Below are 54,508 nucleotides of genomic sequence, written 5' to 3'. Positions count from 1 at the left end.
TTCGGTTTTAGCTCAAGGCCGAAAGGATGCGTGTGCGGTTTAAGAAACTCATGAAAGAGTGCTTCTTAAACCGAATTAGGGTTTTTAAGCTCTATCTGAAAATAGAAGATTAAATGAGATTTAGGCTAATGAAGCATTTTTATTATATTTGTAGCACTAACGTAAAAATCTAATTATTAAAGTTATAGATACACTATATGTGCTGTGTTTAAAAAGCACTTTGGGGGTCTGCAAGGTAGATAAAACTTGATGATAAAATGAAAACAACTATTACTTTACAAGAATACCTTTCTAAAGGTAAAACCTTTGTCATTCCTGATTATCAGCGTGGCTATATCTGGGGACAGGAAGGTAGGAGCAAGACAAACGCCGTAGAGTATCTGATGAATGATTTGATACAACGGTATGAGAACAGATTTGAGGTATTCCTTCAAGGGGTTACTGTTACGGAGTACGAAGATGAAATCATACTCATTGACGGGCAGCAACGCACCACCTTTCTTTATCTTTTACTGAAATGGTTGGGATATAGCGAGAAGTTTGATATAATGTACAAGGTTCGTGAGGCATCGAGCAAGTTTCTTAAAGAACTTAACTTGGAAGATATTGAGGCTGATGAAAATGAACCTTATCAAGACCATTATTTCTTTAAGAAAACGCTTCGCATCATTGCAGACAAGCTTCAGGATATAGATAAAGAGGCGTTCTTAGCCTTCGTACTCAAGAAAGTAACATTCTTGTACATCAATGTTCCCAATGAAGAGCAAGCCAAGAGAGTTTTTACCATGATGAATGGCAATAAGGCTGTTATGCAGCAAGAAGAAATAATCAAAGCAGAGATACTGCGCCTTGCATCATTAAGTGAAGAGAAATCAGGCGGTATAGCGCACGAATGGGAACTAAATATGCTTAGAAGTCGTTATGCTCGTGAATGGGATAAGTGGCTACACTGGTGGAACAGAGAAGACGTGAAACGCTTGTTTAGGTGCGATAACACTATGGGACTGCTCATCAGCACTTATCTTTCGATGAAGACAAAAGAAGTACTCAACTTTGAAAGTTTCAGAAATTCTTGTCTACCAAATGGCACTCCCTACGATGCAAAGATGGCGTTTGATGAGCTTCGACGATTACAAAAGCAGTTTGAAGATGCTTTTACCAATCCTGTTACCCACAACCAAATAGGTGCTATCTTATTGATAATGAGAGAGGACAGCAGAAGAAAGTTTGTTCAATATTATTTTGTAAATAAGCAAAATGATGAAAAAGCCTTGAAGGATTATTATATGCTTGCTTTCTTGGGTATGACGCACGATGAAATTATAAAGAAAGATGCAAAAAGCTTTAGCGAGAAATATGAGAATACTTTGAAAGCTTTGAACGATGACTTCCTGTATATACAAAATTCTGAAAAAGCTTTTCAATTCTTGCTTAGGCTGAATATAGATGAAGACATCAAGCAGGAGAGAGTCTTCATTTTTGATATATGGAGCAATCGTTCTTTGGAGCATATCTATCCTAAATCGAAAGTAGGACATCAAGACGAAGAGGGCAAATGGTTTAGAGGCGATGATAAAGAATGTAGCGAGGAAGATATTACGCTAAAACGTGAGGATATTACGACCGCAGACGGACTTACAACAACTGAGCATAGCATCGGCAACTTGGTACTGCTCTATAAGAATGAAAATTCGATGTTTAACAACAGTGATTTTGAGGAAAAAAAATAATGTTCTTCAACCCAAGCCGAAAAGAACTGTTCAAGAGCCGTCATCTTTTACACACAATATGTGTATTTGCTGAAAGAGGCGGTTGGAACGGAACAGCCATATCAGAAAATAAGAAGGCAATGATAGAGAAATTCGAAAACGATTACCAAGAATTGAAAGAAAAGTATGATGAATAAGATAAACTTTATAACAGGGACAAACTACACTTTGTCAGAGCTATTCTCTGATGAAGGAAAAATTATCATACCCGATTTGCAGCGAGATTATTGCTGGGGAGATGAGGTGCATACCAAAAACAAGATTGAATTGGTTAGTGATTTTACAACCAATCTAATACAATCATTTGAGCAAGAGCAACGCAATAAACTCAACCTTGGCTTAATATATGGGTATGAATCACTCGAAAGCCATATTCAGCTTTGTGATGGACAGCAACGCATCACAACCTTGTACCTCTTGATAGGAATGCTTAATAAAAAGGTAGAGGGTAATCCTTTTAGAAAACTCCTCATCTCTGATTATGAATATCTCAAAGATGATAAAGAACCTTACTTGCAATATTCCATTCGCGAGTCGTCGCTCTACTTTCTTAGCGATTTAGTTTGCCATTTCTTTATCGAAGAAGCGAATGACAAGGAGAATGTAAAGTATGTAGAGAATATCGAAAGCGCACAATGGTTTTTCAACGATTACAAGGACGATGCAAGTATCCAAAGTATGTTGAGGGCATTGAAAAAGATGGAAACCATACTTGGGGATAAGACAGCCGAATGGTGTTATGAGTTTGGAAAATTCCTCACTACACAACTCACCTTTATGTATTATGATATGGGCAACCGTAAGAACGGAGAAGAAACCTTTGTTGTAATCAATACAACGGGCGAACCACTGACGGCAACCCAAAATCTGAAACCATTGGTTATTCATGCTGACATCAATAAGGGATATGCGAGAACTGATGCCGATGGGCATACATCTACAATAGCTATCGACTGGGAAGAGATAGAAACATGGTTTTGGAAAAATAGAGGTAACGGCAACGATACGGCAGAAGCTGGGTTTGATGAGTTTCTGAGATGGGTGACAATGTCTTACGCTGATAAAGAAACATTACAACAAGTTTTGAAGCAAAAGACAGCTCACTTTCCTTACGAGAAGATAGCTTTTAAAAAAGTTTATGAGTGTTGGAAGGTTACACAATTTCTGTTTAATGAATGGGGTAACACCAAATATCCAAAGAAAGATTTTCTTTCGCCTAAAGAGAGTGAGAAAGCCATCAGTCAGCTTGATTGCTTCCAATTACTTCCGTTAATGACCTACTGTCTACAATGGAATGTTACCGAAGCAAAAGATAGCAACTTGCTGCGTTGGTATCATTTCTTGCACAATATTGCAAGGAAAAGCGATGTAGGTAAAGCGGTCAATGATTTGGTTTATGATGCTATCGAGATGGTTAAAAGCTATCAAGATGTTTTGGAGCTAATAGAAAACAAGAAGTGTCTTAAAATCTCTGAAACCATTCTGACAGACGAAGAAAGGCTGAAATTAACCATCCTGAAGGAGAATATTGGTGATAGAGAAGCGATAGAAGAGGCTTTTTGGAAGGCTCAAAATAGAGATGAGATAAAGAGCCATCACATCTGGGCAGGCGAAATAAAACCACTTATCGACTGGGCTACTGCTGAGAACGGTTTTCATCTTGACGCGTTCAATGGCTATTTAAATATGTTTGATAGATTGTTTGAAGGCAATTGCGAAGATAACATCGATCTTGTTAGGCGTGCGCTGCTAACTCGCTCATTGGCAAACTACCCAATTAAACAAGGTAATGAATTTAACTTCGGATGGGGCTGGGCTGATTGGCATCAACTGATATGGGAGAACTCGGAAGCGTTCAGAAAGTTTTTTGATGATTGTATAAAGAACGCAGAAACAGATCTTGAAACCTATTTGAAATCATTGTGCGACGAGTTCCCACTAGAGCAAGATTGGGCAGAATTTGTGCATTGTCCTTATCTGCTTGAGTATTGCAACACGAAACACACTATTTGTAATGATGGCAAAAACCATATTTTGGTCAAAAACTCTTGGAGCAAGCCATTTGCAGTAAAGAATGCCCACTTATTGTATTCATTAGGTGCAACGTGGCAGAATGGTAACATATTGTTCGATGAGAAATATCCTCAGTGGAGGGTTTGGTATTATCAAGGACAAATAGGCAATTGTGTTGTAATAGAGAATACTGAAAGAAATGTAGCAATAGATGTTGTTTGCTCTGTTACAGAATGTACAATTACACTCTTCCGTAGAAAAACAGATGAAGAGAACATAAGAGAGTACTTTAGCACTATCTGCTCAACGCCTGAATGGGAATGGAATGGAGAGCGATGGAAGAAAATGATTGATTATAAATTAGACAACGGAAAAGTTCGAGATGTCTTAGATGAGTTGATAGGCAGAATAGAACAAATGGACTAAGAGTATGACTATTGTTCAGATTTCTGACACGCACAACTGTCATCGGCAACTGGCTAATCTGCCAGCTGCCGATGTTCTTGTGCATTGTGGCGACTTTACCGATATGGGTACAGAGCAAGAGGTATTCGATTTCCTTAACTGGCTGATAGAATTGCCATATAAGCACAAAGTTTTTGTTACTGGTAATCATGACCTTTGTTTATGGGAAGCAGCTGATATTGAGGGTTTGCCCAGCAACATGCATTTTCTTCAGGATAGAGGTTGTGAGATAGAAGGGATGAAGTTCTATGGCTTAGGTTACAACCATTCAGAACAATTGATACCAACCGACATAGACATCCTTGTAACGCATGAGCCTCCATGTATGATTTTAGACAAATCCAACGGGACACATTGGGGCAATGCTCCGTTGAAAAACAAGGTGATGGATATAAGCCCTAAGTACCACTTTTTTGGTCATGCGCACGAGGCATACGGTACAATAAAGCATGGAGAAACAACATTCTCAAATGCTGCAATTCTTGACGACCATTATAAAATGTGCCATCAGCCTAAAGTGTTCTGTTTATAAAGACCACTTTGGGCTATACGGTTAAGTCTATATCTACCGTAACTTCTACTTCAAACTTCCTCACCCATAATGAATTGAAGATTGAAAAATCTAATATATCGTTCAATTTACTGCAAGCGTGGATAAGGTGCATGTCCTTACTCCATTCCAAATCCAATCACTCGTTCTAATTATCATTATCCGACATCCATATCTCCTCATCTTCTTTGATTATCCTTTCGCAGTCGGCCATGCTTTGAATACGATACCCCGGTATCGAAATACCGTCGTTATAGCTAGGCATATAATGATCGATAACTCCACTTAGTATATCCCACACTTTCTTAGCCCTATCCGTCTGTATAGGGTGCATTGCTGGATATTCGTAACCTAAAAAGCAATATCCATTCACTTCTATATCGCCTTTGCAATTGCCTTTGCTTAATGCGCGATAGGTATTGATGGTTTGCGTGTTTTGATGAGGGCAGTTTTTGCGGCTTGATTAAACTCTTCCAAGAATATTTTAACCCCAATTCGGTTTAAGAAATTCCCTTTCATGAGTTTCTTAAACCGAATTGGGGTTATTAGTAAGAACCGACAAACTTCAAAGAGTAAAGTTTCTAAAGCTAAAACACTTCTGAAGAAAATAAAGAAAAGCAATATAGATAATCGAAGATATCCTTATGGTGACAGAAAATATGATAAGAATATCATTTGTCCCCATTGCATCGCCTGAGTTGCATTTACCTCTCAATATCTGCACACGTTCTAGCAGACAGTTTATAATTAAATTAGAAAAGATGTCTTACCTTTGTGGGTTCTAAGGATAAAAACATAATGAATGAGTTTATATTACATTCCGCCTATCAGCCAATGGGTGATCAGCCTGAGGCTATCCACCAGCTTACAACCTGTGCTAGAGAAGGAGCCCGCGCACAGGTCCTTCTAGGTGTAACTGGATCGGGAAAGACTTTTACAGTAGCTAATGTTATTAAAAATCTCAACAAACCTACGTTGGTATTGAGTCACAATAAAACATTAGCGGCACAACTCTATCACGAATTTAAAGGATTCTTTCCTGAAAATGCAGTAGAATATTATGTATCTTATTATGACTATTATCAGCCAGAAGCCTATATTGCTCAGACTGACACATATATTGAGAAAGACTTAGCGATCAACGAAGAAATCGATAAGTTGCGATTAGCATCTCTTTCAGCTTTGCTTAGCGGTAGGAAGGATGTTGTCGTAGTTAGTTCTGTTAGTTGTATTTATGGTATGGGAAATCCCGCAGCATTTTATGAAAATGTGATAGAATTAAAAGTAGGCAAAGCATTTGTACTCAACACCTTATTACGAAGATTAGTAGACGGACAATATATCCGTAATGATGTTGCTCCAAAAGCTGGAGATTTTCGTGTAAACGGTGACACTGTCGATATTTTTTTAGCTTACTCTGATGATATTCTTCGCATAACATTTTGGGGAGACGAAATAGAAACAATCGAAGAAATTGATGCACAAAGTGGAATTCGCTTAGGAAGTTTCGATCAATACAAGATTTATCCTGCAAATCTTTTCTTAACATCAAAAGAGACGCAAGAACTGGCCATCCGACAGATACAGGATGATCTCATGTTGCAATGTGAGAACTTTGAAAACATGGGAAAAACATTAGAGGCAAAACGACTGAGTGAACGTGTGAACTATGATATAGAAATGATTAGAGAATTGGGACATTGCAGTGGTATTGAAAATTATAGCCGGTACTTTGATGGTCGAAAAGCAGGAACTCGTCCCTACTGTCTGTTGGATTTCTTTCCAAAAGACTTCCTCATTGTCATAGATGAAAGCCATGTGACAGTCCCTCAAATTAGAGCCATGCGCGAAGGAGATCGTAGCAGAAAAGAAGCCTTAGTGAATTACGGATTTCGTTTGCCAGCAGCACTCGACAACCGACCACTAAGTTTTGATGAATTCCATGATATGGCGAATCAAGTAATCTACATATCAGCTACACCTGCAGATTATGAACTGCAGGAAGCTGAAGGAGTTGTTGTTGAACAAATAATACGACCTACTGGCCTGCTGGATCCACCTATAGAGGTACGCTCTAATGATTTCCCCGTAGACGATCTAATGGATGAAATTAGAACCTGTATCCATCTTGACGAACGTGTACTTGTAACTACCCTAACGAAAAAGATGGCAGAAGAATTAAGCGAATATTTCATTGAAGTAGGTATTAGAACGGCTTATATACATAGTGATGTCGACACCCTAGAACGAGTGCGAATCATGGAAGATCTTCGCCGAGGAGTGTATCAAGTTCTAGTGGGGGTTAACCTATTGCGTGAGGGACTAGATCTTCCTGAAGTTGCTCTTGTAGCTATTCTTGATGCAGATAAAGAGGGTTTTCTTAGAAATGCTCGAAGCCTCACACAGACAGCTGGACGTGCAGCCCGTAATGTAAACGGTCGTGTCATCATGTATGCCAACAAGGTTACAGGAGCTATGCAACAAACAATTGATGAAACAAATCGTCGCAGGGCCAAACAAATAGAATATAATCAAAAACATGGTATCCAACCTTCTCCAATCAAGAAGAGCATTGGTAGGAATGAATTAGCCAAGATTTCAGAAGAACAACAGCAGGAGAAAGACATTTATAGAGAAGCGCTATCAGGAGATTTTAATAATACCACAAGTATTGCAGCAGAAGCTGATGCTATTTACGGAGCAGAAGAACCGCTCGAACAACGGAAGGAACGTCTTCAGAAAATGATGACGGAGGCAGCTCACAAGTTTGATTTTATCTTGGCTGCTCAAATACGAGATGAGCTATTAGCACTTGACAAGAAATAAGTAATTATTTGTATTTCAAGTTTAGAAAGCATAACTTTGCAACAAACGAAATCGAACAAGGCTATGATGAGAAAAGCAAATTTATGGAATAAAATAATGAAAGCTGCACTAACTATCCCTGGTGTATGCGTTGATCGTAAAGAGTTTCTCTCTTCCACTCTCAACGAAGCGCTCCCCCCAGACAAGATAAGTAAAGTACTGGAGTTACGTCCTGCCGCAGTCATTAAATGTTCTGTCATTGATAATTTAGCAACACGCCTTATAAAATACCACACTCGTGCAGTTACAACACTTTCAACTCTAACGGGAATTCCTGGTGGACCGACCATCTTGGCATCTATCCCGACGGATTTAGCACAATATTATTACCACGTCTTTGTTCTTGCACAAAAGCTTGCATACTTATATGGCTTTCCTGACCTTAGAGAAACAGATGAAAAAGGAAATCCACAAGTCACGGACGACATGATGGATATGCTTACCCTCTTCGTTGGCACGATGATGGGGACTGAGATTGCAAACAAAGCACTGCGCGATATTTGTTTAGACCTTACAATACAAATATCGAAGAAAGTACCTCAAAAAGTTCTTATCCGCTCTATCTACTACCCACTAGTCAGACAAGTGGCTCAACACATAGGCGTTGATCTCTCTAAAAACTCAGTACCAAAAACCATTGGAAAATTCATTCCAATTATTGGCGGCATTATTTCAGGAACCGTCACCTACGCAACATTTTATCCTGGTGCACAACGTTTGCAAAAGACCTTACACACTCAATTCGATTTATTGGGAGCAGAGACTTCTAAAACAAAGATGCAGATGCCAACAGATGACATTGAGCACCTCGTTGTCAAAGCACTGATTAATATGAGCTCTATGAATGAGCTGAATAAAGAGAAGAAACAACATTTTATCTTCCACTATATACAGCATACTACACTTATAAATACAGAAAAGGAATCCTTTGCAGAGAATCTTCGTGAAGGACATGTATTCAAAGTAGATTTCAGAAAATTTAAGGACGACCCTCTTTGCTCCACTCAACTAATGAGACTACTTACCGAGATCATTCATATCAGTAATAAAATCAGTGTCAATGAAAAAATTTATTTGTATAAAATAGCTCGTGAGCTTAATTTCTCAGTATCAGAAACAGAAGAATTTCTTCAAAAAAAATAATATACAAATCATATAATTATGTCAGAAAAAATAGGACTAGCCTGCGATCATGCAGGCTTCAAACTAAAAGAATTTGTCAAAACTTATCTAAAACAAAAAGGATTAGAATGGGAAGATTTTGGGACAAACTCAGAAGAAAGCTGCGACTATCCCGACTATGCCCACGCTTTAGCCACTGCAATTGAAAAGGGAGAAATAAAACGCGGCATTGCCATCTGCGGTAGTGGAGAAGGTATTAGCATGACTCTCAATAAGCATCAAAAAATCAGAGCTGCACTCGTTTGGATTCCAGAAATTGCTCATCTCACCCGGCAGCATAACGATGCGAACGTTTTGTGTATGCCAGGTAGATTTATCAATGAAGAAGAGGCCAAGAATATCATGGACGAATTCCTCTACACTGCTTTTGAAGGAGGACGCCACACACGCAGAATTGAGAAAATTCCCATTCCGAAAGCGTGATTTTCGAGCTTCTTCTTTGTGCTTCAAGCCTTTTGCACTATCTTTGCACTCGCTAAAAATAAGTAGAAACAAACAATTGATGCAAAAATGACTAAAGCAGATTTAGTATACACCATTTCTGAAAAAACAGGATTGGATAAACGCACTGTTCTCAATATAGTTGAAGCCTTTATGGAGACAGTGAAAGATTCTCTCGCTGAAGAGAAAAATGTTTATCTCCGTGGATTCGGTAGTTTCATTCTCAAGAAACGTGCACAGAAGACGGGACGAAACATCACTCGGAACACAACGCTCATTATTCCTGAACACAATATTCCTGCGTTCAAACCCTCGAAAGAATTCAGTCAACTAGTAAAATAAGATCATTCACATTTTAACGGTAAAAAATATAAGATTATGCCAAACGGTAAGAAGAAAAAAAGACACAAGATGTCTACACACAAGCGTAAAAAACGCCTGAGAAAGAATCGTCATAAGAGCAAGTAGTCTCCAAAGACGACTCATTAATTGAGGATTGCGAAACAGGATTCAAACTTCATGGAGACACCTTCATAGAGTCATCCTATTTCTCAATTCTCTTTTTTGTAAACTACGAACTAAAACATTAAACCTCACAAAAGATTATGACAAGTGAAGTAATAGTAGATGTTCGCGCCAAAGAAATCTCGATCGCTCTACTTGAAGATAAGCGCCTCGTCGAATATCAACAAGAAGGACGTGAAGCACATTTTTCTGTGGGTAATATCTATCTTGCAAAAGTCAAAAAAATCATGCCAGGGCTTAATGCTTGTTTCGTGAATGTCGGATATGAGCGAGATGCATTCCTCCATTATCTAGATTTGGGTATTCGCTATCGCTCATTAGATAAATACATGAGCCTACTGGGGGATGGAACAAAAGACGTTTCCATCACAAAAGCTCTGGGACAAAGCGATCTTGAAAAGGAAGGAAGCGTTCAGAATATTGTAAAACAAGGACAAGAAGTACTCGTTCAAATTCAAAAAGAGCCAATATCTACAAAAGGCCCTCGTGTAAGTTGTGATATTAGTTTCCCAGGAAGATTTCTTGTCCTAATTCCTTTTAGTGACAAGATCTCCGTTTCCTCAAAAATCAAGAGTAGTCAAGAGCGTGCTCGCCTCAAACAACTTATTCACAGTATTAAGCCAAAGGGGTTTGGTGTCATAATCCGAACTGTTGCAGAAGGCAAACGAGCAAGCGAACTCGACTTGGAAATCAAAATCCTTCACCGACGTTGGGAAGAGACTATCAACAAGGTGCGGAAAGCACGTCAAGCACAAAAGAAAATAGAAGCTGAAGCAAAATCTCCACAACAAGCCTTACAAAATTATAGACCAACCCTTTGCTATGAAGAAACGAGTCGAGCTGTGGCTCTGCTTCGTGATCTCTTCAACCCCTCTTACGAAAACATCTATATTAACAATAAAGAAGTTTTTGATGATATTCGTGCCTATGTTTCCATGATTGCTCCTACGCGCCTAGATATCGTAAAATTGTATCAAGGAAATGTCCCTATTTTTGATAATTTCTCCGTTACTCGACAGATAAAAAGTTCCTTTGGTCGTACTGTAACTTACAAACATGGTGCATATCTAATTATCGAACACACTGAAGCTCTTCATGTGGTCGATGTCAATAGCGGTAATCGTTCGCGTTCTCCTGAAGGACAAGAAGTGAATGCACTTGATGTAAACTTAGGTGCAGCCGATGAACTTGCCCGCCAATTACGTCTACGTGATATGGGGGGAATTATTGTTGTTGACTTTATTGACATGGCTCAACCAGAAAACAGACAGAAGTTATATGAACGCATGGTAGAAAATATGAAGGGCGATCGCGCCCGTCATAATATCCTTCCTTTGTCTAAATTTGGACTTATGCAAATTACGAGACAACGCGTCCGCCCCATAGAAGAGCCTAATGTTGAAGAGATCTGCCCTACTTGTGGAGGTTCAGGTAAAATAAAGCCAAGCATCCTCTTTACTGACTTACTTGAAGGAAAAATACGACAATTATCACAACAGCTTCATTTCAAGCGAATCCGACTACACGTTCATCCTTATGTTGCTGCTTACCTCAATAAAGGTTTAATTTCTCTTAAACGAAAGTGGCAATTTAAATATAAAACAAGCATACAACTCACTCCCGATGAAGGACTAGCCTATTTACAGTATCAATTCTATAATGACAAAGGCGAAGAAATCGATATGAGAGAAGTTAAAGAGATGGCATAAAGTCATGTAATAAAAAGAAGGCAAAGTTCATCAAAGCTTTGCCTTCTTTATTTCATTAAGTGATACCACATTAACTCTGCAAAATTAATAATATATATCACGAAAGTTATATGCTCAACGTAGAATTATTTACGAAAGTCAGTTGTCGAGCTTATGAATTATAAGGCCACTGCGAAGTTTTGGCTCAAACCATGTAGCCTTAGGGGGCATAATCCGACCTGCATCTGCAATAGCAATAATTTGCTGCATCGTAACAGGATATAAAGCAAGTGCAGCTTTCATTTCACCACTATCTACACGACGCTTCAATTCGCCTACGCCGCGGAGACCACCAACAAAATCTATACGATGATCCCCACGTAAATCTGTAATATTAAGCAGTTTATCAAGAATCAATCTAGACGAAATATCTACGTCAAGGACGCCTATAGGATCTGACGGTTCAAAGGTACCAGGACGAGCCTGAAGCTTATACCAATGCCCTTCTAAATAAAGAGAGAATTCATGAAATTGTTGCGGAGCATATTCTTTAATACCGAGATCTTCAACAATAAAGTCAGCATCAAGTGCTGCAAGAAACTCCTGTGGAGTAAGTCCATTCAAATCTGTAACAACACGATTATAACCAAGGATTGTAAGTTGATTTTCAGGGAAACATACAGCCATATAGAAATTATATTCTTCCTCACCTGTATTTTTAGGATTCTGCTTAGCTATCTCCTGGCCTACTAGAGCTGCAGCTGCAGATCTATGATGCCCATCAGCAATATAAAGAGCATCCATCTGCTCAAATTCAGCAGTAATCATAAAAATATCTTTCTCGTCTTCAATTAGCCAAAAACGATGTCCAAACCCATCTATAGGAGCAATAAAATCATACTCAGGCTTTTGAGTGGCATAACGATTTATGATTTCCGTAAGTATAGGACGCTCTTTATAAGCAAGGAATACAGGCTCTATATTTGCACGTGTATTGCGGATATGCTTCATTCGATCTTCCTCTTTATCACGACGAGTTAGTTCGTGCTTCTTAATTACATTATTAAGATAATCTTGGACATGACAACAAACAACAAAACCATATTGTGTATACCCATTCATTGTTTGCGCATAAAGGTAGTAGTTTTCCTTTTTATCTTGTAGAAGCCAGCCTTTTGCTTGAAATTTTAAGAATTGTTCTGCTCCACTTTTATAAACGCGAGAGTCATACTCACTAGTTCCTTCAGGAAAATTGATTTCAGGTTTAATAATATGATAAAGCGACATTTCATTATCGCCAGCTTCGGCACGTGCCTCATCAGAATCTAGTACATCATAAGGACGACATTCTATTTGCTCAACTAATTCTTTGGGAGGACGAATTCCCTTGAAAGGTTTGATTCTTGCCATAAGATTTTGAAATGAATTATTTTAAAGATAAAAGATAGGATAAAAGGAGATGAGTTCATTAAATATCTCATCTTACACATTGTATAATACTTACTTATTAACTTGGAAACGAGTCACTCCGTCTTTGAAAAAATCAACAATCTGATTTGCAGCTGCAAGCCCTGCATTGATATTAGCCTCTGCAGTTTGAGCTCCCATCTTCTTAGGAGTTGCAAAGTAGCGATCGCCGAGTTTTTCGCAAGCCTCCTTATCGGCTGCAAGTTGAAGATCACTAATATAGCGCAAATCTGTACGCTCTTGTAAAATACTAATGAGTTCAGATTCATTAATTACATCTTGACGAGCTGTATTAACAAGAATTGCATTTGGTCTCATGGAAGCAATCAACTTAGCATTAATACTATTCTTGGTCTCTGGAGTAGAAGGAATATGAAGACTTACAACATCACATATACGGAATAATTCTTCTGCGGAATTCACTTGTATTACGCCGTGCTGAACAAAAATTTCTTGCGGACAATAAGCATCATAAGCATAAACTTCCATTCCAAATCCTTTAGCCACACGAGCCACATTTTGAGGAACGTTTCCAAAAGCTAAAAGTCCTAATTTCTTACCCATCAATTCCGTTCCGGATTTGCCATTATAATGATTACGAACAGTAAATAGAAGAAGGCCAAAAACAAGTTCTGCAACAGCATTTGAATTCTGTCCAGGAGTATTCATTACAACAATACCATGTTGCGTTGCAGCTTGCAAATCAACATTGTCAAAACCTGCACCAGCACGGACAATAATCTTCAATTCTGGAGCAGCGTCCATGACTTCAGCATCAATTTTATCAGAACGAATGATAATTGCATTCGCATCTTTGACTGCCTCAAGTAACTCTGACTTTTCTGTATATTTTTCTAACAAAATTAGTTCAAATCCTGCCTTTTCTACAATTTCTCGAATACCTTCAACTGCGACAGAGGCGAAGGGCTTTTGCGTTGCAACTAAAATTTTCATAGTCAATAATAAATAAAAGTTAGTAAAGGATAAGAGAGTGACAAGTGAACAGATACTAAGAACTGTTCAACTTGTCATTCTGTAATTATTTTTAATGCTTTGCTTCAAAATCCTGCATACAAGCAATTAAAGCCTTAACACCTTCTAATGGCATTGCATTATAGCATGAAGCACGGAAGCCACCCACATCACGGTGTCCCTTGATTCCCCAAATACCACGTTCTAGGGCAAAAGCAAGGAATTCGGATTCTAGCTCTTTATACTCGTCTACCATAACGAAGCAAATATTCATACGGCTACGATCTTCTTTTACTGCTGTTCCCGTAAAACACTTATTACGATCAATTTCGGCATAAAGTAAGTCTGCACGTTCTTGAGCACGACGGTTCATTTCTAAAACACCGCCTTGAGCTTTTACCCAACGAAGTGTTTGCAAAGCTGAATAAATAGGAATCACAGGAGGTGTATTAAACATAGAACCCTTCTTAACATGAGTACGATAATCTAGCATTGTAGGAATAGTTCTACTAACCTTACCAAGAGCTTCATCTTTTACAATTACAAAGGTTACGCCTGCCATAGATATGTTCTTTTGTGCTCCCCCATATATCATCGTATACTTACTTACATCTACTGGACGAGAAAGAATGTCACTAGACATATCACAGATAAGAGGAATGGGAGATTCAAAATCTTTCAGATATTCAGTACCATAAATAGTATTATTAGAAGTAACATGTAAATAGTCCGCATCTCGTGGAATCTCAAAATTCTTAGGGTAATATGTAAAATTTTTATCCTTTGATGACGCAACTTCCACAACATCTCCAAACAACGTCGCCTCTTTTAGAGCTTTTGTTGCCCATACACCTGTATTTACATAAACTGCTTTTTTTTCGAGAAAGTTGTATGGGATCATACAGAACTCTAGACTTGCGCCACCTCCGAGGAATAATACACTATACCCGTCAGGAATGCCTAAAAGCTCTTTCATAAGATCTCGAGCCTCATCAATCACAGCCTGAAATTCTTTACTACGATGGCTCATTTCCATCAGAGATAGACCTATGTCATTAAAGTCCACACATGCTTCAGCAGTAGCTTTCATAACTTCCTGCGGGAGAATTGAAGGGCCCGCACCAAAATTATATTTCTTCATGTCCGTTGAATAATTAGATGTTAGTTAAACAATTATTTCGTTGGCGAATGTAGGGAGATTTACTGGTTTCTCCAAATAATGCGAATAAATTTTCAAAAAAGTATAACTTCATATTTATACAAATAGATTTCACAGTCAAAAATATGTTATACAACATGGTTTTTATATTTTGCCAACTTCAAAATTCTCACTACTTTGCGGCCGAAACAAATTTACAACTGCGGGCACACCGCATAATACCTATTCAATAAAACAAAAAGCCATCACTATGAAAGTTTACGATTCTCACGACATTAAGAACATTGCCCTGTTAGGTAATGACGGCTCAGGTAAGACCACACTAACTGAAGCTTTGCTCTATGAGAGTGGTCGCATAAAACGCCGCGGGCGCATCACCATGAAAAATACCGTTAGCGACTATTTTCCTGTTGAACAAGACTATGGATATTCAGTCTTCTCCACTATATTCCATGTAGAAAGAAATAACAAGAAATTAAATATCATCGATTGTCCTGGATCTGATGATTTTGTTGGTGCGGCTATTACGGCACTTAATGTCACAGATACTGCGATACTTCTTATAAATGGTCAATACGGTCCAGAAGTAGGTACGCAAAACCACTTCCGCTACACAGACAAACTTCAGAAGCCTGTTATCTTCCTCGTCAACCAATTAGATTCTGAGCTCTGCGATTATAATAATATAGTAGAGCAACTACAAGGTATTTATGGATCAAAAGCTATTCCTGTACAATACCCTGTAAAAACGGGGCCAGACTTCAATTCGTTGATAGACGTTATTCTCATGAAAAAATTAACATGGGGAGAAGAAGGTGGACAACCTACAATAGAAGACATTCCTGCAGAGGAAAAGGAACGAGCACAAGAAATGCATAAAGCATTAGTAGAAGCTGCAGCAGAAAATGACGAAAACCTCATGGAAAAATTCTTTGAAACAGAACAACTTACTGAAGATGAGATGCGTGAAGGTATTCGCAAAGGAATGGTCACTCGCAGCATTTTCCCTATATTCTGTGTATGCGCGTATAAGAATATGGGGGTCGGTCGCTTAATGGAATTCCTTGGTAATGTAGTACCATTCGTTGACGAAATGCCTGCAGTACATAACACAAGAGGTGAAGAAGTCTTATTAGATCCCAAAGGGCCAACAAGCGTTTATTTCTTTAAAACAGGAGTAGAACCACATATCGGAGAAGTACAATACTTTAAAGTCATGAGTGGTACTCTAAAAGAAGGAGATGAACTCACAAATGCAGACAGAGGCACAAAAGAACGCATAGCACAAATATTTACTTGCGCAGGAGCTCAACGCGATAAAGTAGAAAAAATGCTAGCTGGCGACATAGGATGTACAGTCAAGCTAAAAGACGTACGAACGGGAAACACTCTAAACGGAGCAAATTGTGAGAATCGTTTCAATTGGATAAAATATCCAGAGCCCAAATACATACGAGCCATTAAAGCTGTCAATGAATCTGACACAGAAAAGATGATGCAAGCCATTCAGCGCATGCGTCTTGAAGACCCAACATGGGTTATTGAACAAAGTAAAGAGTTAAGACAGACTCTTATCAAAGGACAAGGAGAATTCCATCTTCGTACACTTAAGTGGCGTTTAGAAAATCTCGATAAAATACCCGTTGAATTCTATGAACAAAAAATTCCTTATCGCGAAACAATCACTAAGTCTGCAAAAGGAGATTATCGACATAAAAAACAGTCCGGTGGTGCAGGACAATTCGGTGAAGTACACTTAATTGTTGAACCCTATCATGAAGGAATGCCAGATCCCACAAGCTACAACTTTGGTGGACAGGAAATTCGTGTTAACATCAAGGGTAAAGAAGAAATTCCGTTAGAATGGGGTGGCAAATTGGTATTTATTAACAGCGTTGTTGGCGGAGCTATTGATACTCGATTTATGCCTGCAATTCTTAAAGGTATCATGAGCAGAATGGAGCAAGGGCCATTAACAGGCTCTTATGCCCGTGATGTTCGAGTTGTAGTTTTTGACGGAAAAATGCACCCAGTTGATTCCAATGAAATTTCATTCACTTTAGCTGGTCGAAACGCCTTCAGTCAAGCGTTTCGCGATGCAGGTCCTAAAATTCTTGAACCCATCTATGACGTTGAAGTTTTCACACCAGTAGAAGCAATGGGTGATGTAATGAGCGATTTACAAGGTCGTCGAGGTATGATTATTGGTATGGTAGATGAAAATGGCTATCAGAAGTTATCAGCAAAAGTCCCCTTGAAAGAAATGTCTAACTACGCCACTACATTAAGTAGTTTAACAGGTGGTCGTGCTAGTTTCATTATGAAGTTTGCTTCTTATGAACTAATACCTACAGATTTGCAGAAGAAACTCATTGAAGAGTTCTCAAAACAGAACGAAGAAGAAGCATAACACTTCTAAAAAGCGAAGAGCCCTCCATTTCATCTTGGAGGGCTCTTTTTATAGATCCCAATACCGTATAAAAAAATAAGAGTAATTTGGAGTTTCTTCATACTTATTGTACCTTCGCAGCAAATTTTCTAAAACAAGTATGGAAACTATTCAGGTAAAGGACAAAACTTTCACCGTTTCAATTTCTCGAGAAGAGATTCAGAAGCGCGTCTCAGAAGTAGCAGCACAAATAAGTAAAGACCTTAACGGCAAAAAACCGCTATTTCTTGCCGTACTGAATGGTGCTTTTGTTTTTGCAGCAGATTTAATACGAGGAATTTCTACCGATTGTGAAATTACGTTTGTTCGGTTGGCCTCCTATACAGGAACAAAATCAACAGGCATCGTAAAAGAACTTATAGGTTTAAATGAGAACATAGAAGACCGCCATATTGTTATCGTTGAGGATATTATTGATTCAGGTAAAACCATGGAGGAATTATTAGCAATGTTGCAGGCACGTCATCCAGCCAGTATCAAAATAGCCTCACTCTTAGTAAAACCAGGAAATTTGAAGGTAGATCTCGACATTCCTTATTGCTGCTTCAAAATCCCCAACGACTTTATTGTAGGTTACGGGCTTGATTATGATGGTGAAGGTAGAAACTTACCAGAAATATACACCATCAAATAAGAAGAAACACACAAAAGGATAATTCAAAATATGAAAAATTTAGTTATTTTTGGTGCTCCAGGCTCAGGCAAGGGGACTCAAAGTGATCTTTTGGTTAAGAGATATGGTTTTAAACACATCTCAACAGGTGATGTCTTGCGTGGAGAAATAAAAAAAGGCACAGAGCTGGGAAATACTGCTAAAAATTACATTGATAATGGTCAGTTAATTCCAGACTCGCTGATGATTGACATTCTCGCAAGTACATACGATAGTCTATGTCCCTGCGATGGTATTATCTTTGATGGTTTTCCTCGTACCATACCTCAAGCAGAAGCATTAAAGAAGATGTTAGCTGACAGAAATACTGAAGTTAGTGCTATGCTCGAGCTTGATGTTCCAGAAGAAGAACTTATCGCTCGACTTATCAATCGTGGCAAAACTTCTGGCCGCGCTGACGATAACGAAGAAACAATTCAAAAGCGTTTAAATGTCTATAAGAATCAAACAAGTCCTCTCATTGAATGGTACACTTCTGAGGGACTTTGTCATTCTATCAAGGGTATTGGTTCTCTCGAAGAAATCGAAGCAGCTCTTTGTAAAGTTATTAACGAACTCTAAAATCATTATACACAAACGAATTACACAATACCTCACCAATAGTGAGGATGTGTAGTTCGTTTTCTTTTTATTCAAATTTTATCTAACCTCTTTGGTCTCACTCGAAGAAAAAATATGGAATCCAACTTCGTTGACTACGTAAAAATTTATTGTCGTTCTGGAAAAGGAGGACGCGGCTCGATGCATTTACACCGTGCGAAGTATCAACCAAATGGTGGTCCCGACGGAGGAGATGGAGGACGCGGTGGAAACATATATTTAAGAGGAAATCACAACTACTGGACTCTTCTCCACCTGCGTTATGAGCGTCATGTTTTTGCTGGACATGGTGGTAATGGCGGAAAATCTCTCCTGCATGGTGCCGATGGGCAAGACTGCTATATAGATGTCCCTTGCGGCACAGTTGCCTACGATGCTGAAACAGGTAAATATATCTGCGATGTTACAGAAGATGGACAAGTCGTGATGCTGCTAAAAGGTGGGCGTGGCGGAAAAGGCAATTGGCATTTCCGAACTGCTACTAATCAAACACCACGTTATGCACAACCCGGAGAACCGATGCAAGAGATGATGGTTATCCTGGAATTGAAGTTACTAGCAGATGTTGGCCTCGTTGGTTTTCCCAATGCAGGTAAATCCACTCTTCTCTCTTCAGTTTCTTCTGCAAAGCCAAAAATTGCCAATTATCCTTTCACCACGATGGAACCGAGTCTAGGCATTGTCCCCTATCGTGACAACCAAAGCTTTGTTATGGCAGACATTCCTGGTATCATTGAAGGAGCTGCCGAGGGAAAAGGACTAGGACTTCGCTTTCTCCGTCATATTGAACGTAATTCTCTCTTACTGTTCATGGTTCCTGGAGACTCTGATGATATCAAAAAAGAATACGAGGTACTCTTAGGTGAGTTAGAAAAGTTTAATCCTCAGATGCTCAATAAGCACAGAGTCTTAGCAATCACTAAATCCGACCTCTTAGACGATGAGCTTATTGATTTGCTGAGTGTCGATTTGCCCACAGATCTTCCAGTCGTATTCATTTCAGCAGTTGCGGGCAAAGGAATCCAAGAATTAAAAGATTGCCTTTGGAAAGAACTCAATAGCGAGAGTAACAAATTACAAGCTGTTTCTGAAGGAGGGAGTATCATCCATCGCGATCGTGAAGTACGTATTTTAGATCAAGACTTTGAGGAATGGGAACCCGACTTTGAGGAAGAAACAGATGAAGACATTCTTGACTTAGAAGACATAGAAATTCTTGATGACTGAAACTGATATTTTTGAGTATTCGCTTGACAATAGAGTTCGAGCATTCTCTACAACAAGAAAAGGAGGAGTAAGTACAGGAAACTACTCCTCCTTTAATATATCTCACTACTGCAACGATAGGCTCAAGAACGTGCAAGAAAATCGCAATCGACTCAGCCTACTACTTGACATTCCTAGTGAGCGTATCATTGTACCACGACAAGTTCATCTAACAGCAGTACAAGCTGTTACATCACATACAAAGAATACAGATCTAGAAGACATAGATGCTGTTATCACCAATGAGAGGCAATTATGCATTGGTATATCAACAGCCGACTGTGTTCCTATCCTCCTCTACGATACAACAAAACAAGCAATCGGTGCAGTTCATGCAGGATGGCGAGGTACTGTTGGAAAAATAGTTTGCAAAACCATTCAAAAAATGCAAGAGCATTACAACTCATTTCCTCAAGACCTCAAAGCTATTATAGGTCCAAGTATCAGTAAAGAAGCCTTCGAAGTCGGTGATGAAGTATATGATGCTTTTGCTACTGCAGGCTTTACGATGTCGGAAATTGCAGAACGTCGAGAGAAATGGCATATTGATTTATGGGCAGCAAATTTTAAACTTCTAGTTGCAACAGGTGTAAAAATGGAAAATATTTCTGTTGCAAACATTTGTACCTACAATCACTACGATACTTTCTTCTCAGCACGCCGTCTTGGTATAAACTCAGGTCGAATATACACAGGCATTCTATTAAAGTGATGAGTTTTTCATTATCTTTGCGAATTTAAAACAATAAATTACTTATGTACGGATTTATCAAAGTAGCGGCGGCTGTCCCTAGCGTACGAGTAGCTGACTGCAAATTTAATACAACACAAATTGAAGGTATGATGGCTCGAGCTGAAGGGCTCGGCGTTGAGATTATTGTATTCCCCGAACTCTCTATAACGGGCTATACATGTCAGGACCTTTTCCAGCAGCAAATTCTTTTAGAAGAGGCCGAAACCTCTCTATTAAAAATCATGGAATTCAGTCACAACCTCAATATCACAACCATAGTGGGCCTGCCGCTTGCTTATGACGGTATGCTGCTCAACTGTGCTGCCATTATACAAGGAGGAAAAATTTATGGTATTGTACCAAAGACATACATTCCTAACTATAAAGAGTTCTACGAAGCTCGTTGGTTTAGTTCTGCTTCTCGCTTAGGACGACAAGAACAAATCAATTTCTTTGGCCAGCAGATTCCTTGTGGTGATCACCTCTTGTTCAATAACGGCCGATTCACCTTTGGCGTAGAAATATGTGAAGACCTTTGGGCTACGATACCCCCCAGCTCTAAACTCTCCTTACATGGTGCAGAAATCATCTTTAATCTAAGTAGCAGCAATGAACTTGTAGGGAAAAATGCGTATTTAAAAGGACTTATCAGTAATCAGAGCGCACGCTGCATCAGCGGCTATGTCTATGCCGGTAGTGGTTATGGGGAAAGCACACAAGATATCGTCTTCAGTGGTCTTGGCTTTATTGCAGAAAATGGACATATATTAGAAGAAGGCAAACGCTTCTCTATGCAAGAACAGCTCATTGTCAGTGAAATCGATATTGATAGTCTTCGACAAGAACGCCGTGTTAATACCACGTTTGCCTCTGTAAAGGACTTAATGCAGCAATCTGACAAAGGTACCTACTTCCAATTTGAGATGAATCCTACAATTCTTGATAAAGAGCGCTTCACTCTGACACGCAATATTCCATCCCACCCATTTGTCCCTAGTGCGGACAAAATTGACGAATGCTGCGAGGAAATTCTCAGTATCCAAAGTGAAGGCTTAGCAAAACGTATCGACCATACTCACGCCGAAACGGTGGTTATAGGTATTAGCGGAGGCTTAGATTCCACATTAGCGTTACTCGTTTGCGTAAATGCCTTCGACAGATTGAAAAAGAATAGAAAAGGCATCGTTGGTATCACTATGCCTGGTTTTGGTACTACAGACCGTACTTACACTAATGCCATTAACTTGATGAAAGGGTTGGGTGTTACCATAAGAGAGATCGGTATAAAGGATGCCTGCAATGTACATTTTAAAGACTTAGGAATCGACCCAGCAAAGCACGATGTTACTTACGAAAACAGCCAAGCACGCGAACGTACACAAATCCTTATGGATGCTGCCAATCAAATGAATGGATTTGTAGTCGGCACTGGAGATCTAAGCGAACTGGCTCTAGGATGGGCAACTTACAATGGCGATCAAATGTCTATGTATGCCGTCAACTCTTCTATTCCTAAAACGCTAGTTTATCATCTTGTAAACTGTGTGGCACAACATGTTGAAGACGAACATATCAAAAGTACACTTCTCGATATTGTCAATACCCCCATTAGTCCAGAACTTATTCCAGCAACTGCTAACGGAGAGATTCTCCAAAAGACAGAAGACCTCGTTGGTCCATACGAATTGCACGACTTTTTCATTTATCATTTCTTACGCAATGGCTTCCGGCCAAGTAAGGTTTTCTATTTAGCACAAAAGGCGTTTAATAGCAGCAATAGAAACTCATCTACTTACGATGATGCAACCATTCTAAAATGGTTACAAACATTTTGCCGTCGTTTCTTCAGCCAGCAATTTAAACGCAGTTGTCTCCCCGATGGTCCAAAAGTAGGAAGTTGTTCTCTCAGCCCTCGAGGCGATTGGCGTATGCCTTCTGATGCTTGTGCAGCTCTTTGGTTGGAAGAATGCGAAAATTTAAAAGAACAAATCAATCCTATTACGCAATCAAACAATGAGAACAACTAAATCTGTGCTTCTTGCATTATTCCTGAGTGCTCTTTGGATCTATACCTGCCCCCTATTTGCACAAAAGAAGCCAATTTTCTTTGCGAGAACAGTTATTGAGTCCCCCACGCTCATCAAGGGTGATAGCATGTTGGTTTCTATAATTCTCTACTCAGATGCCGACTTACAACAGATACGCTGTAACACACAAACACTCAAGCTAAAAAATGCCACTGTTCGCCGACTCAACTTTAATCGCGATGAGACACTCGGACTTCGCAACTATAAAGGACAAACATTCAATAGTTTAGTTTGGGCAGAATATATCATTTCTGCCAATGAGATTACAACAATAGTACTCCCCGCTTTCAAATTTGAAGGAATAGCAAGAACCTATATCCCGTCTCAACAAGCATCTCCTTTCTTAGGATGGTGGACTCCTAAAGAAATCAAAGACGTTCATATAAAAACAGTTACAGAAAAAGTAAAAATTCCCGTTATTCATAAACCACAAAAGACAACAAAAGAATTACTCCAATCAAAAGAGTTCACGCTCTAATTCTCTGACATACAATTTCTATAGACTTATAAGAAAGTAGGCTATCAACGTTTAATTATCGCCGATAGCCTACTTTTCTCTAAATATATAGACGATTTCTTCATAGGGAAAAAATCACTGGGACTTCTAAAAAATACAGAAAGCATACAAATATCCTTATTGCATTTTCAAACGCAATAAGAGTATCAACTGGCATCCTTATTGTATTTTCAAATGCAATAAGAATATTTACGTTGGGTAAGTAGTAATATCATAAATAAAGTAACTACAACGAGTAAAAATAGAGCAAGAATGGAAAAGAATTATCAAAATCAACACTAAACGCATCAATCCAGCAACTTAAAAATTAAATTTGTTAAAAGAAAAGGCCGTTTGATGATTTTTCAAAAATCTTTTAATACAACAGTAACAAATACGTTTATTTTTGCAAGAACAAAAACAAAAAAGAATATTACACATAACTAAATCAACATATAATAAACAAATTAATTATGAAAAAAGGATTTATGTTAGCCGCAGTGGCCTTTTCATTAGGATGGCCCGCAACGATGGTTGCTAAATCTACCATCAATGGTTCTGCACAATCAGCAGTAACTGGCACTACTGCTATTTCTGAGACAAATGCTGTACCCGCCACTTATCAAAACCTTCCAGACTTGACTTATGCCGCAGAAAAAGCGATCAATTCCGTGGTCTATATAAAAGTGACAGTGGAGGGCTCATCACGGACTGTACAATATTCTAATCCTTTTGAGGATTTCTTCGGAGACTTCTTTGGACGTGGTAACGGTGGAGATTCTCAACAAAGAACCTATAAAGAACCTGATCGCAAAGGGGCAGGCTCAGGCGTTATCCTAACAAGCGATGGGTATATCGTAACAAATAACCACGTTGTGGAAGGTGCAACAGAGATGATTGTAAAACTCAATGATAATCGGGAGTTTAAAGCACGCATCATTGGTACAGACAAGAATTCTGACTTAGCATTAATCAAAATCGAAGCAAAAGACCTACAGCCTATCACCATTGGCAATTCGGACAACCTTCGTTTAGGAGAATGGGTTCTTGCTATTGGTAATCCCTTTAGTTTAACTTCAACTGTAACAGCTGGTATTGTCAGTGCCAAAGCTCGAACTACAGGAGGAAATGCTGTAGAATCAAGCATTCAGACAGATGCTGCTATCAACCCAGGAAACTCTGGTGGTGCTTTGGTCAACGCACGCGGAGAACTTGTGGGAATCAACAATATGATTTATTCGCAAACAGGTTCCTACTCTGGTTATGGTTTCGCCATTCCCGTAAGCATTATGAACAAAGTAGTGGCTGATCTTCGAAAGTTTGGAACAGTGCAACGCGCTTTGATGGGAATTAGTGGCCAAGACGTTATCAACTATATCGATGCACAAAAAGAAAAAGGAAAAGAAGTTGAACTGGGTACAACCGAGGGAGTTTACGTTGGCGAAGTATCTTCCGATGGCGCTGCACATGCTGCAGGAATCAAAGAGGGAGATGTTATTACAGCTGTGGACGGCAAGAAAGTAACCAAGTTTGGAGAACTAAACGAAATCTTAGCTAATCATCGTCCTGGTGATAAAATCAGTGTAACATATCTTAGAAACAAAAGAAATACAACAACATCTCTCACACTTCGCAACCAGCAAGGCACTACCACAGCTGTTGAAAATATCGATGATGAGCAGCTAGGTATAGCGCTGAGAAAACTCACGGCTAGCGAGAAAGAAGAGTTGGCACTCAGCCATGGACTTATGGTAACAGCCGTACGCGATGGTAAAATGAAAGAAGCAGGAATCACTAAAGGTGTCATTTTAATGCGCGTCAATGATAAGGATTTGAACTCTACTGATGACTTCTATGATGCTGTGAAGCGTGCAAATATGTCAACGGATCGCGTCCTATGGATTCGCGCAAAAACCCAGACAGGATATAACAAGAGTTTCACCGTTGAATTGAGCAACCCAAAGAAGAAATAAAAGAATATTTCAATAAAATAGATATAGCGGATTTCCGAAGATTTCATCTTCGAGGAATCCGCTTTTGTTTTTGTTTCCTGAAAAAGAATTATCGCACATTTTTCACTAACTTCGCAACGAATTTATCATTCAATCTTCATTATGCAAGAATTGGCTTTAAAGTATGGTTGCAACCCCAACCAAAAACCTGCCCGTATTTTTATTAAAAACGGAGAACTCCCTGTTACAGTACTTAATGGTCGACCTGGCTACATCAACTTTCTTGATGCACTCAATGGCTGGCAACTTGTAAAAGAACTCAAAGAAGCTACAGGTTTTCCTGCTGCAGCGAGTTTCAAACACGTTTCGCCTGCAGGAGCCGCCATCGGATTACCACTAGATGAAACACTTCGTAAAATCTACTGGGTAGATGATGTGGATTTCGAATTAACTTCAATAGCTTCTGCCTATGCGAGAGCCCGAGGTGCTGACCGTATGTCATCCTATGGTGATTTTATTGCCCTGAGCGATACCTGCGATAAAGCTACTGCTCTACTTATCAAGCGAGAAGTGAGTGACGGTGTCATTGCACCAAGTTATACAGAAGAGGCTTTAGAGGTTCTACGCGAAAAAAGAAAGGGTACATACAACGTTATTCAAATCGACACAAACTACAAACCTGAGCCTATTGAGCAGAAACAGGTCTTTGGAATCACTTTCGAGCAAGGACGCAACGAAGTTGATTTGACAAGTGATAACCTCTTTGATAATATTCCAACAAACAATAAGGATTTATCGGAAGAAGCAAAGCGTGACTTAAAGATTGCACTAATCATCCTAAAATACACACAGAGTAATTCGGTCTGCTATGTAAAGGATGGACAAGCAATCGGCATTGGTGCAGGTCAACAGAGCCGAATTCACTGTACAAGACTAGCAGGAAATAAGGCTGATATTTGGTGGCTTCGCCAGCATCCTAAAGTGATGAACCTACCTTGGGTGGAAAAGATAAGGAGAGCAGACCGTGACAATACTATTGATATATACATCAGTGAAGAATGGGAAGATGTTCTTAAAGATGGAGAATGGCAAAAGTTCTTCACAGAAAAGCCAGAGATGTTGACGCGAGAAGAAAAGAAAGAATGGATTGCAAAGAACACTGGAGTATGTCTAGGCAGTGATGCATTCTTCCCCTTTGGAGACAACATTGAGCGCGCTCACAAAAGTGGTGTTGCTTACGTTGCTCAAGCAGGTGGCAGCGTAAGAGACGATCATGTCATTGCTACTTGCGATAAATATGGCATTGTTATGGCCTTTACTGGTATCCGTCTTTTCCATCATTAAACAAGGATGAAATAAAATGAATAGACACGTAGGAGAAGAAGAAGTTCAACAAGCCATCACTACTGGAATAGTCTTTAAAGGTTCGAAGCTTTCAAAAAAGAGCGGAGAAGCCAAAGTGAAAACTAAAGCTAAGAAGAAAACCTATATAACAGGCTTACACGGAAGTGGTGCAGCAAAAAAGAAAGCAGATATCCGCAGACGCAGAGCTAATAGGCATAAAGCATAAAAGCAAGCCCCTCACTGAGATTCATAAATCTTTTTGAGGGGTTTTTATAATAAATAATTCCAAATTAATTGAACTCGAAAGGCAGCAAAATCAATATAGCACAAAAGCTAAGGTAGAATAGGAAGAGAAAAACCTAAGAATTTCCTTCTATATCTAAAGATAGTGTATCTTAGATGAGAAAAATTAACTGTATTGTAACAACATATTGCTACAGGGCTTACACAAACATTTCTATAATTTCTTTTTGCTTAAAAGTCATTAGATCATAGTTTTTAATTTGCTTAGGATTTGGGACACTAGCAGTGATTGTGGTTAAAAGGCAATACACTATCCGTTTGCGTGTGAGAAATACGTGTGATTTATAGTATAGACAGAAAAAATAAAAAGGGACACCTTATAAAGATGCCCCTATTAGAACTTTAGATGTTGCAATTACTTGATCTTCACTGTAGCACGGCGGTTGTAGCTGAATGGATTAAGCGTATTTACGCCACCTGCAGCAACAGTTTCGATATTGCTACGACTCACACCCATCTTAACAAGTTCATCAGCAACAGTATTAGCACGGTTCTGAGAGAGCTTCTGGTTGAGAGTTGCAGAACCTGTCTTACTATCTGCATAACCCGTTACTACAATTGTAGAATTATTTTGCTTAGCGTAGTCAGCAAGTTCCTTAACATTTACGAGATCCTTGCGACTAGCAATCTTGCTACTACCAAGGTTGAAGAATACTGACTGAGCCGTTGTTACTGTCTGAACTTCTGTTTTCGTAATGGTTTCACCACCCTTAGGCTGGTTAGCAAGCATATCGCGAAGACGTGCATTCTCATCCTGTTGCTCTTTGAGAGAAGCATTCAGAGCATCCATCTGCTCCTTGTTCATTGCCATCAAAGCATCAACATCGGGTACCTTATCCCAGTTGCTCTTACCCAGGTTATAAGTAAGACCGACAGCAACACCGAGGTTCTTATCCCAGTGACGAGCGCGACTCTTCTTATAGTTAGCCCAGTTGTCTACAACTCCATACTTCGTTGCCTTGTCAACAGTTCCTTCCCATGCATTTGCATAAACATCAACGAAAGCAGAAAGGTGATTAGAGAGACGGAAGTTGTTCAACAAACCAGCTTGATAAGAAATATCATAATTATGATCTGTCATGCTATGAACCACACCAATACCTGCATAAGGTATAAAGTTCCAAACACGTTTCTCATTATAACCACAGAAGATGTTAGAGAGATTAAACATTACATCCTCGTGGATATTCCAATAATTATACGTTTTGTGGTTGTTCTCAGAAATTACACGATCAGCCCAAACACCTTCAAACTTCGTACGGAGACCGAGGCCAGGAGTAAACCATTTACCAACAGCGACATTGAAACCAAACTCACCACGAGCCTTCTGGAAGGGATCAAACTTTAAACCTTTAACTTCTTCTGAAGAATAGCTAGCCTGATACTGACCACCTACACTAATGAACCAGTTTGCCCAAAAAGAATTGGTAGCAACGCTGTACTTTTTGGTAGGAACTACATTGTAGTCCTGAGCCATGCTTGACGTAGCAAGACCTACGAAAGCAAGTGCAATCATTAACTTTCTCATACTTATTTTTATTTTAGTGAAACATTAATATCTGAAACTTTATGTGTTATGATACACCTATTATTTAGGTGCAAAGTTAGATAAAGTTTTATAGATGTATCTAACATATTTGTACTTTTTTCATAAAACGCCATTTTTTCATCTATAAAACAAGCATTTGTAAGGTATTTATATCAATAAAATACTAAACAAATGACTAATTTACAAGATATCGTTATAAGAAGAGAGCATCGACCTGTTCATTTTGCAATATTGAAAGTGTAGGTAGTCCATCTGGTGTATAATTGGGCATGGAACAGGAAAACAACTGTGAAAGGAGATTCTCCATTTGATTCTTATCGAGTAATTCTCCAACGGGCATCGCACTTTTCCGAGCTAAGCCTAATGCCAAACGATGAGCAATATTCTCTCCAATTGAGCTAGAATCAGTAGAACTAACCTCTAACAATTCGTGTACTAAAAACTCTGGATCAACACCTGCTGAATCTGCTGGGATACATTTAATTGTATATACTTCATCTGTGTTTGAAAACTCAAAACCAAGCGCTTTTAAATTTTCGACAACTGTATTAAATTGGATTTTCTCAATAGGTGTAAGATGAAGAGTAGGAGGAAATAAAATACCTTGTGGAGTTCCCTTATGGCCTTTTAACTGCTGACGAAATTTATCATACAGAATTCGAAAATGTGCACGATTCTGATCAACAAACATAAGACCGGACTTCACACTGACAACTATGTAACGCCCACGAAACTGCAGATAGTTCGTTCCAGAGAACTCAGTAACAGACAAAACTTCATTTATTACAGCCTGAGGTTGTTCTATTTTTTGGTCCCACAAAGAGGGCTGTTTTTGAACAGAACTATTCAATCCAAAAGCACGATTATATTCTTCTTCCCATGAAGTTTTACGAGCTACAGACTCTTTGAATGGATTAAAGGTATGGTCTATATGAACACGCGGTTGCTGTACAGGTATTGTTTCATCAAAGACTGGTAATTGTGGGCGATTAGCGGTATCAAAGTCAATAGTTGGAACTGCATTAAACTTGCTTAAAGCATCGCGTACTGCTGCCAATACAATTTGCCAAAGTTCTTGCTCATCTTGGAATTTTATCTCTGTCTTTGTCGGATGAATATTGACGTCTATCCGATGAGGATCTACTTCGAAATTTAGAAAATAAGGAACTTGCTCATTCTCAGGAATCAAACGCTCAAATGCACTTTGTACTGCTTTTGAAAAATATGGATGGCGCATATATCGAGCATTAACAAAGAAATACTGACGAGCCCCTTTCTTACGCGAACTTTCAGGACACCCCACAAAACCTGTTATTTTTGCCAGTTCTGTATCAGCATTAACAGGGATCAATTGTTGATCCATCTTACGCCCAAAAATACCAGAAATTCTCTGACGAAAATTACCACTGACAAGGTCGTGCATCAAAGTTCCATTAGAATAAAGTTTAAATGAAACTGCAGGGTGAGCCAAAGCTATACGCTCAAACTCTTGAACAACATTGCTCAGTTCTGTTTGGTTAGATTTTAAGAACTTCCTGCGTGCCGGCACATTAAAAAATAAATTACGCACTAGAAAGTTTGCACCAATAGGACAAGCAATTGGTTGCTCGTCTTTAAATTTCCCTCCCTCTACTTGTAGACATATTCCTATTTCTCTTTCTTTCTGACGAGTACGCAATTCCACCTGAGCTACAGCAACAATAGAGGCTAAAGCTTCTCCGCGAAATCCCATTGTACAGAGATTAAATAGATCTGATGCCTCCCGAATCTTAGATGTCGCATGACGCTCAAAAGCCAAGCGAGCATCAGTTTCGCTCATTCCTTTACCGTTATCAATAACTTGAATACTTGTTTTTCCAGCCTCTACCACATAAACTTGTATCAAAGTAGCACCTGCATCAATAGAATTTTCCACCAATTCCTTAATAACAGAGGAAGGACGTTGAATCACTTCTCCTGCGGCTATTTGGTTGGCAACAGTATCTGGCAATAGATGAATAATATCACTCATTATCTTCTTATTTGTAGTATACACTATTCTTTAGAAAAGTCCTTTTCTTTAGAGAAGTGTTGTAAAGGAGGCTCCCGACGTGGCATTATTTTTAATTCAGTACCTTTCTTTTTCCCTCGCCAAGTAAACAAATCATTTTTATTTAGAGGGCGGATATAATCAAACCAAGCAAAATTTGACAGCTTCGTTTTGTCTGACGGAGCAAGTGCAGCGGGATATACAGTTCCTGTTGTTGCAGGGCCCCAAATGCGCTTCAGTTTCTTATTAGCCAAAGTCATACGCAACTTGGAGGTTTCGGCATAGACTACATTATCTAAGATACTATCCTTATCAAGAGGATAATATACGATGCAAACATTTCCTTGGACTTCGTTATGATCCATTTGCCCATTTATAAAATAACTCCGCATTTGTTGCCCCGCTATTTGATTATAGACAATGGCCGAGTCCGTTTGCAACTGTTCGACAAGTAATGCTTGGCGATCAACATGTATACTGTCTATCGTTGAATCGTTCGTGAAGACATTAATCTCTTCACCCAACACTTGTCGGTTGTCATTCCACACTATCGGATCACGATAAAGTGTAAGTAACTTCTTTTGAGAATTAAAGACAAGAGAATCACAAACAGCTTGCACATCATTACGGAAAGAGCGAACATGAAAATATCCGTGAAGAACACGATAAATATTTTTTGTGTCTTTTGTTTTCGGCTTATTTGTCTCTACATCATAGGAATAAAGGCGAAGAGTATCTGCATGAACAAAGAGCGTATCTTTGCCTTGAGAATATTCTTTTGCTAAAGCATGTCCCGTAGCCATTGCTATCCCAAAAACTTCATGATACTCACCATAGTCTCCCATCAACTGACCTCTATTCTTTTTATCCTCGTAGAAGACATGTCCAAAAACTTTCATTTTATCATTCTTCCCATAAACAAGAGAATCTCCAAGTAAGCGACTCTCATAGTCAGTTATCCGCCCATTATGAGTGATCGCATTATGATATAATTCTGCACGCTTAGACCTATTAGACAGACGATATATTTCTTTTTCTGAATTGTAATACCCTCGCTCTGTATATACCACGTCTTTATCATGATATATATTGGATGGTCCTTGAACTTCAGCCCATTTTGTACGGACATTATAGTGCAAGGTATCTGTAGTTAAGGTAAACTTAGGATTCTTCAATTTTACATTAAAATTAAACGAAGCTTTTTGTTCACCTAAATAATACTCTCCCCAATCTGAAGTCAAATCATTTTGCCCATCGACAAGTCGCCCTCCATTAAAGAAATAGCCCACATCATAAAGCCGATCAAAATTCAAACTATCAGTCATCAGAATTTGCTTACGATGACGTAAAGTAACGTTGCGACGCATTTGTGCCAACATCGCCTCGCCGTCATAATAAAGGTGTTCACCAACCAAGGACATTGTATCGCCTTGCAATATACGCACATGTCCAAAAGCTTCAAAAGAATTGGCAGCTTGAAAATACACAGCACTATCTGCATACATATTCATATTCCCCTGTCGGAAATGAACTTTTCCACTCAATCGTTGTGCATTAGGTTGTTCAAACTCATTATATCGTAGGTTATCAGCATGAACTAAAAAGATACGTTCATTTATGCTTTTCTTAGGACGTGCAGCAAAAGCGTCAAGCCACAAAAGTCCTAGTATTGAAACTAGGACTAATACACATATTTGTTTTTTTCCTTTCCTCTTCATAGTGACTCGTGTCACTTCATCCACTTATACTTAAAGTCACAATTACGCCAACCTGGCATAATACGCACATAAGTCTTCTGTGCTTTATCTTCTATCCACTCGTCTATCTTATCTTGACACTTCTTGCCATAAACAACTGAACGAAGGAGTTGGAAGTCTTCAGTAACATTAGCTCGATGAGCATCAATACGCTCTTTCAACTTTACAATCGCACAAACTTTCTGTCCTTTATCATTTGTATAAGTGAAAGCTTTAGATATTTCTCCTACTTTTAGTGTATCAACAACTTTAGCAATATCCGCATTCAAATCTTTCAATTGAACACGAGCTGAGGATGAATTGTTCTCACGTGAGTAAAAATTCATTAAACCATTGTTGTTGCGCGTATCTTTATCATCGGAAAGAGTTCTAGCAGCAGCTTCAAAGGTAAATGTGTGTTTACGAATATCTCCTGCAATAGAATCAAGACGTGCGCAACTAGTAACAAACTGACTATCAGGTATCTCTGGTTTTAGGAGGATATGTCTACAATTAACTCTATCTCCTCTCTTATCAATCAATTGAATGATATGATAACCAAATTCTGACTTTACAATTTTAGACACTTTCTTTGGATCGTTTAAACTAAATGCTACATTAGCAAATTCAGGAACTAGCTCCCCACGAGCTTTGTAACCAAGTTCTCCACCATTTCTTGCACTCCCCTCATCTTGACTATAGAAGCGAGCAAGCGTTGCGAATTCAGTTTCGCCAGTATTAACACGCTGTGCATAACCACGTAATGTATTCTCAATTCGTTCTACTTCATCACGACTAACACGTGGTTGAGATGTTATAATTTGCACTTCAACTTGTTCAGGAACAAAAGGCAAGCTATCCTGCGGAAGCTTTTGGAAATAATTTCGTACTTCTGAGGGAGTTACCTTTACACCACTTACTAATTTACGTTGTACTTGATTCACTCGATCTCTATCTCGTGCTAAGCGTTTTTGTTCTTCACGCATCTGCTGATAGCTTTTATGGAAAACGGCCTCAATAGCTTCGCGTGAACCATAAGCTTGCATAGCTCTATCCATTGTTTCATCAGCATCGGCAATAACCGTGGCCTCATCAGCATACAAGCTATCTATATCTGCTTGATGAAGAAACAATTTTTGAACAGCCAATTGTTCTGGAATTGTACAATAAGGATTGGTAATTGTCTGACGACTTTCTTCCATTCCTAATCTCATTTCTTCTACATCTGAAAGGAAAATAGGTTCATCACCAACAACCCAAACCACTTGGTCCACTACATTATTATTGTTCTGCGCCCATGTTGTCATAGCTGCGATGCACATAAGCATCAGTAATATCTTTTTCATAAAGGTAAGCTTAGTGTTTATTTACTGTTTTAACAACATCTTGGTTAACATTAAAAGAATATTCGTTGCGTAAACGCTTAACCCATTCTTCTGTTCTTTTATCCTGCACATCGTTAATCACTGCTGACTTAACATCTAAATAAGATTTTGGCTGTTTAAGGACCTGACCTTCCACACCCGAATATGGATAATTGCTATTTGACTTCACGGTTTCTCCACCAAAGACCTCTGCATCCACATAACGATTTTCTCCTTTTTTTACAAGATAAGGACCAGAAACAGTTACTGTTACACTATCTTTATTAAAAGTCTCTCTTATAGCTTTCTTCCAGTCTCCATCAGCAGTTTTCTTTAGTATAGTTTGAGCTGCCTTCATTTTTTTTTCATCCTTGGCATGAATAACAAAACCCTTGAAACGCGGTTCTGTCCATGCATACTGCTTTTTATTTTTCTTAAATTGCTGTTCTAAAGCAGAAGTATCTTGCGCTACTTTATCCCAAACCTCTCTCTTACTCACTTCATAGAGTAACAAGCCATCATGATATTCTTGCACCAAATAACGAAGATTCAAGTCAGAACTATTCGCAACAAAAACACTATCTAAAACAAGTTCTCGCGTCAATCGACCTTTGGAGGCAGCTACAATTTTTTTTATTTTCGCTTCGGCAGAAGCTTCGTCGATTCCTTGTTGTTTAAGTGCTGCAAAGATTTGTGGGCGAAGAACAGCATACGGTTCAAGCGGCTTACGTTCATCCATGCGAATGATATGAAAACCAACCGCTGTTTCAACAGGCTTAGAAAACTCTCCAACCTTAAGCGCATAAGCAGCATCTTCAAATTCCTTCAAAGTACTACCTGGGCCTATCCACGGAAGTTGTCCACCTTGTAGCGCCGAACCTGGATCTTGCGATTTTTCTTTAGCTAAAGTAGCAAAGTCAGCTCCATGTTGTAGAGCAGAATAAATTGAATCAATTCTCTGTCTATATATTTCCTTCTCTGCCTCCGTTGCAGAGGCTGGTACAAGAATCAATATATGCGATGGCTTCAACAAGTCATGTCCGTTCAATTGTTTTTCCGAATCTTTATAAATAGAAGTAGCAACACTGTCTATAAAGGTCGAATCCACCAAATAGGGGGTCAGCTGCATATCTCGATATGTCATAAATTCCTTTTTGAAGGAACTGAGTGTATCTAAACGTGCAGCCTCAGCCGCAGCAACCTTTAATTTATAATTTATAAACATCGGGACATAGTCCTCTATAGCCCTTATATCTACTGCTTTTTCTGGGTTCCCATTCTTATTAAAACTATACTCAAATTCTGAGCGCGTCACTTGTTTTCCGTTCACAGTCATAATTACAGGGTCAACAACTTGAGCCCCAACAGTCAAAGTAAGCGAAAAAGTCAGCAGGGTTGCTATTTTATGCATTTTCAGTCAATTTTGAATTTGGTGCAAATTTAGTCCTTATGTATCAATTACACAATTCGTTTTAGATATTTTATATTCCACCTCATTATGCTTCTCAATGGGCTATATTGAAGATATTGAAGGGCTATAGAATAAAACATAGTAACATCTTGACATTAAGAAATATAATATCATTAAAAACAGACAGTATTTTCTAAAGGCAACCAAAGGCCTCCTACTATGATTATAATAAGATGCTCCGCAGAATATAGCGACTTTTATCAATTTAATACAGCATGAAGATTATTATTTGTGCCATAACTTCCAATACTATTCTTATTTACAAGAGTTAACGATGAAGGAATATCATCGACACCAAATGTTATCTTCGCAAATCAGAGATAAGGAAACATTCCCTAACTTGAAGGAAAAAGAAAATGCATTTTTATATAATCAATCTTGATTATTTTGAAAAATAAAAAGAAATGAGTACTTTTGCGCGCAATTAAAATCGCCCTATATTTATGAAATCAGATTTTATTGCAGACAGAATTGTCATGGACGGTCTTACCTTTGACGACGTCCTTCTCCTTCCCGCTTATTCAGAAGTCCTTCCGCGCACTGTGAGTTTGGCTACCCGTTTCTCACGGAACATTGAGTTGCAGATACCTTTCGTATCGGCAGCAATGGATACCGTTACTGAAGCTAACATGGCCATAGCCATGGCTCGAGAAGGAGGAATTGGTGTCATTCATAAGAATATGAGTATTGAAGATCAAGCCCGACAAGTTGCCATCGTAAAGAGAGCAGAAAACGGCATGATATACGACCCTGTGACAATCCACCGCGGTAGCACAGTCGGCGGTGCCTTACAACTTATGTCTGAATACCATATCGGTGGCATCCCTGTAGTAGATGATGAAATGCATTTGGTGGGCATCGTTACCAATCGTGACTTACGTTTCGAGAACGACTTGCAAAAGAAGGTTGAGGACGTTATGACAAAAGAAAATCTTGTCACAACGACGCAACAAACGGACTTAGCTGGTGCTGCTCGTATTCTCCAAGAAAACAAGATAGAGAAGTTGCCCGTTGTTGATAAGGACAATCATCTGGTGGGCTTGATCACCTATAAAGATATTACGAAAGCCAAGGATAAACCGATGGCTGCCAAAGACGAGAAGGGACGCCTACGTGTTGCTGCAGGTGTTGGTGTAACACAAGATACGCTGCAACGCATGGAGAGTCTGATTCAAGCAGGAGCAGATGCCATTGTAATCGACACTGCTCATGGACATTCCAAAGCTGTTATTGAAAAGCTGAAAGAGGCTAAGGCTTCATTCAAAAATGTAGATATTGTAGTAGGAAATGTTGCTACTGGCGAAGCTGCCCATATGCTGGCACAAGCTGGAGCAGATGCAATCAAAGTTGGCATTGGTCCTGGAAGTATTTGCACTACACGTATTGTTGCTGGCGTTGGTGTACCACAGTTGAGTGCCGTCTATGATGTTGCTTGTGCACTTAAAGGAACAGACGTTCCTCTCATTGCAGATGGCGGCCTACGCTATAGTGGCGACATTGTTAAGGCTCTGGCTGCAGGGGGACACTGCGTTATGATCGGTTCGCTTGTAGCTGGTACAGAAGAAAGTCCAGGCGATACTATCATCTTCAACGGACGCAAGTTCAAAGCCTATAGAGGTATGGGCTCTTTGGAAGCCATGGAGAATGGTTCTAAGGATCGCTATTTCCAATCGGGCGTAGTAGAGGCGAAAAAGTTAGTACCTGAAGGTATTGCTGGTCGAGTTCCCTACAAAGGCACGGTACAGGAAGTCATCTATCAGCTTTGCGGCGGTTTACGCAGCGGTATGGGCTACTGTGGTGCGGGCACTATCGAAGCTCTTCACAATGCTAAATTCACACGCATCACTAATGCGGGCGTTCTTGAAAGTCATCCGCACGACATTACGATTACGAGCGAAGCACCCAACTATAGTCGCTACGAATAATTTGTAGCTTCTTTTCACTGAACACCGCTAAGATTTTGTGGACACTTACAGACCTAAGCCTCCACAAGGCCTTAGCGGTGTTTTTCTTTTCTTGTATCTACCCCACTCCCCTTCTCATTATGCACATCATAGAAGTTTTCACCAAAGGCAAGCACAGCGAGGCTACAAACGAAGATGGATGGATTGTAACCAACGACTTCGCGGCGGTCATTGATGGTAGTACATCTAAAGTTGAATTCCGCATTGGCAATAAATCCAAAGGACAATTTGCCACGGAAACTATACGAGAAGCCATATCTCACTTGCCGTCCAATATTTCTATGTCCGAAGCGCTCTTGTATCTTACAGAAGCTCTTGCCTCAGCAGTTCCTGACTTACTCCACAAGGAGGCAGCTTATCGACTTACGTGCTCGGCAGTAATCTTTAGTAAGCAGCGAAAAGAATTGTGGTTCATTGGAGATTGTCAAAGTCGCTTCTGCGGAATAACACATACACACCCGAAGCTCATTGATACTCTCTTGACACAAATCAGATGCGACATTGTGAAATATGCCTTAAAGAAAGGATACTCCACTAATGAGCTGCTCAAAAACGATATTGGTCGTAACTTTATCTTCAACGAACTTCGCGAACAATGTCATTTTCAAAATGACACGAATCCTGCCAATATTTTTCGCTATCCCGTCCTCGACGGCACACCTATCCCACCCGAGCTCGTCTCCGTAGTTTCTGTGAGCGATGCTAAGCAGCTCATCTTGGCAAGCGATGGTTATCCGCGTCTTTTCGATACATTGCAAGAATCAGAAGACTATTTAGAGCGCGTTCTATCGCAAGATCCTCTTTGCATACATGAGAATCCCGCCACAAAATGCCTCATCGAAGGGAATTCCTCTTTTGATGACCGCACTTTTTTGCGACTTTCCATCAACGATTCAACTCTATAAACAATGAAGATAGCACTTATCCAGCTCAACAGCATTTGGCAGGATATTGAAGCCAACATCCAACAAGCTGAAAATTTTATCTTGCAAACAGAAAAAGCCGACTTGTACATCCTTCCCGAGATGTGGGCCACAGGTTTCTGTACTGAAGGAGCAAAAGATGCTTCCTTAGCTCTTCACTGGATGGAACGTATCGCGAAAGAATCCCATTGTGCTATTGCAGGTTCGCTTCCCTTTCGTAGGGAGAATGGAAAATTTGTCAATCGCTTCTATTTTGTCACACCCACCAGCTCTTCTTTCTACGACAAACACCATCTTTTCCGCTTTGGAGGTGAGGACAAAAATTTCGACAGTGGGCATGAACGTAAGATTGTCCACTTCGGAGGCTTCCGTTTCCTACTACAAATCTGTTACGACTTACGCTTCCCTGTATTCTCCCGCAATACAAATACCGACTATGATGCAATTATTTATGTAGCCTGCTGGCCTGCAAGCCGACGACCAGCGTTAGATGCTCTATTGACGGCACGTGCCATAGAGAACCAAAGCTATGTTATCTGTGTAAATAGGACAGGAGATGAAAAGGCCTTACACTACGACGGAGGAAGCTGTGTTATCAGTCCAGAAGGTAAACGCGTTCTCGATTTAGGTTGCTCTCCTACCATTCAAACAACTGATATTTCCATTGAAGAACTAAACTCTTTCCGACAAAAGTTTCCATTTCTTCAAGATGCTGACGCTTTTCAACTTCTCTAAAAGTTTGCGCAAAATTTTCTAAAGCCAGCAATACTGTTTGCTTTGGAAAGTTCCTCCTCTTTTCAAGGAAAGCAATCATTGCATTTTGCTTTTCTATGATTCATTCCTATTTTCGCACTCCATAACTATAAAATAATGACAGCTGAAATAATTTTCAAAACATTCCCCAACCTCACAGAAAAACAACGAAGGCAGATAGAAGCACTTGATGCCCTCTACCGCGATTGGAACGCAAAGATAAATGTGATTTCACGCAAGGACATTGACAATCTTTTCGTTCACCACGTACTTCATTCCTTTGGTATTGCAAAAGTAATTGAGTTTACTTCTGGTTCCTCCATCTTAGATGTGGGCACGGGCGGAGGTTTTCCTGGCATTCCCTTGGCCATCTTATTCCCCGAATGCCAATTTGTACTAGAGGACAGTATAGGGAAGAAGATACGAGTGGCTACGGCCGTTGCCGAAGCTATCGGACTGAAAAATGTAGAAGCCGTGCATCGCAACGTCATTGAAGAGAAGCGTAAATTCGACTTCGTGGTGAGTCGCGCTGTTATGAATACGGCTGATTTAGCTAAATTGGTAGAAAAGAATGTCTCCAAAACACAACGTAACCCCCTCAAGAATGGCCTCATCTGCCTAAAAGGCGGTGATCTTACTGAGGAACTCAAACCTTTTGGCAATAAAGTTAAGATTTGGAACTTATCCGATTTCTTTGCAGATGAGTTCTTCGAGACAAAAAAAGTTACCTATCTACCATTTTAGAATAAAAGAGAGTCAATATGCTCAAGGTTCAAAAATTTGTGGTCAATATGATCGAAGAGAACTGCTATGTTCTTTCCGATGAAAGTAAAGACGCGGTTGTTATCGACTGTGGCATCCTCTATCCCGAGGAAGCCGATGCTTTCCGCAGCTATATCAATGACAACGAACTAAAAGTTACGCACCTCATCAATACTCATTGTCATTTCGACCATATTTTCGGCGATGGTTTCATCTATAAAACCTACAATATACTACCGGAAATGTCACGCAACGAAGTACAACTCTACAAGCAGCTTCCCAAACAGTTGGAAATGTTCCTACACCGCGAATTACCTATCATACAACCACCCGTAGGAAGAATCTTCGATGCTGGAGAAACCATCACTTTTGGTACACATAAGTTGGACATAATCGCCACACCTGGACACACACCTGGAGGCGTATGTTTCTACTGCGAGAAAGAACGTATCCTTTTCTCTGGAGATAGTCTCTTCTATCACGAAATTGGCCGCACAGACTTCCCAGGGGGTAACTACGACAGCCTTATCAGTAGCCTAAAGAACAATATTCTTACACTGCCAGAAGATGTCACCGTATGTCCAGGACACGGCGACACAACAACAGTTGGAGAAGAAAAGCGACAGAATCCGTATCTCCAATAAAAGGCAAAAAACAAACACACTCTCCCCCCAATTCGGTTTGAGACTCACAATAGAAAATTTCATTAAATCGAACTGGGGCTAATAGTAATATTTGCTTGTTATCTACTTGCATCGTAGTGCATTTTATACTATGAGAAAAAACTTCGTTTTCATCATTACAAAAGCTCCTTAAAATCTATCTATTCAAAAGGTAAAATCTCTACACACCAACGACTATATTTACCGCCCTTTTATTTGACAATCCATTTTCTTGAGATAGATGTGAAAGAATCTATTTTTTTCAAAAAAAGCACGAAAGGAAATAGAAAAGGAAGAAATATTGAAGACCTTACTCCAAAATTTAGGGTAAAAGACAGGGATGAATGATAATTTTACACAAAAATAGCAATCAAAACGTACCGAAAAGTCGCTTTTTTCCTTATTCTGTCTAAAAATACAATAAGGCAACCAGCTAATATCCTTATTGCGTTTGATTTTTTCCTTATTGTAATTCAAATTTCTATAGGGCAAAATAAAATTTGTAGTATAGAAAATAAAATTTCTCGGCGAGAAATTGCATTTTTCTACCGAAAGCATGAATTTAGTCCTAATTTAATAATGCGTCGAGATTACGTTATTTTCAACCGCAGGCAACAACGCTGGATTTTAAACGATTCTCGAGGCTACAGAATGCGAGATTTTTTTACAAAATAAGTATCACAATTATTCATAGAATAGTTCAAATGAAGTTTTCAACTTGTCAGAGATACTGCAGAAGGTCTTTCAAATCTGTCACAACGGCATTGGGGATTGACTCATCCTCTTCTTTGTCTGTCCAGCCTTTGCCTTTCAGCCAAATTGTTTGACAGCCCACACTTGATGCGGGGAGAATATCCTTACTGAAACTATCGCCTACGACACATACTTCGGATGCTTTGCAGCAGCAGGCATCTACTCCCAACTGATAGATACGTGGATCTGGTTTTCTCACTCCGACCACAGCACTTTCAATTATCGCAGAAAAATACTCCAGCTGATAGGAGCGCAGAATGGTTTCTATATTCCCATAGAAATTTGAAACCAACACTAGCCTATACCTTTTTTGCAACTCTTCCAATACACTTCGGGTTTGTAGTAATTGCTGTAAAACATAGTCGTTACAGAAGGTGGCAATACGTTGAGAGAGCTGTAAGCGTTCAGACTTGGTTGTTATGAAATACTCTTTAAAATCCAGCCAAAGCAGTTCTTGACGCACTTTTTTGCAGAGCAAGGCGTAGAAATCATCATCAGAGTTTATAATAGGTGCTTTTGCCAAGGCACGTTCTCCAAATACATAGGCCTCACGAAACTGTGCCTCTGTAACTGGAAGCTTCACTGCCTGAAATCCATCCCAAAGTACATGAGCCCAATGCCGCGCATTCGTATCGAGCGTGCCGCCATAATCGAAAATAACAGACTTAATCACTTCATTATCTTTTTAGTTCCTACTTTCACTAACGATACGCCCACAATGATCCAAAAAAGTTCACGGATACGTGTATAGAAACTCGCAAAGAGTCCGATGGAGAGAGTACCAAAACCTAAAAGTTTCACAATAAAGGCTAGCGACCCTTCACGCGCACCCAACTGCATCGGGAAAAAGAATAAAACATTGCCAATGAGAGAAGAAAAAGCCAAGACCAACAGAGCATCACCGAACGATACAGGAAAGCCTAGACTCAAAAGAATGAAGTAGTATTCATAGGAGTTAATAACACGTCCAACATATTCCATCACCAGTGCCGAATAAAAAGCACGTGGCTGACTATGCAAATAGGCTATGTTTTGATCTACTTGCTTCATGCTTTCGATATTCTTCTCGTAAAATTTCCTAGCATATTTCTTCACAAAAGGAATATGCAACAGAATACCGTAAAGCTTTACTATCATTCCATTTTTATAGCCATAGTAGAAGAAATATATAACGATACAGAACACCAACGTGAAGATAGCGAACAGTGTTGAAAAGAGGGCATTCATCTTGTCTAAATAGAGAATGATAAACATTATAACTCCTGTCATCCACAAGAAGAAATGAGACAGAATGTGCATCATTGAATACAGCACAGTACAACTCATTGCACGCGGAGTTCCGATATAGCTACTCAATTCCATCACGCGATAAGGTGCACCTCCAAAGCCAAAAGGAGTGGTATAACTAAAAGCAAAGCCACTCACCGTAAGTTTGTAGGCATGGAGGTAGGACAAATGTTTATCATGGTTTCCACTATTGACAATCTCATAAAAAGCCCCTGCATTAAAGGCATAAACAAAAACCCAAATACCTACAACGGCAGGAAGATAGAGCCCTACTCTGGCTATCCGCTGATGAAGGTCGGTGAAATCAACACCGAAACCATACATCATAATGATAACACTGACGATGCCAAAGAGCAAAAATAAATTTCTATATAATGGACGCATAATTTATGGGTTTGAATAAATTCCAAGTTGGGAAAGAATCTGTTTACAAAGCTGCTCATGCTTCTGACGCATATAGAAACATATCAGATTCATTATTGTAAGTTCAAACACAAAATAAAGCCAAGGTTGTCCCAAGAGCAAAACGAGATAGAGAAAAATAGCACGCGTGTTGAACGTAAGAATATTTGTCCATTTCATCAAAGGCAAGCTCCCTTTGCGAAAGTCATCGCACAGTGCTTGCGGTAAGGCCTCATTGCCAAACTTTTCTTTCAAAGCTTTGCTCAAGCTTTGGAAGTTCGGCGTTAACTTCTCTTGAGAGCGTGTATAGTTGCGATAGAAGAAAAGAAAAAGTTTCCACAAGAAATCCCTCTTCCATGAAAGCCCTTGAAACTCATTGGTCAGCTTATCTGCATTATCAAGTTCGCTCCCGCTTACTCCCTTCAAGAAAAAGAGGTGAATATTGCGATAATAGTCTGCAAGCTGACATTGTTTAGCATGACAAATCAAACCCGAAACAGCAGCAAGCAACCAAATCCAAATACCCCATATTGGAGATAGACGAAGACAGATAAAGAAGTAAATACTAAAGAACCATGCATCTCCAGCAAAACCATCCAGAACACGCCCCATACGAGTCTTCTTCCCTGTCATACGAGCCAACTGCCCATCGCAACTGTCGTAGAGATTAGCCCATACAAGCAAAAAGATACCCAAAAGCGTGATGTGTATATCTTCAAAATAAAAACAAACACCTGCTGCAACACCAAGAATTATACTTAAAATGGTAACAACATTAGGATGTATGCCAAAATAGTTGAAAAACTTTGCCCACATAAAGCCTAAGGGACGCGTAAAATGTATATCCAGCCACTCTTCTGTATCCATTGACTTGAGAGTGGAATTAAGTTGTTTATCTGCCATAACTACTTATTATTCGCTCAACAATCGCTCGAGCAGCAAGTTCTCGACATAATGAGAAACTGGGCCAGTCATTAAAATCTATAATCTTAAAAGAACCATCGGCACTTATCACACAATCGCCGCCATAGACCACAAAACCTGTGAGCCGCGCAGCTCTATCTGCTGCCTGCTTGAGGGCCGATACTTCAAAAGGGAAGAACTTGGGTTTACCATTGATTTCCTCTAAACCAAACTTACTAAATTGTTGCTCCAAAGTAGGATAGTATGAAAAGAAAAAGTCGGTTCCTTCAACACCATAAAACTTTACAAGATCTCCCTCAAGGTGCTCTACAGTCAAGAGGTTCGTTACATTACGTTCTTCATATTGCAGAAGAGCATCTTTATATTCTTTTTCTGATGCCACAAAGCACACATCCGTTGCATCTTGCGCACAAGCATCTCCGCGCTTTATCCAAAAAGGATAAGATAAAGAAGGCAAGCCAGTGCGAGTAATACTATAACATCTTGGGGTTGGGATACACTCGTTATCAAAAAGTTCTGATATTTTTGTTCGAGTATTTTCCAAGAGACTCTTAGGAGAATTAAAAATGGGAATATCACGGGTCTCTGCAACTCTGAGAAGTTGCAAAGCCTTCTTACTACGCGACATTGTAAAGACGCCATCCAACAGAGTAGGAACCTGCGTTAGGTTGTCTTCCGAAACCGTATAAACAGTATGCCCCGCATCTTTTAGGCCATCCACTACAGCAAAAAAAATGGCGGCATCGCGTTCCTCTGAGTGAGGAGAGAAGATCGCAGATCTGCTTACTCCTAAAAAAATCATATACTTATGAGTTGAGAAAATCCTCTGCTTTCTGAATATCGCCAGCATGGTCGACATCAAGAATCTTTGAGAAAGGACGAGCTATCAAGTGACAATTATCTGCAATCAAACCCCGCTGAAAATTTCGCATACGACTCTGTCCCTCTTTCATACAGCGATCAAGAGTTAGTAGGCATCTGTCCGTCAGTGCATAAATACCACCAGATATAAAACGGCAATCATCTCCTTCCACATCAAGAAAATCTATGATTTTCATCTGATTGTCTACTTCTACATAAAGTGGACATTCATCATCAATAAAATCTGTCACAGCCATCATACCATCACAAGAGGATGATTCAAAGGCTCGAATATATTCAGCAAATTCTTCTTCTCGGAAAATAGTGTCAACAGTTGTTAGACAAAAGTTTCCCTCTCGCAGATAAGGAGCAATTTCTGAGAAACTATGCATCGAACTCTGAGTGCTTTTTACAACAAGCCGGATATTACAAATTTTATCTGTTTCCATCAACTTGCGTATATGCTGCTCTGTCATCGGATTCAGCGTGTTGACAATGATGACAATCTCTTCAGCCTTGTTGAGTTGGAAGATGCGAATAAGGCGATCAATCATTGCCTCGCCGTTGATTTTCACCAACGGCTTTGGCAATGATATTCCTTCTTGCGCAAGACGGGAACCTTCTCCCGCTGCGATTATTGCATACCTCATTCTTGCCCTGTATTACTATTCTGATCAGAAGCGTTATTACTTGAGGGCATATCTGTTCTCTCGCGCGAAAAACGACGGGGACGCTCACCATCTTCACGTCTGTCTCGATACAGTTTTGGAAGCGGATTCTTTGTAGCTTCTTTGTATTTCTGCCGATTACGATAAATATCTATAGCAGAAAAGACTGCTTGACGAAAAGAATCTGGATTTGCTGTACCGGTGCCTGCTATATCGTACGCTGTCCCATGATCAGGAGAAGTTCTTACAAAAGGAAGCCCCGCCGTGAAGTTAACGCCATCATCCATCGAAAGTGCTTTGAAGGGGGCCAGGCCTTGATCGTGATACATAGCAAGAACACCGTCAAAATGCTGGTAGAGACCTGCACCAAAGAAACCATCTGCAGAATACGGCCCAAAGATGTGCTTACCTTCTCCCACCAGTTTTTCTATCACTGGCTTGATAATTTCACTTTCTTCTTTCCCAATGACTCCTGAATCACCGTTATGTGGATTCAAACCAAGAACAGCGATACGAGGCATTGAGAGAAGGAAATCATGACGCAAGGAATATTGAAACAGACGTAACTTCAATTCCACTAATTCAGGTGTAATCGCCTCAGCTACTTCGTGTACTGGGAGATGAGTCGTTACTAAAGCCACACGCATCAAACTATTCGTGAGAATCATAAGTGTGCCGTGTTCACTTCCTAAGCGTTCTTCTAAATATTCCGTATGACCCGAAAAATGGAAATTGCTACTCTGAATACTACTCTTATTGATAGGTGCCGTAACGAGTACGTCAATTTTACCTTCTTTCAACTCATCTGTAGCACGCTCTAAGGCTAAGAAAGCTGCATGCCCAGCTTCAGGATTAGAAGTGCCGAAATCCACCTTCACTTCTTCATCAAAACAATTCACGAGATTGAGATGATTCGGATGAGCTTCTGCACCGCTTTCAACAACGTGGTAGGTTACATCAACTCCCACCGCTTTCTTGTGAAAAGAAGCAAGTTTTGCTGAACCATAAACAACGGGGGTACACAAATCGAGCATACCGCTGTCAGCAAAAGTCTTAAAAATAAGTTCATAGCCCACACCGTTGGTGTCGCCATGTGTGATACCTACTTTGATTTTCGGCCTGGAATCGTCAAGTATATTACGAGAAACCTCAGCCTCAATATTTTTTTGTTCCATAAAGAAATTGCTATTTTTGATTCTTCTCTTCTTCTAGTTTTTTTGTAGTGAGTAGTCCACAAGCTGCAAAAATGTCTTGTCCTCTACTCGAACGAATGGTGGCAAAAACACCATGGTTAGTCAGATAGTCACGAAACTTGATCATGCGCTCGTCATTCACTCCACGCAACGACGTATCTGGAATATCATGGAAACGTATAAGGTTCATACGACAATCTAAGCCTCGAAGCAATTCTACAACTGCTTGCGCATGCTCTTTAGAGTCGTTAATACCATCGAACACGATGTATTCAAACGATAAGCGACGCTGTTTCGGTGCATCCCTACGAACTGGATCTTTCCTACAGAAGTCGTACTGGCGTAATACATTTATAACATCTGTAATACCGAAGGCTTGTTCCGCAGGCATCAATTTTAAACGCTCAGAGGGTATTGGATGATGAAGACTAATGGCTAAATTACACTGGCTCTCTTCTAAGAAGCGTACTAATCCTTTTGCCAATCCAACACTACTGACTGTGATACGTTTAGGACTCCAGGCATATCCCCATTCAGCCGTTAGAGCTGTTGTTGCACGAAGCACATTGTCTAAATTATCAAAGGGTTCCCCTTGTCCCATAAAGACTATGTTCGTCAACTTCTCACGCTCTGGAAGACTATATATTTGGTTCAGAATATCTGCCGCAGACAAGGAAGCGGTCCAGCCTTGACGTCCCGTCATACAAAAGGCACAATGCATCTTACATCCCACCTGACAGGATACACACAGTGTAGCGCGATCTGCTGTAGGGATATATACTGTTTCAATATAATCTCCTTTGGCTGTTTGATAAAGATATTTGATTGTACCGTCTTTCGAGTATTGAGCATCAACAGGAGCGCGGCAACCAATTTCATAGTTGGCAGCCAAGCGTTCACGAGCGGTTTTAGACAGATTGGTCATCTGGTCAAAACTATTCACTTTATGCCCATAAATCCAACCTGCGAGCTGCTTTCCGACAAAAGCAGGTAAACCTAAGTCTATAACTATTGTTTTCAGTTCCTCCAATGTTAACCCAAGAAGAACTGGTTTCATTGCTAATGACTCTGTCATTCGAGTATTCATTTGGGAGCGAAGTTACAAAAATATACGCAAATACTTTATCTTGTAGAGCAAAAAGGAAAAAGAAGGAAACGTATCATTCATTTCTTTTTGACAAATGTTATATCTTTGCAAATATGAAAAGAAAAATCTTGTTTATCTGTCTTGGCAACATCTGTCGATCTGCCACCGCTGAAGAGGTACTGAGGGTAAAAGCAAAGAAAGCTGGCATAGATATCTTTGTCGACTCTGCTGGCATTATTGATTATCATGAGGGAGAGCTTCCCGACTCACGAATGAGGGCGCATGCTGCTCGACGAGGGTATCAACTAACACACCACTCTAGGCCTGTCCGTACTAAGGACTTCGACAATTTTGATATCATCATAGCAATGGATGAAAACAATGTGAGAGGCCTTGAAAAACTTGTGCGTAATGATGCTGATCGGGACAAAATATATCGTGCCACGGCATTTATTTCTCAATACGACACACTGAATATTCCCGACCCATATTATGGAGGGCCAGAAGATTTTGAATGGGCTATAGACTTGATAGAAGATTGTTGTGACGGAATAATCAAGTCAATACAATAAATAAAAAGAACCACTTCTCGGCAAGAAGTGGTTCTTTTTTTACATTCTGTTAAAACTCAAATTATCTTGTATAGAGTAACCAAGCTCCAGCATATTTTCCACGCAATTCGCCACGTGATTGCATCGCACTATTTTTATCGTTGAAAGAACTAGCAATAACGCGATACCATCCTGTCTGACCATTGATTGTCTCATTGGTCTTTACCACGCGAGAATCATACCCCCCATTTGCTAACTGCTCCTTAAGGCTAAGTGCGTTTGTTTGATTAACAAAACTACCCACTACTACGCTGTATGTCTTCAGCGGATTACCACTCACAACAGTCAACGGACCATTGATAGTGCGCACGTCTGGATCATTTACTGTAGCGTTTGAATTCTGCGTAGGAGTAACAGGTGTTACTGTCACATCATGGTTTACAGGAGCTACAGCTACTGTATTATCGTCAGTAGTCTGAGCTGCTGTAGCTTGGTTGTAAGCTTGTTGCCAAGCACTTTCTTTTGATTTACAAGATGTCAATGCCGTAGCAAAGCATACCGCAAGAGCCAAAAACAGAGTTTTCTTCATTTATAGATATATTTTGTTAGTATTTTTATAATAAGGAGGTCGTTTACAAACCTCATATTTACATTTTGATTTTGCAAAAATACAATTCTAAAACTGTATTTTCAAGTTTTTAGTACGTTAAACTACATTAAAGTATATCATTCCTCAAAAATATAACTCGTTTTTTTGATTCAATTTGTCGAAAAAGCCTTATCTTTGCCCTATCAAACATTTTAATATTTCTAAATATGAAAGGTTTAAGTATTCTTGTATCATTTTTGGGCGGTGCTGCTGTAGGTGCAGCAGTAGGCCTTTTATTGGCACCAGAGAAAGGTGCTGATACGCGTAAAAAACTTTTAGATCAGGGCACAAAGATTGCCGATCGCGTTAACGAGACTTTGAAGCGTAATGGCATAAAGCTCAGTCGTGAAGACATGGAAGGCATGGTCGACGACATTGCAGAAGAACTCAAACCTGTTAACGAGTAAAATGCAGAGAAATAGGGAGAGGGTGTCTATAATGGACATCTTCTTCCTTTTATAAATCATTTTTACTTGCAATGTTATCATCCGACCAGAACATACAGACCATCCGTGAATTAGTCCTAAATCTGAAAGAGTACGCTGAGCTCAAAGCCGAATCTGTTCAGATTGGAATCATCCGTAAGTTGTCAATCCTCATAACAGCGCTTATCGTGGGAGGTTTAGCATTCGTGTTAGCAGCCATTATTATTTTTTTTCTTTCCGGAACTTTGGCGTTGGCATTGGCTCCCCATGTTGGCGGAACAGCTATATCTTGCTTAATTGTCGCCACTTTCTATCTACTTTTAGGATGCCTAATTTATGCAAAGCGAACAGCTTGGATTCTCAATCCTATTGCTAATTTTATAGGAGAATTATTTCTTAAATCTGATGAATCAATAAAAGAAAAATTAGATGGCACAGAATAAATTCGATTTCGAAAAGCTTCGTACACGCCAATTGGAGTTGGAAAGGAAAATGCAAAAAAAGCGTGAAGATATTCAGCAAAACTTCTCAACTCTCTTTGCTCCACCTCCTCCAAGCCACAATATGATTGAAAATTTAATAAACAAGGCACAACAAACTGCAGCTATTGTAGACGGTGTCTTGTTTGGCTACAAAATATTTAAAAGCTTCAGAAAAATATTTCCGCGTTCCCGTAAAAAATAGACTTGCAAGAAAAACTTGTAAGTCTATTTTTTTGTTCAAGATTGCACTACCTCTAATAAAAAACAGAAGTATGCCCTCTCAAGATCTAAAAAATGAAAATCAGCTAATAACTAACATTTTTCAACACTTTAGAGCAAACTCAAAAAGTCCTTATTGTGTCAACTGACACAATAAGGCTGTCAGCTGACAGCCTTATTGTATTTTCAAATTTCCTTATTGTAATTTTCGAGAGAATTATCCTTATCGCTACTAGCTTTTTCGCATCAGTCAGCAGACGAATGAAATACACTTAAAAAGTTTTTGGGATAAGGAGTTTCAAAACGGAGAGGTTCGCCTGTAATAGGATGGAAAAAATTTAGACGAAAAGCGTGAAGAGCTAAACGACCTATAGGATCATCACCATTACCATATTTTATGTCGCCACATACAGGATGATTCAAATCCTTCATATGCACACGAATCTGATTCTTACGACCTGTCTCTAATTTTAGGCCTACCAGAGAATATCTATCTGCTGCCTTTATAGTCTTGAAATGTGTGACAGCATACTTACCACCATTGTCGGTTTCTGAAGAATAAGTGAAATAGGCCTTATTGTCCTTTAGCCAACTTCTAACAACGCCTTCTTTTTCTTCCATGCGTCCAGAAACTAAAGCCACATAACGGCGGTCGGTAACAATGCTTTGCCAATTATTTTCCAATATTTGCTCTGCACGCTGCGTCTTAGCATAAACTAAAAGTCCAGAAGTATCGCGATCTAAACGATGGACAACATGAGCTGTACACTTTTGATGAGTCCTGCGAAAGTATTCATCCAAAATTGTTTTCACACAATAGGGATGATTCATCGATGCCATTGAAAGTATACCAATAGCTTTCTCTATAACAATGATTTGAGAGTCTTCGTAAACAATGCGTACAAATTTACTTGATAGCTCATTCTTTGGCTTACGGCGGCTAATTTCCACACGCATACCTGGTTGCAATTCATAATCAAATTGTTTTACAACCGCACGATCTACTCTCACTCCTCCACCTGCCATAATAGATTTAGCCTTGCTGCGACTGATACCACTCAAGCAGTGTTGAATAAAGGGTAAAAGTGTTGTAGCTGTTTTTACAACAAAACTTGTAAATAGTTGTTGGCTCTTATTCTGCATTTTCATTCATTTGGTTCGCGAAGTTATAACATTTTCAGCATTTCTTAAAGTCAGACGAAAAGAAAGTCCTATATTTGCTCAATATGATAGACCGCATATTAACCTTACTGAGAGACATAGCTGACATCATCCTACCTCGCCATTGCTGCATCTGTGGAAGAAGGCTCAAGGCAGAAGAAGAACAACTCTGCATAAAATGCTGGGCACTACTTTCATTTACAAACATACACGGAGAACAAGGAAATGGCATCGAGAGAATATTTTGGGGAAAAATTCCAATTGTCAGAGCAAATGCGCTCATACATTATCAGGCGAACAACTACACTATTCTTCCCATCTTACAACTCAAATATGCAAACAATGCAGAAATGGGGATTTACCTTGGACAATGTATGGCAGAAGATCTTATCGACTCTGAGTTTTTTACTGCTATTGACTATCTTGTCCCCATACCTATCTCGAATAGCAGATTGAAAAAGAGAGGTTACAACCAAAGTGAGATGTTGGCAAAGGGAATCTCTAAAATTACAGGAATACCAATAGCTACAGACTTAATCATTAGAAAAACTGACAACGCGACACAAACTCGATTGACGGCACAGCAAAGAGAAGAAAATGTGCAGAACATTTTTGAAATACAACGAAGAGAGGAAATAAGCGGGAAACATCTACTACTGATTGACGATGTGATTACAACTGGCGCAACAATACTCTCGTGTGCTCAGAAACTATGTGAAGTAGAAGGAGTTAGAATTAGTGTGCTTACTGCCTATGTTGCAGGTTCGCATCCTAAAGGAATTTCAAGCCATGCAAAATCTCAGGAAACCTACATTTAGCAACATTTGCTTCGACACTCCCCTACTTCCTACATCTATACTATTAGGAGTAGGAATACTGATTGGAGATATTGCTTTTCCACATATTCGTTCACAGCTTTTGCCACTTGCATGTATTGTCATCAGTCTCCTTTTATCGGCTATCTACTCTAAAAAAATAGCTCTTTTCTGCATTGGTTCTGCTCTAATTCTTTTTGGGGCTATGCGATTAAGTATTGATAGAATAGATGATATTCACGAATGGCCAAAAGAGAAACAAGCTTATATTGGTAGCATTCGTGAAGTGCTAAAAGAAAAGGAGAAAAGCTGGATTGCAGATGTATGGATAGGAAAAGAGAAAGTACGAGTAACACTATTAAAAGGTAAAAATCGGCCGCATTTGGGAGATAAAATCCTGCTTAATACGCAAATAAGACAGCCATACAACAATGGAAACCCAGGGGAATTTGATTATGCCACTTACCTTAGACGACAAGGCTATAAGGGTGTTTGTTTTTGTTATGCAGATAATTGGAAAATATCAGCTCCCCCAGAAAATTTATCTTTCCTTCAACATGCTAGAGAGAAACTCATCCGGCAATATAAAGATTATCTATACGGCGAAGATCTAGCAGTGATTGCTGCTATGACTCTTGGAGATAAGTCGCTACTAACTTCGGATACGAAAGATTTATTTTCAGAAACTGGAACTTCTCATATTCTGGCTCTTAGCGGCTTGCATTTAGGAATTCTTTTTATGCTTGTATTCTACCTACTTCGACATACAAGAAAACAATTTCCACGAGTGATTCTTACTACCATAACACTAATACTTATATGGACTTTCGTGGGTTTAGTGGGTGCACCAATATCACTCTGCCGTGCTGCACTTATGTCCACAATAGGTCTTATAGCTGGATGCCTCCGACGAAATGTGACAGCTATCGACTGCCTATCACTGGCTGTCGTGACTATTTTGCTGCTTTATCCACAAGCACTCTTTGATATAGGTTTCCAACTATCAGTTTCAGCAGTTATAGGCATTGTCATAATAAGTCCTATATTGCCACATTTTCAATCCTTAGAAAAATACAAAGTTCTAAAAGTCATCTACAGACTCCTCACCACTTCTCTATGTGCACAAATAGGAACAGCACCACTAATAGGCCTATACTTTCACATATTCCCAACGTATAGCATTATATCTAGTATTATAGTCATCCCTCTTGCTAGCATCATCTTATTAACCTCACTTCTATTCTTCGTCATCTCCTTTGCACAACCCTCTCTGGCTTTTTTACTACACACTTCTATAAGAATACTAAAACTTAGTCTTACATTTATCAACGATTTTCCCTACTCACATATAGATATATACCCTTCTATTTTTATAGTTGTCATTATATACCTACTCATTTATCAAATCTATTCATTCATTCTTACTCATAGAGCGTGGAAAATATATGGAATAAGTTTTTATGTGACATTACTCTTCATCGGGACGATTATAAATGCGGAACAACACAAACTTTCTCCTAAAATCATAATATACAATCTATACAAGTGCCCTAATATACACTTCATAAGTAACAATCATCGCTCTCAAATATGGATATCCGATTCTGCAAAAAACAGTAAAAATCTCACATTCATCAAAAAGACATTTTGGAAAGAATATCAATTAAATCCATATATTATAACAGCAAAAAGCAATACGAACGAAAATTATAGCTATTTCAACTTTAGTGGCAAAACGATTATTGTCCTACAAGAAAATATGTCATATAAAACTAATGGAGAAATAAATGTGGATCTTCTCTATATCTGCAAAGGCTATAAACAACACCTCGATAATGCACTAAAACATATAACCCCCAAACTGATCATTATTGATAATTCTTTGTCGGACTTTTATCGTAATAGACTCATCAAAGAAGCACATAAAAAAGTCATAAAAGTCCATGATATCAAAAGGCAAGGAGCATGTATTCTGGACTTAGAAAGACAAAAATAAAAGTTTATAACAAAATAAAAAGAAATAATAGAACGTTATTTAAAAGAAAACATCCTATGTCATGAAAAAAATAGTAATAACATTCTTGATGGCAACTGCAGTAATTACTGTAAAAGCCCAAAACTTTCATTTTGGTATAAAGACAGGTATAAACCTCTCAAAAGAAACAAAAACAGAAGTAGAACGACAAGTTCAGGACTTTGATAAAGAATTCCGCAAGGGATTTCATATTGATGGAATCGTAACCTACTCCATAAATAAAAAATGGGAATTAGAAGGTAACCTCATGTATTCGCAACAAGGATACAAAGAACATCTATTTTCAATAGAAAACAATAGGACAATTTATTCTATTCGCAGCAATTATATCAACCTACCCATAGCAATAAAGTACTATCCCTTAGAACATTTATATATAGAAATGGGCCCCCAAATAGGTTTCCTTATTTCAAAAAAGCATAAGATACAAGGTGAAGGAAACATAACTAAATACATACCACTCAAACCTAACCATATTGATCTAAGCCTATTTTGCGGACTTGGCTATAAATTTTCTAATAATATCCTTTTAGAAGCACGTTATATCCATGGAATAAATAACACATATAAAAATGTAGCACTCTCCCAAAATAGAAATATCCAAATTTCCATTGGATACCTCTTCTAAAATAATTGCCTTTCAATAAAACTTAGAAACGAATCTGCAAGCCTCTGCCTCAAACACAAAAAAGAGACTCCCATCAGATGATTGCTCTGATAGGAGTCTCCTATTTAAAAAAAGGCGGCGACCTACTCTCCCGTCTTGTGGACAGTACCATCGGCG

General features: G+C 39.2%; 48 protein-coding genes. 30 read left to right on the top strand and 18 right to left on the bottom strand.

The features are described 5' to 3' along the window. The first annotated feature begins 257 nt into the window (after positions 1–257). The 3 genes from ACO4R2_RS05970 to ACO4R2_RS05960 all read left to right on the top strand — a co-directional run bounded on the left by ACO4R2_RS05970 (position 258) and on the right by ACO4R2_RS05960 (position 4,779). The gene (locus tag ACO4R2_RS05970) at positions 258–1,730 is read left to right on the top strand and encodes a DUF262 domain-containing protein (protein ID WP_484769546.1); all 1,473 of its coding nucleotides are present in this window, start codon (positions 258–260) and stop codon (positions 1,728–1,730) included. A gap of 165 nt (positions 1,731–1,895) precedes the next feature. Next, positions 1,896–4,208, top strand: a complete 2,313-nt coding sequence (locus ACO4R2_RS05965) for a DUF262 domain-containing protein (protein ID WP_484769545.1) — start codon at positions 1,896–1,898, stop codon at positions 4,206–4,208. 4 nt (positions 4,209–4,212) lie between these two features. Next, a complete protein-coding gene (locus ACO4R2_RS05960; protein ID WP_484769544.1) occupies positions 4,213–4,779 on the top strand; it encodes a metallophosphatase domain-containing protein in 567 nt (188 codons plus the stop codon). Between the two features lie 166 nt (positions 4,780–4,945). On the opposite strand, the gene ACO4R2_RS05955 is transcribed toward ACO4R2_RS05960, so the two are convergent. Then, positions 4,946–5,131, bottom strand: a complete 186-nt coding sequence (locus tag ACO4R2_RS05955; RefSeq protein WP_347719263.1) for a hypothetical protein — start codon at positions 5,129–5,131, stop codon at positions 4,946–4,948. A 464-nt stretch (positions 5,132–5,595) separates the two neighbouring features. Here ACO4R2_RS05955 and uvrB point away from each other — a divergent pair, with 464 nt between their 5' ends. The 5 genes from uvrB to ACO4R2_RS05930 all read left to right on the top strand — a co-directional run bounded on the left by uvrB (position 5,596) and on the right by ACO4R2_RS05930 (position 11,519). After that, positions 5,596–7,623: an excinuclease ABC subunit UvrB gene (uvrB, locus tag ACO4R2_RS05950; protein WP_311490958.1), complete on the top strand. Its 2,028-nt coding sequence runs from the start codon at positions 5,596–5,598 to the stop codon at positions 7,621–7,623. A gap of 63 nt (positions 7,624–7,686) precedes the next feature. Further along, positions 7,687–8,805, top strand: coding sequence for a hypothetical protein (locus ACO4R2_RS05945; RefSeq protein WP_484769543.1), 1,119 nt, complete (start codon positions 7,687–7,689; stop codon positions 8,803–8,805). Between the two features lie 18 nt (positions 8,806–8,823). Then, positions 8,824–9,267, top strand: a complete 444-nt coding sequence (gene rpiB, locus ACO4R2_RS05940; RefSeq protein WP_311490956.1) for a ribose 5-phosphate isomerase B — start codon at positions 8,824–8,826, stop codon at positions 9,265–9,267. Positions 9,268–9,354: 87 nt separating this feature from the next. Beyond that, on the top strand, positions 9,355–9,627 hold the full coding sequence (locus ACO4R2_RS05935) for an HU family DNA-binding protein (RefSeq protein WP_311490955.1): 273 nt from the start codon (positions 9,355–9,357) through the stop codon (positions 9,625–9,627). A gap of 263 nt (positions 9,628–9,890) precedes the next feature. After that, a complete protein-coding gene (locus ACO4R2_RS05930; RefSeq protein ID WP_311490954.1) occupies positions 9,891–11,519 on the top strand; it encodes an Rne/Rng family ribonuclease in 1,629 nt (542 codons plus the stop codon). 138 nt (positions 11,520–11,657) lie between these two features. On the opposite strand, the gene ACO4R2_RS05925 is transcribed toward ACO4R2_RS05930, so the two are convergent. From ACO4R2_RS05925 to serC, 3 genes are all read right to left on the bottom strand, one after another. After that, positions 11,658–12,908 carry a DUF1015 domain-containing protein gene (locus ACO4R2_RS05925; protein WP_347719267.1) on the bottom strand — a complete coding sequence of 417 codons (1,251 nt, stop codon included), beginning with the start codon at positions 12,906–12,908 and terminating at the stop codon, positions 11,658–11,660. A 90-nt stretch (positions 12,909–12,998) separates the two neighbouring features. Beyond that, positions 12,999–13,919: a 3-phosphoglycerate dehydrogenase gene (locus ACO4R2_RS05920; protein WP_347719268.1), complete on the bottom strand. Its 921-nt coding sequence runs from the start codon at positions 13,917–13,919 to the stop codon at positions 12,999–13,001. 91 nt (positions 13,920–14,010) lie between these two features. Further along, positions 14,011–15,078: a 3-phosphoserine/phosphohydroxythreonine transaminase gene (gene serC / locus ACO4R2_RS05915; protein WP_484769542.1), complete on the bottom strand. Its 1,068-nt coding sequence runs from the start codon at positions 15,076–15,078 to the stop codon at positions 14,011–14,013. A gap of 268 nt (positions 15,079–15,346) precedes the next feature. Here serC and ACO4R2_RS05910 point away from each other — a divergent pair, with 268 nt between their 5' ends. The 10 genes from ACO4R2_RS05910 (at position 15,347) to ACO4R2_RS05865 (ending at position 26,922) form a co-directional block, all read left to right on the top strand. After that, on the top strand, positions 15,347–17,506 hold the full coding sequence (locus ACO4R2_RS05910) for an elongation factor G (RefSeq protein WP_311490966.1): 2,160 nt from the start codon (positions 15,347–15,349) through the stop codon (positions 17,504–17,506). 139 nt (positions 17,507–17,645) lie between these two features. Beyond that, complete coding sequence (gene hpt / locus ACO4R2_RS05905) at positions 17,646–18,179, top strand: hypoxanthine phosphoribosyltransferase (RefSeq protein WP_347719270.1); 534 nt, start codon at positions 17,646–17,648, stop codon at positions 18,177–18,179. 30 nt (positions 18,180–18,209) lie between these two features. After that, a complete protein-coding gene (locus ACO4R2_RS05900; RefSeq protein ID WP_311490949.1) occupies positions 18,210–18,779 on the top strand; it encodes an adenylate kinase in 570 nt (189 codons plus the stop codon). A 114-nt stretch (positions 18,780–18,893) separates the two neighbouring features. Then, positions 18,894–20,045, top strand: coding sequence for a GTPase ObgE (obgE, locus tag ACO4R2_RS05895; protein ID WP_311490948.1), 1,152 nt, complete (start codon positions 18,894–18,896; stop codon positions 20,043–20,045). Continuing rightward, positions 20,038–20,796 (top strand): peptidoglycan editing factor PgeF, encoded by a 759-nt coding sequence (gene pgeF / locus ACO4R2_RS05890; RefSeq protein WP_311490947.1) that lies wholly within the window; start codon positions 20,038–20,040, stop codon positions 20,794–20,796. The genes obgE and pgeF overlap by 8 nt, the downstream gene beginning before the upstream one ends. Positions 20,797–20,840: 44 nt before the next feature. Continuing rightward, entirely contained in the window at positions 20,841–22,844 is a 2,004-nt protein-coding gene (locus tag ACO4R2_RS05885) for an NAD(+) synthase (protein ID WP_484769541.1), read from the top strand. Next, positions 22,831–23,382, top strand: coding sequence for a hypothetical protein (locus tag ACO4R2_RS05880; RefSeq protein ID WP_484769540.1), 552 nt, complete (start codon positions 22,831–22,833; stop codon positions 23,380–23,382). Before ACO4R2_RS05885 ends, ACO4R2_RS05880 begins: the two co-directional genes overlap by 14 nt. A 491-nt stretch (positions 23,383–23,873) precedes the next feature. Further along, positions 23,874–25,373: a Do family serine endopeptidase gene (locus ACO4R2_RS05875; protein WP_484769539.1), complete on the top strand. Its 1,500-nt coding sequence runs from the start codon at positions 23,874–23,876 to the stop codon at positions 25,371–25,373. 141 nt (positions 25,374–25,514) lie between these two features. Next, positions 25,515–26,696, top strand: a complete 1,182-nt coding sequence (locus tag ACO4R2_RS05870) for a phosphoribosylaminoimidazolecarboxamide formyltransferase (RefSeq protein WP_347719276.1) — start codon at positions 25,515–25,517, stop codon at positions 26,694–26,696. A 16-nt stretch (positions 26,697–26,712) separates the two neighbouring features. Beyond that, the gene (locus ACO4R2_RS05865) at positions 26,713–26,922 is read left to right on the top strand and encodes a hypothetical protein (RefSeq protein WP_311490942.1); all 210 of its coding nucleotides are present in this window, start codon (positions 26,713–26,715) and stop codon (positions 26,920–26,922) included. 432 nt (positions 26,923–27,354) lie between these two features. Here ACO4R2_RS05865 and ACO4R2_RS05860 read toward each other — a convergent pair whose 3' ends face one another. From ACO4R2_RS05860 to ACO4R2_RS05840, 5 genes are all read right to left on the bottom strand, one after another. Then, the gene (locus tag ACO4R2_RS05860; RefSeq protein ID WP_311490967.1) at positions 27,355–28,527 is read right to left on the bottom strand and encodes an OmpA family protein; all 1,173 of its coding nucleotides are present in this window, start codon (positions 28,525–28,527) and stop codon (positions 27,355–27,357) included. 214 nt (positions 28,528–28,741) lie between these two features. After that, positions 28,742–30,559 (bottom strand): DNA mismatch repair endonuclease MutL, encoded by a 1,818-nt coding sequence (gene mutL, locus ACO4R2_RS05855; RefSeq protein WP_484769538.1) that lies wholly within the window; start codon positions 30,557–30,559, stop codon positions 28,742–28,744. A 23-nt stretch (positions 30,560–30,582) separates the two neighbouring features. Then, positions 30,583–32,295, bottom strand: a complete 1,713-nt coding sequence (locus ACO4R2_RS05850) for an OstA-like protein (RefSeq protein WP_311490969.1) — start codon at positions 32,293–32,295, stop codon at positions 30,583–30,585. 11 nt (positions 32,296–32,306) lie between these two features. Further along, positions 32,307–33,659 (bottom strand): peptidylprolyl isomerase, encoded by a 1,353-nt coding sequence (locus tag ACO4R2_RS05845; protein ID WP_311490970.1) that lies wholly within the window; start codon positions 33,657–33,659, stop codon positions 32,307–32,309. A gap of 10 nt (positions 33,660–33,669) precedes the next feature. Next, entirely contained in the window at positions 33,670–35,088 is a 1,419-nt protein-coding gene (locus tag ACO4R2_RS05840; protein ID WP_484769537.1) for a peptidylprolyl isomerase, read from the bottom strand. Positions 35,089–35,591: 503 nt separating this feature from the next. On the opposite strand from ACO4R2_RS05840, the gene guaB reads away from it, so the two are divergent. The 5 genes from guaB (at position 35,592) to ACO4R2_RS05815 (ending at position 40,194) form a co-directional block, all read left to right on the top strand. Continuing rightward, the gene (guaB, locus tag ACO4R2_RS05835; RefSeq protein ID WP_311490972.1) at positions 35,592–37,073 is read left to right on the top strand and encodes an IMP dehydrogenase; all 1,482 of its coding nucleotides are present in this window, start codon (positions 35,592–35,594) and stop codon (positions 37,071–37,073) included. A 119-nt stretch (positions 37,074–37,192) separates the two neighbouring features. Continuing rightward, positions 37,193–38,017, top strand: coding sequence for a hypothetical protein (locus tag ACO4R2_RS05830; protein ID WP_484769536.1), 825 nt, complete (start codon positions 37,193–37,195; stop codon positions 38,015–38,017). Positions 38,018–38,020: 3 nt separating this feature from the next. Then, positions 38,021–38,770 (top strand): nitrilase-related carbon-nitrogen hydrolase, encoded by a 750-nt coding sequence (locus ACO4R2_RS05825; protein ID WP_484769535.1) that lies wholly within the window; start codon positions 38,021–38,023, stop codon positions 38,768–38,770. Positions 38,771–38,905: 135 nt separating this feature from the next. After that, positions 38,906–39,532: a 16S rRNA (guanine(527)-N(7))-methyltransferase RsmG gene (gene rsmG / locus ACO4R2_RS05820; RefSeq protein ID WP_347719282.1), complete on the top strand. Its 627-nt coding sequence runs from the start codon at positions 38,906–38,908 to the stop codon at positions 39,530–39,532. 17 nt (positions 39,533–39,549) lie between these two features. Then, positions 39,550–40,194: an MBL fold metallo-hydrolase gene (locus ACO4R2_RS05815; RefSeq protein WP_484769534.1), complete on the top strand. Its 645-nt coding sequence runs from the start codon at positions 39,550–39,552 to the stop codon at positions 40,192–40,194. A 739-nt stretch (positions 40,195–40,933) separates the two neighbouring features. On the opposite strand, the gene ACO4R2_RS05810 is transcribed toward ACO4R2_RS05815, so the two are convergent. From ACO4R2_RS05810 to rlmN, 7 genes are read right to left on the bottom strand one after another with little or no spacing between them, the layout of a single operon-like run. Further along, positions 40,934–41,638 (bottom strand): HAD family hydrolase, encoded by a 705-nt coding sequence (locus tag ACO4R2_RS05810; protein ID WP_484769533.1) that lies wholly within the window; start codon positions 41,636–41,638, stop codon positions 40,934–40,936. Then, positions 41,635–42,636 carry a lysylphosphatidylglycerol synthase transmembrane domain-containing protein gene (locus ACO4R2_RS05805; protein WP_484769532.1) on the bottom strand — a complete coding sequence of 334 codons (1,002 nt, stop codon included), beginning with the start codon at positions 42,634–42,636 and terminating at the stop codon, positions 41,635–41,637. The genes ACO4R2_RS05810 and ACO4R2_RS05805 overlap by 4 nt, the downstream gene beginning before the upstream one ends. A 3-nt stretch (positions 42,637–42,639) precedes the next feature. Beyond that, positions 42,640–43,557 carry a CDP-alcohol phosphatidyltransferase family protein gene (locus ACO4R2_RS05800; protein ID WP_484769531.1) on the bottom strand — a complete coding sequence of 306 codons (918 nt, stop codon included), beginning with the start codon at positions 43,555–43,557 and terminating at the stop codon, positions 42,640–42,642. After that, the gene (locus ACO4R2_RS05795) at positions 43,547–44,380 is read right to left on the bottom strand and encodes an ATP-grasp domain-containing protein (protein ID WP_484769530.1); all 834 of its coding nucleotides are present in this window, start codon (positions 44,378–44,380) and stop codon (positions 43,547–43,549) included. Before ACO4R2_RS05795 ends, ACO4R2_RS05800 begins: the two co-directional genes overlap by 11 nt. A gap of 4 nt (positions 44,381–44,384) precedes the next feature. Continuing rightward, the gene (locus tag ACO4R2_RS05790; protein ID WP_484769529.1) at positions 44,385–45,089 is read right to left on the bottom strand and encodes an NTP transferase domain-containing protein; all 705 of its coding nucleotides are present in this window, start codon (positions 45,087–45,089) and stop codon (positions 44,385–44,387) included. Beyond that, entirely contained in the window at positions 45,086–46,282 is a 1,197-nt protein-coding gene (gene pdxA, locus ACO4R2_RS05785; protein ID WP_484769528.1) for a 4-hydroxythreonine-4-phosphate dehydrogenase PdxA, read from the bottom strand. The genes ACO4R2_RS05790 and pdxA overlap by 4 nt, the downstream gene beginning before the upstream one ends. A 10-nt stretch (positions 46,283–46,292) precedes the next feature. Beyond that, a complete protein-coding gene (rlmN, locus tag ACO4R2_RS05780) occupies positions 46,293–47,375 on the bottom strand; it encodes a dual-specificity RNA methyltransferase RlmN (protein WP_484769527.1) in 1,083 nt (360 codons plus the stop codon). Between the two features lie 125 nt (positions 47,376–47,500). Between rlmN and ACO4R2_RS05775 the strand changes: the two genes are divergently transcribed. After that, positions 47,501–47,959 carry a low molecular weight protein-tyrosine-phosphatase gene (locus tag ACO4R2_RS05775; RefSeq protein ID WP_484769526.1) on the top strand — a complete coding sequence of 153 codons (459 nt, stop codon included), beginning with the start codon at positions 47,501–47,503 and terminating at the stop codon, positions 47,957–47,959. A 61-nt stretch (positions 47,960–48,020) separates the two neighbouring features. Here the strand turns inward: ACO4R2_RS05775 and ACO4R2_RS05770 are convergent, their stop codons facing one another. Continuing rightward, positions 48,021–48,527: an SPOR domain-containing protein gene (locus ACO4R2_RS05770; RefSeq protein WP_347719289.1), complete on the bottom strand. Its 507-nt coding sequence runs from the start codon at positions 48,525–48,527 to the stop codon at positions 48,021–48,023. Between the two features lie 227 nt (positions 48,528–48,754). Here ACO4R2_RS05770 and ACO4R2_RS05765 point away from each other — a divergent pair, with 227 nt between their 5' ends. From ACO4R2_RS05765 to ACO4R2_RS05755, 3 genes are all read left to right on the top strand, one after another. Continuing rightward, the gene (locus ACO4R2_RS05765; protein ID WP_311490986.1) at positions 48,755–48,994 is read left to right on the top strand and encodes a YtxH domain-containing protein; all 240 of its coding nucleotides are present in this window, start codon (positions 48,755–48,757) and stop codon (positions 48,992–48,994) included. Between the two features lie 71 nt (positions 48,995–49,065). After that, positions 49,066–49,455, top strand: coding sequence for a phage holin family protein (locus tag ACO4R2_RS05760; protein ID WP_311490987.1), 390 nt, complete (start codon positions 49,066–49,068; stop codon positions 49,453–49,455). Then, entirely contained in the window at positions 49,442–49,696 is a 255-nt protein-coding gene (locus tag ACO4R2_RS05755; RefSeq protein ID WP_311490988.1) for a hypothetical protein, read from the top strand. Before ACO4R2_RS05760 ends, ACO4R2_RS05755 begins: the two co-directional genes overlap by 14 nt. A gap of 263 nt (positions 49,697–49,959) precedes the next feature. Here the strand turns inward: ACO4R2_RS05755 and ACO4R2_RS05750 are convergent, their stop codons facing one another. Continuing rightward, entirely contained in the window at positions 49,960–50,862 is a 903-nt protein-coding gene (locus tag ACO4R2_RS05750) for an RluA family pseudouridine synthase (protein WP_484769525.1), read from the bottom strand. Between the two features lie 77 nt (positions 50,863–50,939). Between ACO4R2_RS05750 and ACO4R2_RS05745 the strand changes: the two genes are divergently transcribed. The 3 genes from ACO4R2_RS05745 (at position 50,940) to ACO4R2_RS05735 (ending at position 54,352) form a co-directional block, all read left to right on the top strand. Continuing rightward, on the top strand, positions 50,940–51,692 hold the full coding sequence (locus tag ACO4R2_RS05745; protein ID WP_484769524.1) for a ComF family protein: 753 nt from the start codon (positions 50,940–50,942) through the stop codon (positions 51,690–51,692). Continuing rightward, complete coding sequence (locus tag ACO4R2_RS05740; RefSeq protein WP_484769523.1) at positions 51,664–53,685, top strand: ComEC/Rec2 family competence protein; 2,022 nt, start codon at positions 51,664–51,666, stop codon at positions 53,683–53,685. The genes ACO4R2_RS05745 and ACO4R2_RS05740 overlap by 29 nt, the downstream gene beginning before the upstream one ends. A gap of 61 nt (positions 53,686–53,746) precedes the next feature. Next, positions 53,747–54,352 (top strand): porin family protein, encoded by a 606-nt coding sequence (locus ACO4R2_RS05735; protein WP_484769522.1) that lies wholly within the window; start codon positions 53,747–53,749, stop codon positions 54,350–54,352. Positions 54,353–54,508 lie beyond the last annotated feature (156 nt).

The organism is Alloprevotella sp. (genome assembly GCF_057240785.1).
Note: the sequence above shows the minus strand (reverse complement) of the source record. Positions and strands in the feature narration are given on the sequence as shown.

Bases quoted from the DNA above. Each gene is read 5' to 3' on its own strand.
- ACO4R2_RS05970 (WP_484769546.1), top strand. From the start codon at position 258: ATGAAAACAACTATTACTTTACAAGAATACCTTTCTAAAGGTAAAACC.
- ACO4R2_RS05965 (WP_484769545.1), top strand. From the start codon at position 1,896: ATGATGAATAAGATAAACTTTATAACAGGGACAAACTACACTTTGTCA.
- ACO4R2_RS05960 (WP_484769544.1), top strand. From the start codon at position 4,213: ATGACTATTGTTCAGATTTCTGACACGCACAACTGTCATCGGCAACTG.
- ACO4R2_RS05955 (WP_347719263.1), bottom strand. From the start codon at position 5,131: ATGCACCCTATACAGACGGATAGGGCTAAGAAAGTGTGGGATATACTA.
- uvrB (WP_311490958.1), top strand. From the start codon at position 5,596: ATGAATGAGTTTATATTACATTCCGCCTATCAGCCAATGGGTGATCAG.
- ACO4R2_RS05945 (WP_484769543.1), top strand. From the start codon at position 7,687: ATGATGAGAAAAGCAAATTTATGGAATAAAATAATGAAAGCTGCACTA.
- rpiB (WP_311490956.1), top strand. From the start codon at position 8,824: ATGTCAGAAAAAATAGGACTAGCCTGCGATCATGCAGGCTTCAAACTA.
- ACO4R2_RS05935 (WP_311490955.1), top strand. From the start codon at position 9,355: ATGACTAAAGCAGATTTAGTATACACCATTTCTGAAAAAACAGGATTG.
- ACO4R2_RS05930 (WP_311490954.1), top strand. From the start codon at position 9,891: ATGACAAGTGAAGTAATAGTAGATGTTCGCGCCAAAGAAATCTCGATC.
- ACO4R2_RS05925 (WP_347719267.1), bottom strand. From the start codon at position 12,908: ATGGCAAGAATCAAACCTTTCAAGGGAATTCGTCCTCCCAAAGAATTA.
- ACO4R2_RS05920 (WP_347719268.1), bottom strand. From the start codon at position 13,919: ATGAAAATTTTAGTTGCAACGCAAAAGCCCTTCGCCTCTGTCGCAGTT.
- serC (WP_484769542.1), bottom strand. From the start codon at position 15,078: ATGAAGAAATATAATTTTGGTGCGGGCCCTTCAATTCTCCCGCAGGAA.
- ACO4R2_RS05910 (WP_311490966.1), top strand. From the start codon at position 15,347: ATGAAAGTTTACGATTCTCACGACATTAAGAACATTGCCCTGTTAGGT.
- hpt (WP_347719270.1), top strand. From the start codon at position 17,646: ATGGAAACTATTCAGGTAAAGGACAAAACTTTCACCGTTTCAATTTCT.
- ACO4R2_RS05900 (WP_311490949.1), top strand. From the start codon at position 18,210: ATGAAAAATTTAGTTATTTTTGGTGCTCCAGGCTCAGGCAAGGGGACT.
- obgE (WP_311490948.1), top strand. From the start codon at position 18,894: ATGGAATCCAACTTCGTTGACTACGTAAAAATTTATTGTCGTTCTGGA.
- pgeF (WP_311490947.1), top strand. From the start codon at position 20,038: ATGACTGAAACTGATATTTTTGAGTATTCGCTTGACAATAGAGTTCGA.
- ACO4R2_RS05885 (WP_484769541.1), top strand. From the start codon at position 20,841: ATGTACGGATTTATCAAAGTAGCGGCGGCTGTCCCTAGCGTACGAGTA.
- ACO4R2_RS05880 (WP_484769540.1), top strand. From the start codon at position 22,831: ATGAGAACAACTAAATCTGTGCTTCTTGCATTATTCCTGAGTGCTCTT.
- ACO4R2_RS05875 (WP_484769539.1), top strand. From the start codon at position 23,874: ATGAAAAAAGGATTTATGTTAGCCGCAGTGGCCTTTTCATTAGGATGG.
- ACO4R2_RS05870 (WP_347719276.1), top strand. From the start codon at position 25,515: ATGCAAGAATTGGCTTTAAAGTATGGTTGCAACCCCAACCAAAAACCT.
- ACO4R2_RS05865 (WP_311490942.1), top strand. From the start codon at position 26,713: ATGAATAGACACGTAGGAGAAGAAGAAGTTCAACAAGCCATCACTACT.
- ACO4R2_RS05860 (WP_311490967.1), bottom strand. From the start codon at position 28,527: ATGAGAAAGTTAATGATTGCACTTGCTTTCGTAGGTCTTGCTACGTCA.
- mutL (WP_484769538.1), bottom strand. From the start codon at position 30,559: ATGAGTGATATTATTCATCTATTGCCAGATACTGTTGCCAACCAAATA.
- ACO4R2_RS05850 (WP_311490969.1), bottom strand. From the start codon at position 32,295: ATGAAGAGGAAAGGAAAAAAACAAATATGTGTATTAGTCCTAGTTTCA.
- ACO4R2_RS05845 (WP_311490970.1), bottom strand. From the start codon at position 33,659: ATGAAAAAGATATTACTGATGCTTATGTGCATCGCAGCTATGACAACA.
- ACO4R2_RS05840 (WP_484769537.1), bottom strand. From the start codon at position 35,088: ATGCATAAAATAGCAACCCTGCTGACTTTTTCGCTTACTTTGACTGTT.
- guaB (WP_311490972.1), top strand. From the start codon at position 35,592: ATGAAATCAGATTTTATTGCAGACAGAATTGTCATGGACGGTCTTACC.
- ACO4R2_RS05830 (WP_484769536.1), top strand. From the start codon at position 37,193: ATGCACATCATAGAAGTTTTCACCAAAGGCAAGCACAGCGAGGCTACA.
- ACO4R2_RS05825 (WP_484769535.1), top strand. From the start codon at position 38,021: ATGAAGATAGCACTTATCCAGCTCAACAGCATTTGGCAGGATATTGAA.
- rsmG (WP_347719282.1), top strand. From the start codon at position 38,906: ATGACAGCTGAAATAATTTTCAAAACATTCCCCAACCTCACAGAAAAA.
- ACO4R2_RS05815 (WP_484769534.1), top strand. From the start codon at position 39,550: ATGCTCAAGGTTCAAAAATTTGTGGTCAATATGATCGAAGAGAACTGC.
- ACO4R2_RS05805 (WP_484769532.1), bottom strand. From the start codon at position 42,636: ATGCGTCCATTATATAGAAATTTATTTTTGCTCTTTGGCATCGTCAGT.
- ACO4R2_RS05800 (WP_484769531.1), bottom strand. From the start codon at position 43,557: ATGGCAGATAAACAACTTAATTCCACTCTCAAGTCAATGGATACAGAA.
- ACO4R2_RS05795 (WP_484769530.1), bottom strand. From the start codon at position 44,380: ATGATTTTTTTAGGAGTAAGCAGATCTGCGATCTTCTCTCCTCACTCA.
- ACO4R2_RS05790 (WP_484769529.1), bottom strand. From the start codon at position 45,089: ATGAGGTATGCAATAATCGCAGCGGGAGAAGGTTCCCGTCTTGCGCAA.
- pdxA (WP_484769528.1), bottom strand. From the start codon at position 46,282: ATGGAACAAAAAAATATTGAGGCTGAGGTTTCTCGTAATATACTTGAC.
- rlmN (WP_484769527.1), bottom strand. From the start codon at position 47,375: ATGACAGAGTCATTAGCAATGAAACCAGTTCTTCTTGGGTTAACATTG.
- ACO4R2_RS05775 (WP_484769526.1), top strand. From the start codon at position 47,501: ATGAAAAGAAAAATCTTGTTTATCTGTCTTGGCAACATCTGTCGATCT.
- ACO4R2_RS05770 (WP_347719289.1), bottom strand. From the start codon at position 48,527: ATGAAGAAAACTCTGTTTTTGGCTCTTGCGGTATGCTTTGCTACGGCA.
- ACO4R2_RS05765 (WP_311490986.1), top strand. From the start codon at position 48,755: ATGAAAGGTTTAAGTATTCTTGTATCATTTTTGGGCGGTGCTGCTGTA.
- ACO4R2_RS05760 (WP_311490987.1), top strand. From the start codon at position 49,066: ATGTTATCATCCGACCAGAACATACAGACCATCCGTGAATTAGTCCTA.
- ACO4R2_RS05755 (WP_311490988.1), top strand. From the start codon at position 49,442: ATGGCACAGAATAAATTCGATTTCGAAAAGCTTCGTACACGCCAATTG.
- ACO4R2_RS05750 (WP_484769525.1), bottom strand. From the start codon at position 50,862: ATGAAAATGCAGAATAAGAGCCAACAACTATTTACAAGTTTTGTTGTA.
- ACO4R2_RS05745 (WP_484769524.1), top strand. From the start codon at position 50,940: ATGATAGACCGCATATTAACCTTACTGAGAGACATAGCTGACATCATC.
- ACO4R2_RS05740 (WP_484769523.1), top strand. From the start codon at position 51,664: ATGCAAAATCTCAGGAAACCTACATTTAGCAACATTTGCTTCGACACT.
- ACO4R2_RS05735 (WP_484769522.1), top strand. From the start codon at position 53,747: ATGAAAAAAATAGTAATAACATTCTTGATGGCAACTGCAGTAATTACT.